The following is a 54,373-nucleotide window of genomic DNA, read 5'->3' on the forward strand; positions in this document are numbered from 1 at the left end:
TCGGGACCGAAGGCATCGGGCTCGAATTGGCCGCTGGCGAGGCTCGCGGTCTGAAGATTGGTCATATGCGCTTCATCACCTTCACCGAAGAGCAGGTAGGTTGCGAACTTGGGCTGCTGGTAGTGATGCGCGAAGGGGCGAAACATGACCATTCGCCCGACCGTTGCAGTGAAATCCCCCGAGATTGGTCGAACGACCTTGATCGGATCCCAAGGAAAGAAGTGCGGGTCATCGAGGAACTCGGGCGGAAAGGACGGCATTCCTTGAAAGATGTTGGCGCGGAAGGTCGGTTTTTCGCCTGCCGGGATTGCCGGTATTATGAAAGGATCCTGCGCGTGATTGCACATTACGATGAAATCGCCCGGATTGTTGCGCCGGACCTGTCGGTACTCATCCAGAACGAAATCCGGCAATTCAACATGGTAGGCGATCTGGTATTTGTGCACCTCGTGATGGTATTGCGTCATGTGAATGGCAAAGACATGCTTGTCGCCCACCAAGGAAAAGGCATGAAGATGGGGAGGATTGTCGACAACGGAGGCGAACTGTGGTTCGGAGGCTGCTGATGGAGCGGGTGCTTCGTGGTGGCTGTTGTGCGACATCTTGCATCAGCCTCCTTTGGTCTTCGAAGCGGCCAAACCACGCGGGTTGGTCGGTGGATTGCCTGCGGAAGGCAGGTCGGGGCCCTGATAGGGCGATGACGCACCGTGGTAATATTCTCTGCCGTCGTCGTACTTGTGCTGTTCGATCACGTAGGCCGCAGCGTCGCGTGCCACATCGCCCAAGGCCTTGATCACGTTGGGCGTGAAATCTCCCTCTTTCGTCTGGGTCATCCAAGGATTTTGCTGGGTGGATATCAGGAACTTGATGCCCACGCCCGGTTCTGGGTTCACGCCAATCCTGCGCGCGTAGTGATCCACGAATTCCTGCCCGTAGACATCCGGGTCGAAACTGGATGCGGTCACCAGAAGGTCGACTTCGGGCACTCCGTCGTCGCTGAACTTTTGCATGCTCATGGCTTCGAACATGCGCTCGTTCAGCTCGTTGAGCCGCGAAATCTTGCGGTTCTGGCTGTATCGGTCGATGTAGTTGAAGGTGTAGGCCACGATGCATTGATCAGAGCCCATCTCGGAAAACAGTTCGCGCAGTTCGAAATCCCGTGCCAGTGCCGCCATCAGGTGATCGTCGTCCGGCGCGGCAAAGATCTGCTCGCGGATCATGTTGATCTGCTTGCGGACATCGGTGCGAGGCGCGCCGACTCTCTCTGCGGGCAGCCGCTGAAGCGTTGTGACGTAGAATGGATCTTCGGGTCCTGCCATACTGACCAGCCCCGCATAGAAGCGCTTGCTTGCAAACATGCACTTGCCGAGCAGTGCGCCATAGCCAGTGCGGTCCGCCGGTATCAGGCTATGCGACAGGTAAACTGCGGTTGCCGCCGCGCCGGGCTTGGAGCCTTCAACCCCGTAAAAGCCAACCGACTGTGCGATGTCGCCGTGCTGGACCACCGGCGAGGCGAAGGCGATAAGCTGTCGCAGCGCGCCGTTGCGATAACACAAGGCGCCGGCCGGATAGACCACGAAGCCGCCCTTGTGCGGGTCGACCGTGATCGTGTCGCAGTGCTTCAGGGCGCGGTATTGCCGGCGCACATATTCGTTCAGATGCAGGCCGGGTGCGAACATGACGTTCCGGCGGTTAAAGATTGCCTCGGATGTGCAGTCCTTCAGTTTTTCAGCATCCGGCACGCTATCGGGATCGTCGACACCAAAGGCTTTGACCATCTCGCGTTCGATATCGGCACGTTCCGTGTCGGAGGTTGCGGCATCGTATTGCCTGTCAAGATTCGACTCGCGCAGCATGGATGCGAAATACCCGCCCCAAGCTGCGTCGGCATGGAGCGAGAACTCCAGCCCACGTTCGCGGAATTCGTTGCGAATTTTTACGATTTCATGCAGCGGATCGACCGCGCTTTCCTCTGTGCTGCCGATGACGGCGACCACCTGCACGACAGGACGCCCCTCTTTCAGACAGTCTTCAAGCATGCGTCGCAAATAAACTGCGTCCATGCGGGCATCGAGATCGACCCGGATGCCGTGCACTGCCGCGCGACCAAGCCCCAGCAGTGAGCCCGCTTTGATCCAAGAGTAATGCGCCGTAGCTGGCGTTATAATTGCGGGAGCAGGCGTGTCTGGCAGGAATCTCCGGTGAAATTCCAATAGCCCAAGGTCCTGAACGGAATACGAGGCGAGCGCCGCCTTGAGCACCTCCTCATCGATGCCGGCAGTTTTGGCGATGCGTGTGGGCAGTTTGATCACCTGGTCGATCGGTAGGTTCAGCAGTGTCCAGGCGTCGAGATCCAGAAGCCTGTGACGCTTGCCCTGTAGAGTGGTGACGGTCACATCCCGCGCCTGCGCCATATTTGGGTCATGGCGGATCGCTGCAGCCAGTCCGACCGCCAGATACTTGATGTTGCGCGCCGCCCACATACCTTCGATATTGGCCACGCTCCCATCGCAAGTGATATGACCCCAAGGCCGGATCGCCCCGTGTCTGACGTCCTCGCGGTTGGGGATGGTATAGCCCAGCATCCGACAAAGATCATCGCCCACTTCCATCTCAAGGGCCGTCGTGATCGGCGAGGCTTCGGGTGTGCAATTGTTCTGATTGTAAAGCATCGTCGCAAAGTATCCGACGACGCTGGGAAGGGTCGTGTCCCAATACATGTGGCTCTGGTTGCGGTAGCTGGCCATTGGCACGGAGCCCTGCAGAAAGCCGAGAATCTCTTTAAACCGGGATTTGAACATTTCCCGTCCAGTGTTGAAGCCGGCGTCCTCGAGTTCCTTGATCGAGAAGGTTGTCGGATCATCCGGTTTGAAGTCGTGGCGGGACTTGACGGCTTCGTCGATCGCAAGCGTTATCATCTCGCGAAGAAAGTCTTCGTTCTCGGCCTTTGGTCCCAGGAACCAGGCAGCGGGAAGGCTGCCGCCGGGACGATCGAGGCTCAGTTTGTCCTGAAAGAAGTCTCGCCGAAATTCGTCAATATTGCGCACGATTTTTGTGCGCTGCCGACTGATAACCATTCCTATCTCCTTATTTTAGAAACTCCGTAAGTTACATGATCAACCCATTTTATTACCTATGGTAACGACTAATGGACACTTTCTCCACAAAAAAGTTTGATTACCGCCATATCGGTTCAGTACACATTCAGAGATGGTATGCGCCCGATATTCACACGATTTCCGCTACGTATGATTTGCTTTGATCCCGGGTCGGGGCCGCACCGAAGATCGCGGCCCCGTGGATGGGCTTTGCAAGATGCACGAGCAGGAGAATCGGCGCAGCGTCATTTTTGAGCAAATACCGACTTTGCGTTCGTGGGGAACGGCCGGTTCGACGTGCCGCGAAGCAGCATTTTGGACGCGATCCACGAGGTCCTCGGGAGATCAAGGTGCAACTTTGCAAATGGCGCTTTCTGCGCATTGCCGACGTTCCTTGTGGCACGTCCTTGCCGTGACCAGGTTCTAGTCCGGCCAGCCGGACCCGAGCCAGCGGGACGCTGTCTCGGCCCATGCGGGTGACGCCCCTTCGTGCAAGATGAGAGTGGAGCCCGGGCTGATGCGCACGGGCGACATGGTGCAAATGTCTGCGCGCGGCATCGACGGACCTATGGTCCGCTCAGCCCCGCGCAGGCCTGTTCCTGTTTTTGGAGATCCGCCCAACATCCCGGGATCGGAAAGTCAAAAGACAAGCGCCGCATGCGCGTCGTCTTCGCCGGGGACCGTGTCCTCGGCCCAAGGCCTGCGGGCCGCACCATCCCCGTCTGCGATCCTTTGACTGTCCGCTCCCGGGCCGTGGGTCGGGCTTTGCCCTCAGCCACTCTGTTCCGCCGGAAACATGCGTTTCCGGTCAGATCAGATTGGCCGAGGCGCAGCCCAAAGGCGGAAGGCGAGGCGACACGCCCCGAACCGCGTCAATCGGAAGGAGGCCACAGATGGCTCACACATATCACCCCCCGCAATTCTGGACCTGCGATTGCGACCGCACCACCGGCGGCCATATCATCGCCGGGCTCTATTCGGCTTGCGTCTTTTGCGGCAAGCACCGGTCTGCCCTGAAGGAGATCGTCGTGCCGTCCGGCATGGGCGGCGTATTCGCCGTGGAAATCCTCGAGGTTGGAGAAGCCCGCGCCATAGTGCAGGTGGTGGGGAACGCGAACGGTTTTGACCAGCTCGCGCCGTTCACCGTTGCGCTGAAGGATATCGCCCCGCGCTGGAAGACCGGGACGGGAGCCGGGCAATGAGCGGTGAACATCACAGCGACGACCTCGCAACCGCCCGCGTTGAAGATACCTTTACCCTGCGCAGCGCCGCGCAGGAGGCCAGGGCCGCGCTTTACAGCGCCCTGAGCCGGTTGGAGCTGAACGATCTTGAAGGAGAGGAAGGCCCTTTCATCGACGATTGCCTTGTGGCCATCGCAATGCTCGAGGAGGCGCTGAGATGACCCTGCAGGAGATCAAGGTAGCCGTGGACGCGAGGCATCGCGTCCACTGGGCCAACCCGGGCTACCGCGTTATTCGTGACCGCCTGGGAGAATACCTCATCGTGTTCACCCGGAATGGCGACACCATCGGGCTGACCGACCGGAGCGGCACGCGTCTCAATGGCCAGCCGGAACAGTTTTTTGTCGCCCCCTCTGAGCAGGAGGGGCAGGCATGACCAGAGTGCGGATCGTTCAGGACTTGCGCCGCCCGGATGGCACTGGCTGGCAGGTCGGAGAGATAAACGGGTGGCGTGTCGCGCGGGAGTTTGCCCGCGTGCTTGAGGACCACGACCCCGCGACGGGTGTGTTCACCTATGCGCCGGGCCCAGCGACGCCCGGCCCGTGGTGCTACAACGTCACCGGCTTCAGCACCCGCGCGGAGTGGCCGGAGCATCCACAGTATGACGGCAATTGCGGCCATGTGGAATGCAGCGATGGCAGCACGCGGCCGGTGCGGATGTATGGCCAGAAACTCTTCGTGACCCGCGCTGGCACGGAGCACTGGAGCCACTGACCCGAGCGCACCGCCAGCCCGCTGCTGGCGGTGCGGAGCGCAAAATTTTGTCCGGTCGGCATGCGGGGCTGGCCCGCCCGCCGACCGGACCGGCGCGTCGCACGCTGGCGACCGCGTCAGACGGTGAGGCGTCAAGTGGCGACACCATATGTTGCGTATATTTTGTAAATAAGCACAACATACTTGACTTTGATCATGCTTTGTTCCAGTTTTGGCGCATCAACAGAGGAGCTGCCCCGATGTCTGATACAGCCACCATGATGTCCGCGCCGGGCACCTTGCCGCCGACGGAAAAGCAAATTCTCTATGCGCGTCAGCTTGCAATGCAGACCAATGCGATCTTGCCCTGGCAAGCGCAGCAGGACCGCAGGGCCTTGTCGCGGTGGATTGATGCGCAGAAGGCGAGCGCCCAAGCCTCAGACGCGGCGCGCCGTCCCACGTCAAAGCAGGTTGCCTTCGCGGAGCGCCTCGCCGCGATCAAGCGCACCAATGTTCCAGACGAATGCTTTCAGGATCGGCAGATGCTGAGCCGCTGGATCGACAGCCACAAGCCCTGACGCCGGCTCTGCCTGCGATCGAGACCGGTCTGCCCGGGGGCTTGGTCGCTGCTCCGGCCCGGACTGCTCCGCCACGGTCCGGGCCGCCTTGTCTCATGGGTCCCGGTCGTTCTCAGGCCTTGGCTGGTATGCCCCGTTCTTGGTCGAGGCGCGCGAATGTCTTTGCTGGAGATGCCGACCACTGGTCATAGCACCCGGCCGATTTGGAGGTCTGACGCGCGCATGCCGATCTGGGCCCCACCTTTTCTGCGGGGTTCTCAAAACGCGACCTTTGGCGCGGGCCGGGCTTTGGCGACCGGGCGCGTCGGTGCCGCGCCCTTCAACCACAAAACCGGTTTCCGCGTCGCGGACCCTCCGATTTTGCAGTGGATCGCAGCCCGTCCCGGCCCGGGCGTTTCCCATCGAACCACGCATTGAAAAGGAGATGAGATCATGCGGAGCTTCAGCGAATTCCAAATCATCGGCCGGGTTGGCAAACTCAAGGAGGTCGGCCCGACCCTGCGCATCAGCATCGCGGCTGAGTACGGCCGCAAGGACGATCAGGGCAACTTCCAGCCCAACGCCTTCTGGAACGAGGTGACCCTGTTCAACGAGGCGGCCATCACCTGGGCCAAGGCCAACGTCCGCCCCGGCGATATCGTCCACGCGCGCGGGACGATCCGTCAGAGCCAGTGGGAGGCTCAGGACGGCACCACCGTCTACGGTGCCACCCTCGCCGCTGAGAGCTTCGACGACTTCAGCCACGACGAGCGCCGCCGCGCCGCGGCCGCGGTCGTCGAAGACTGATCCCGGGGGCGGGCCTTCGGGCCCGCCATCCCCAAGGCAGCCCACCACATTGCGCCGTCGCGGCGTATCTACCCCGCTTGTCGGTACGGGGCGTTTGGGTCAGATGACAGCGCCAAGGGGGAAACTGGATTATCCGTGGGGCCAGGTTGCGGCAAGCGGGAACGCATCCAAGGCTCGACACTCAAAAACTTGCAAAACAAGCCATTCTGGCTATACTGTCCAATGATAGCTTGTAACCCCTGCGAGTATGACCATGAAAACCGTGACGGCCGTTGAGGCCAAGAACAGCTTTGGCCGCCTTCTGGAGGCGACCCACCGTGAGCCGGTGATGGTGACGAAGAACAACCGCCAGATCGCCGCAATGTTCTCGATGCAGGATGTTCAGGCTTTGGCGGATGCTTTCCTGGCTGACCCGCTCAAGACCGAGGTGGCAGAGGGCAAACGTTCCGTACTCGATGCGCTGATGGCACAGCTGGAGATCAACCGGCGGCTGGAGGCCGGGCGCAAGGCGATTGCTGAGGGCAATGGCCTTGTCGCGGACGATACCTATTTTGCGTCGCTGCGCGACCGCGCGCTGTCCCGCATTTCCTGATAGCCCTGCATGAAGAACGCGACGATCATTCTCGCTCCCGAGGTGGATGGAGCGATCCTGCGCCTGATCGACCACGTTGACCCCAGCGAAATCCCGGATGTGCTGAATTTCCTTGAGGGCATTCACCAGCGCATGGCGCGCACCCTGTCAGACTTCCCCGAGGCTGGCGCGCCCTTCCAGGGCGGGGTGCGCTTTCTGGCGCTTGAGGGCTACACCTACCTTTACGAATACCATGAAGACACGAACGAGGTGCATGTGCTGGACCTCATGATTCCAGGACAAAACTGGCGCTAAGAGGAGCGGATGCTCAGCGACAAAGACCTGGACGAGCTCGACGCCCTGTTGCTTTCGATCCCGGAAGAGGCGGGCGGCATGTTGTTGCCAGAACTGGACGGGTTTTTCGCCGGACTGTTGGTCAGCCCGGAGATGATCCTGCCCGGTGAATTGCTGCCCCATGTCTGGGGCGCAAACGGCACCGGCTCGCCGCCGAGAGCTTTGACGACTTCAGCCATGACGAGCGCCGCCGCGCCGCGGCCGCGGTAATCTAAGACTGACTCCGGGGGCGGCCTTCGGGCCCGCCATCACTGCTCGAAGGAACCTGCGCACAACCTAAGATCACCCGTCAAAATGCGCGACCACATCCATGGACTGGTGCACGATCCCGATGACGGTGACTTGGTCCGCCTCTGAAAGGTAGAAGACCAGATGCTTGCCTTCCGGAAAGCACATGTATTCGGGATGGATATCCGGCCTGCGTCTGCCAGCGTTGGGGTAGCCTGCAAGCCACGCGCAGCGCTCCATCAGGCGCCGGACATATCGATCCATCTTGTCCACGCCCCAGTGCGCGAGCGTGTAATCTGCGATGTTGTCCAGGTCGCGAAGGGCTGCTGGCGTCAACCTGTAAGTTGCGGTCATTGATCGGAGCCGGCTGCCCGCGTTTTGGCCCGAGTAATGATGTCTTCGGCCGAGGTGTCGACATAGGCGCCTCTCAGCGCCTCCGCGTGCCCAGTGGCGAGATGATCCCTCAGCGCCTCAAGCTTGGTGCTACGTTCTTCAAGCTCCCGCAAACCGGCGCGCACGACCTCCGATGCGGTTGCATAGCGCCCCGCCTCGATCTCGCTTTTGATGAAACCCTCCCAGTGGGGGCCGAGGGTCATTGATGTGCTGGCCATGGTCGTTCTCACTCCACCTATATTCTATTTGAATATACCGATGCTCTCGGCATGAATCAAGCGCGGGCCCCTACCCAGAGCCCCTTCACGACCGGGATCGACCCGGAGCATGAAGACCCGCCGGAGGGACATTCTGCCCCCCGGCGAAAGAGGCAGCCCTTGGCTGCCAAACGGAATACAGGCAGTTGTTGCAATATGATAGTATTGCAACAATTATGACGAAGCGTCATAACGGTGCTGCCTGTATGAGAGTGGCAAGAAATAGGGGTGATTACTTCACATGGCCCGATCCCGCGCCAAACCAGTGAACCGGCTGAGCCAGGAGCAGCGCTTCGCCATCGTGCGCAAGCGCGGGCAGGGCGTGCCGGTGGCCGATCTGGCGCGGGAGTTTGGTGTCACATCGCGGACGATCTACTACACGCTGCAGACCGACCGGAGCCGCCAGATCGACGGGCGGGTACGCAGCGAGGTGGTGAATGTCCGGCTCACGGCGCAGGAGCTGTCTCGCTTCGACGCGGTGCTGGCCCGGCGCGAGATCGCGAGCCGGGCCGAGGCGCTGCGCCGGCTGATCGGTGCCGCCAGTGATCTCTTCGTGCCCGATGATGATCTGGCCTTCGAGATGCGCGGGCTCTCGGCGGCGCTGAACCGCGCTGGCAATAACGTGAACCAGATCGCGCAGCGGCTGAACGAGGCGAAGCGGCGCGGCAAGACCCCGCCCTATGCCGACGGCGCCCATGCCCAGGTGCGGGCCCTGGGCACGCTGGTTTTTGATATCGCCGACCAGGTGCAGGAGATGGCCGAGCGTCGGCGCTGTGCGCTCTCAGCCGAGGTCGCACGGGTGCTGGAGGGGGCAATTGATGGCCCGGAATAACACCGCCATGGCCGCGGCCCAGAGCGCGTTCTTCGACCGCGACTGGAGCCGGATCAGTGGCAGTGTCCCGCGGGCGCGCCAGAAGCAGATGGTACGCGCCGCCATGGGGCATTCGCCCGCGATCTTCAAAGCCATTCGCGGTGGCGGGACCCATACCCGGGCGCAGCTGCGCAATCAGCTTGGCTACCTTACCTCGAAATCCAGCATGATCATCGACAGCCGCGGCACCTATGACGGGCAGGAGCGGCTGAGCGAGAAGGAAGCCGAACAGGTCACCCGCCGTTTTGCTGCGCAATGGAACGAGGGGTTCCATCCCAAGCTTGGCCATACGTCGCATCTGCTGATGGCCTTTCCCATCGGCACACGGGGTGAGGATGTCGGCGAGATCACCCGCGAGATCTGCGAGCGCTTTTTTCAGGGCGAGGGCAGCCATTTTGACTATATCGCCGCCGTCCATGAGGACCGTGACCACCCGCATGCGCATATCGTGCTGAACCGGCGCAGCAAGGATGGCGAGATCTTCTTTCTCAAGCGGGACCATCACTTCAACTATGACGCTTTCCGTGAGGCGATGGTGGAGGTGAGCGACCGCTACGGTCTGCGGCTCGAGGCGACAAGGCGGGCGGAGCGCGGCGTGGTGACCAAGGCCCCGGCCGATGCGCAGGCGCGGCGCTCCATGGAGAGCGGCCAGACGGTTTGCGAGCGGGAGCGCGTGGGCCCCGAGCTTGACCGGGCCCTTGTGGAAATTGCCGGGCACGCCCGGCTTTATCGCGGGCTTGCGGCCGAGGCCTCGCGCGAAACCCATGAGGAGATCGCGACAGCCCTGAACCGGGCGGCGACGCTGCTCGGGCAAGGTCAGGCAATCACAGCAGATGGAAAGGTATATGGCATGGCAGAGGACCAGCTCTCATTCGACGAGGTCGTGGACGCGTTCCATGACAAGATTGCCCAGGCCGAGCGCGTGGTCGCTGAGGCCCCACCGGATCGGCGCGTGGCGCTGGAGCATGAGCTCAACGAGATTTACCGCGATATCTCGCATCTGAGCCCGATCGGATCGCAATCCCACACGCTGCTCGACGCCCCTTCGGCCAGCGGGGTCTATTCCACTGCAAACATCGACCATGAGGCCGCCGAGCGGCTGCAGGCCCCAGGGCTGGCAGAGCGCGTCGAACGCGCGCTCGAAGGCACCGGGATCTCCGCGCAAGACGTCGTTGCCCGTGTCGAGCTGGGCGCCGACAATGCTGCGTTGGAGCGGCAGTGGCTGAGCCAGGACCTCAAGGCCATTGCCGAGACAGAGGGACTGGATTTGAACCGGGCGGATGAGCTTGAGGCGGCCATCGATCGGCTCGACGCGGCGCATGGTGATCTGGGCCGCGTGTTGGCTGAGGCCGAGGTGCTGCGCGACAGCGGGGCCGTGGATGAGACAGAGCGATTAGAGCGCGCCGTCCGTGATCCCGATATCGCTGACCTGCCGCCGACCACCGCCGAAGTGATGACCCGCCTGCGCGATGACCCGAGCGCTGATCCGTTCCGTGATCCCGCTGAGCGGGCGGCATTGCGTGAAGAAATTGATGACATGATCGGCGAGGAGCGCACGGCTGAACTGGCCATGGGCAATGACGCGGCGCTCGATGAGATCCTCGAAGACCGGCTGGACCGGCTCTACATGGCCAAGGCCTATCTGCAGAGCGATGCCGCGCTGGCAAACAGCGCGGCCATGGAGCACGTGCGCGACGAGATCGCCAATGAAGAGATCGACGTCCAGCGCGCGCGCCATGCAGAGACCGACGGTGAAAAGGGCGTGAGCCATGGGTAAGGCCCGCATCGCCCTCGGGGTTCTGAGCTTTGCGCTGCTTGGCGCCACGCTCGGCTATGCCCTGGCCTCGGCCTTTGTCACCTTCCGCTGGTTTGGTATCGGTGCCGAGATTGACTTCCTCTTGATCGCCCGCAGCTATGGCGATCTGCGCGTCACCAACCCCGCTGACATGCAGATCGTGCATCTGATCATCGGCATCAATGCGGGTGCCGGACTGCTCCTCAGCGCCGTCTTGATGAATGACGCACTCACCCGCTTTGGCGAAACCCATTGGCAGACGCGGGCGGAGATGAAGCGCAACGGCTTTTTCGGCAAGCCCGGCCACGGCTTCATCCTGGGCAAGATGGGCGCGCCCCGCGGCCGCGCGCCCTTCGTGATGTCCAAGGTCTTCCCACATGCCCTGATCGTGGCCCCCACGGGACGCGGCAAGACCACGGGCTTCGTGATCCCGAACCTGCTGACCTATCAGGGCAGCGCGGTGGTACTGGACGTCAAGGGTGAGAACTTCGAGGCGACCGCGCGTCACCGTGCCGCCCAGGGTGACCGGGTGTTCCGCTTTGCCCCAACCGATTGGAAGGATGGCCGCTCGCATCGCTACAACCCCCTCCTGCGCATCGCATCTCTCGAGAATGTCGATCGCCAGCAGATGGAGCTACAGCTTTTGGCGTCGCTCTTCCTGCAGGCTGACAGTGATCGCGTGCAGGGCCTTCTCGACGGCGGTATCGACCTCTTCGTCGCGGCCGGGCTTTTGGCCTTCGAGCGCAAGCGGCCGACCCTGGGCGAGATCTACCGCATCACGGCCTCGGGCGGCGACAAGCAGAAGGAGTATCGCCGCCGCGCCGATGAGGTGGTCAATCCTGCGGCCAAGCTGATCTTCATGCGCATGGCTTCGACCAATAATGACACGCTGACCTCCTACCTCTCGCTGCTGATGACCTCTGGTCTCAAACAATGGTCAAACCCCGCCATCGACCGCGCGACCGAGACCTCGGACTTCGACTTCCGCGATATCCGCAAGGCGCCCTTCAGCGTCTATCTGGTGGTCGAGCCGTTGATGGTAAAACCGCTGGCGCCCTTGATCCGGCTGTTCTTTTCGGACCTTCTTGCCTCGCTGCAGGATCACGAGCCGGGCAAGAATGAGCCCTGGCCGGTGATGATCATGCTCGACGAGTTCAACCGCCTGGGCAAAATGCCCATCGTGATGGACAGTATCGAGACCCTGCGCTCCTACCGGGCGAACTTGGCGATCGTCACGCAGACCATCCCCGCCCTCGATGAAATCTATGGCGAAAACGCCCGCCGCGCGCTGCAGGGCAATGCCGGCATCAAGCTTTACCTGACCCCCTCGGATGAAAAGACCATCGAAGAGCTCAGCAAGGCCGTCGGCAAGACCACGAAACGCGTGGTGACCCGGTCGCGCTCGGTTGGCCGCAACCCATTTGCCGGGCGCAGCATGTCCGAGCGGACCGAAGAAACCGCGCTGCTGCCCGAGGACGAAGCCCGGCGCATGGATCTGGGTGACATCGTCATGGTGGTCGACGCGCAAATGCCCGTGCGCGCGAAGCGGATCAAGTACTACGACGACCGCTTCTTCAAGGCGATTTACGACAAACAGACGGGTGACTTGCCGTACCCCTCAGCTGGAGACCAGATGCGCGGGCTGCAGGGCCAGCTCCGTGCGCTGGAGGCAAAGGTCGGGGCGCTGGATGTGCCGGAGGCCCGATCCGGGAAGCTTGGAGCCCCGGGTAAAAGCCGCGGCGGAAAGAGACGCGATGAAATCGATGCCATGGAAGCGCGAGACCCCGATGCCGCGACCGAGTCCGCGCCCGATGCAGACGCCTACAAAGAGGGCAATGCGCGGCTGGACCGGTTCATGGACAGGGCTGGCCAAGAGTGAGCGGTCTGGTAGGGTGGGTGGGTTTCGAGCACATGGAGGCCGAGGCCGCGGCTCTCGTTGGTGTCGAGGCGCAGGCGCATCCGGTTACGGCGCGATCCGGCTTCTGGCGGACTGGCCGGCCCCCGCACGGGCCGCCCGGTTATTCTGCTCGAAGGGTCTCGATGAGGACCGCTTCGAGACGCTGACCCCTGCCGCCGAAGCGCTCGCCGCGACGCTGATGCGCCGCGCGATGATCGATTACACACTGCGGGGCGCCAAATCGAAACGCTACCGCCACGCGGCCCGGCACCTTGCTGCATGCGCGGCCTGCGATACAGCCATCGCGGATTACGGTGATCCCCCGACCCACGATGCGTTCCTGGCAAGCCTGCGCGAGGATCACCGCCGAAAGCCCGGCTTCTGGGGCCTCGCTGACGGGTAGCTGCGTCTCCCGGATAAGTTCGCGCGGACGCTGCAGCGCAGCATCGCCTGTTGAAATGCTGCGCTGCAGCATATAGAAGGGGGCTGCCCGCAGGGGTCATGCCAGACGCTCTGCGATCATCGCAACCAAGGAGTAACGCCATGACCAATGCCGACGACTACACCAAGATGATGAAAGACATGATGGGGTCCATGCCCATGGATAACGCGGCCCTGCAGGACGCGTTCAAGTCGCAGGCCGCCATGATGGAGCGGATGACCAAGGTCGCGCTGGAGGCCGCCGAGAAATCGACAGAGGTGTCGACCAAATGGACTAGGGCCACGCTGGAAAAGGCGGGCGAGACCGCGACCGCGAAGGACGACCCGGCCGACTATTCACAAGCCATGACTGACTTCGCCTCGGCCCAGTCCGAGCTGGCCTCCCAGCATGCGTCCGAATTCGCTGAAATCGCCAAGAAGCTGCAGATGGACACGATGGAGGTTCTGATGGCCGCCGGCAAGGACATGCAGAACACCGCCCCCGAAACCGCCAAGAGCGCGACAGAAGCGGCCGGCAAGACTGCAGCGGCCCCCGCGCCCAAGGCCCCGGCCGCCAAGAAATCCACCGACAAGTAAACCGACGGCTGGCCGACCGGAGTTTAGCCGCGCCGGCCCTGGGAATCGAAGGGCACGCGGTCCGCGCGGGTCTTTCGGTTCGGGGGCGGACATGGCAGGGTGAACCCGGCGGCAGTGCCGCGTGTTTTATCAATAAGAAGTACAACATGGGACTTGGAGATATGCTGGGCGGGGCGATGAACGCCCTCGGTGGCTCGGACGAGATCGTATCAAAAATCAGCGAAAGCGGGATCGACCTCTCCGCGCTCGCGGAGATGGACCCCGAGTCGGTGACGGCGATGCTCGAGGACAAGGGGATCGACCTGTCGATGCTCGAAGGGCTCGGCCTGTCGGTCGAAGACGTGATCGAGAAGGTCAAGGAACACCTGGCCTGATCACGAGCCTTCGGGGCCGGGCTTCCCGGCCCCATCGTCGTGCAGGATGAAACCACCGAAGGCGCGAACGGTCGGCAGGTGAATTTGATCCGGCGCCGCAGACCCCGGCTATAGTATTCGCAAATGCAGCATTCGTCATGAGGGGCGGAGAGCGGCCGTTCGCTGCAACAGCCCACAGGCTTCGGCCACGAAAAAAAGGCTGACATTGAACTTGATACACAGCAGAGTTAGGCTTTAGAGGCCTTGATGTGATTGCAGGCCATACATTGGCCGAAAAGTTGCGTTTCACCCTCCAGCGAGGATCTGGATGCCCAAAAGTACGTTGGACAAGCTTTTACCAATCGCAAGAATTCCGGACGAAAATCGCGGCGAATGGCTAGAAAGCGCTGACCAGAGCGTCGAAATTCTCAAGGACAACCTGAAAGCCGACGAGATCGTGATCTACGCATTCGGTCCGCACATGCTGATTCATTCGGTATTGACTCCCAATGAGCTGCTAGACCCACCCGACCATGCTGATCTTGACCGGGCTCACATCATGCCAGATGACTCTTGGATCATTCAGCGAGTATATGGTGGCGGTGAGGGGCATCGCGTTTACCTGCAAGCACCGCTGGACTACCCAGGCTGCAAGTCTCTGGTTGGTAGCGAAAAGCTGGTATTTGTACGCTCGTTTGAAGGCGTAAAGGACTACGAGCCTACGATTGAAATCAGCCAGAAGCTTGTGCATGCGCTTGGACTGCACTTCATGGATGAGAGAAATGCCTATTGCAGGCTAAATGATCGCGGAGACATCGAGCCGATCATTTCTGTCTATCTGGATGTGACCCATGATCCCTGGCAGCAAGTGCGCGCAGTCTCGATACGCTCGCATGATCTGGCAAGCTACATGGCGCTTACTGGGACCAGTTTAGTCAGCCTGTTTGATTTCACACGGTTTTCTATGGGTGGGTTCGCCGGCTGGCCCGAAGGCGCTGAAGATGTTTTCGAGACAAGGGACTTATTTTACAGGCAACGCAAGGTTCCTCAGCACGCCAGCTATGTCAACGGGCAGATAATCGTTCGCACCAGCCTTACTCCCGAGGCTCTGGCGGAAGAATGGAAAGAAGAAGAGGACAAAAGCAGACTAAAGTATGCGTCCTTTTTGATCATCGATCGCAAGAATGGGCATGAGTTGGTAGAAACCTCGTGCTCGCCCGACCACATCGTCAATTATTTCACCGAATCGAACTTACCGTGGGAGATTTCGCCCGCCTTTTTTAGACCTGAGGTGCTTCAAAAGTACAAATCGGATCCAGAGAAATATACTTTTGGTGACCGAAGCATAAGTTGTCGAGGCGCATGGCATCTTCAAACTTACGATATCAATGAGGCCGGGCAAGTGCATACCTATATCGGCTACTTGGCGGATCTGCCCTATGATGAGCAGTTATATTGGCAGTCATTCAACGAAGCGCCAAAGGCTGGAATTTCTGAACGGGCATATCAAACCGACATTCTTGGCGAATTTACAACAACAGATGATTTCTTGGAGGATGTAAAGCGCATCATTGCCGAATTGGATCAAAACCCGCCGTCTTGGTGGAAAACGCGCGGTTCGGAAATGCGCGATGCCGTCCACTATCCGGTGACGGATTCGTCCTCGGAGTGGGGTGACGAAATTCTGGCACTAGATCACCTCGTCGTAGAAGGCTTTCTCGTCAAGGGATTGAGGGCGATAATCGACGCCAACACGGGCGTCTATGAAAAGGATTGGGGATCACTTAAGGTACTTGAGGTCGCCCTCGCGTCAACGGGAAGAACCGAAGATCAGGCCAAAAATGCCGTTGCTCCGCTTCGCGAGCTACATGCTTTACGCAACCCTGCAAAGGCACATGGTGATCCAAAGGGACGACGCCTAGCAATAGCAACCGCTCGCAAACACCATGGCACTTTGAGGAACCATTTCAGCGATCTGTCACAACGGCTGGCTGCAGCATTAAACGTGATCAAGGCTACGCTGCCAAAATAGGAACTCGAAGATAGCTTGGGAAAATGAGCACCCTTAACTACTTTCATGAACTGAACCTGCCTGACAGCTGCATCTCGCCAAAGCTTCGGGCACTACTCACCCCAGTTGGGTTGGACCCATTTGAGCGACCTGAAGTTACGGCCCGATATGAACATGACCAATACGGACCTGATTACGAGTACGTTCACATGGTCATGGCCTTGACCAATGAAGCGGATTCGCTCTCTGTTGCCGATTTTAGTGAAGTTTCAGATGGCGTTGTCAGTTTTTCAACTCCTTTATTTGATGATTTCGGCGGATTGTCTGGCCATTCACCTAGCGTATCGGGTCACGAATACGTCGTTGCGTCTCATGGCAATGGATCATTTTACAGTTATCACTTGGCAGAGAAAATATGGATGGCGCTTGGTTTGTCGCCCCGTTGTGTCGGAGGTGACGACCAGAGACTGATTTATGATGACTTATCGCTGCCTGAGTTTGGTGTTGCTGAAGGCGAAGTCTCCAGTTCGTACTACTACCGGGCAAGTCGGAACGTCAGTTGGCGAATGTCGAACGAGTACCTACGAAAATACCTTTGGATGCAGGGGAAGCACGGGACAAGGGTATTTTTCTACGAGGCGAGTATTCAAGAAACGCAAGAGATATCAGAACTTTTGGGGAAAAATGGCCACTATTTTGCAAAGCCGGAAGGTGGTTGGTACGAACTAGACATTCGACGTATCAACGGGAAGACTCTGATGCAGCTTTGGGCTGTGGTTTGCGCAGTCACTCCGGAACTGTGCGCGGTGCAAACTGCCGCCGGTTTGACTTGGCCTGGCATTGCCGGGGCGATGGATCATCAGCGTGCAAATGCTCTGGTAGAACCCACACCAATTTTTCTCGATGACCGATTCCTTGAGAGGTACGAACAAAACAGCTTCTACCAAACCACACCTTTCCAGACCCATGGAAATTGGACGTGCAATCCTTCTTACTCAGGGCAATGGTCATTCACAGATTGTAGACGCGTCGGGCGAAACCTGATTCAAGTCAGGCTGAGAGAACTATATAAACCGAAGCCCGACAGGGAAATTGTTTGGGCACATGCACACGTTGTTCCACAGAAAATAGTAGATCAAACCGACCTAAACGAAGAGCACATCGTTGCCAAAGTTCAAAGGTTTCTTGAGGCGCTTTTGGACTTGGCGGATGGCCTCGCTTGGCTAACAACTGACCTCGGTCTGGGGGCCCTGACATGCGAAGACTTGATCGGTGTTTCTAGGGAGCAACTACAAGCCGAGCATTGGTTGCCTTACCCTAAGCTAAGTCACTTGGCTCAAGTCGCCCCGCTAAGCATGTCGGAGCAGCAATTTCTTTCCCGATGCAAAGAGATCCACGAGCTATGGCAGAAAATACCAAACGGGATTTTGAGGCGGATTGTTGATGAGGGGGGCCACGATCCTAAGAGCTACAAGAGCTTTGGCAGTCTCAAACTACTGCAGATTCTGACCAATATTCTTGAGCGTCTAAACAGTAATCAAGAAACGACTGACAATTTCAGCGGTGGCCACCAAGACTCAGAGGTCACCGATCGCAATGCAAATCTAGCACCTCTTTTTCTCACGGCTGACCTACGGAATGCGGATGCTCACACGGGCGGATCAGTTTCGGAAACATTGACCCGGCTGGGATTTGATATGTCGCAAACCAATTCAGGCTACGGCACGGCATTGGACTTTGTTTTCGATCAAAACATCGCTGCATTCATTCACATAGGCGCTGAGATAAAGGTGCTTCAAGCTCGAAGTTCTTAGGCCAGGCGCTAGAGCCATATCGTTGTAGAAGTTGGTAAGAGGTCGATTGCTCGCGAACGGCAACTTTGCCTAGCCGCGTCGCAGCATGTCTTCGCCGGAACGAGCGACAGCTCTGGGCCGAAAACAACAAGTGTTGTTCGACCGACGCCGCCCAAAACGAGGTCTCGAGAACCGGTTGGCCCGACTTTCTCGACTGCGCGCAGGGATTTTCCGCGTGTTCATCAACAATGCCTCCAAGTGATGGTCGGGACGCTGATCGGAGATCATGCTGCACCACGTGTGTGGAAGCCGAACGGGCAAATCGCTTTCTGGGTCAATCCGGGGCGATCTCCGCGCGATGTGGTGGCCCTGACATTTTGGCATCAATCCGCAGCGCGCGGACCAGCCCGATACAGGCCACGAGCAGGAAGACTGTCAAAGGCAGCGCGGAGGTGAGCGAGGCGGTGCGCATGGCAATCAGCCCGCCGGCAGACAAAAGGCTCATCGCCACGACGCCTTCGGTGACACACCAGAAGACACGGTAGGGGGCAGGCGGGTTCGGGTGCCCGCCCGAGGTGACCATGACGTCCACCAGAGATCCGGAATCCGACGACGTGATGAAGAACACGACAATGGCCAGTGTTGCCAGTGCCGAGGTCACCATGAACAGGGGCATTTCCGCGAGCATTGCGTAGAGCGACAGCGCCTCGTCCTCCATCGACATCTCGGCGATACGGCCGACGCCTGCCGATTCCAGCGAAAGGGCCGTGCCGCCGAAAGCCGCGAACCAAAAGAACCCCAGCAGTGTCGGCGCCAGCAGCATGCCAGCGATCATCTCGCGGATGGTGCGCCCGCGCGAGATCCGCGCTGCGAATATGCCCACGAAGGGCGACCACGATATCCACCAGACCCAGTAGAACAGCGTCCAGTCAGCCTGCCAGTCGGGATCGGAGGCGGGCCCGACGCGAAAGCTCGCTTCGACGATGTCCGAGAGATAGGTGCCGATTCCGGCCGTGAAGGTCTCGAGGATATGGATCGTCGGTCCGGCCACCAGAACAAAGGCCAGAAGGACGGCACCGACACCAATGTTGAACTCGCTCAATCGGCGAATGCCGACGTGCAAGCCGCTGACCACCGAGACCGTGGCGACGCCGGTAATGACCGCAATGATCACCAGTTGCACCGGCAGCGACATGCCCAGCCCGGTCAGAGCGCCCAGCCCGGCATTGATCTGCATCGCGCCAAGCCCCAGCGATGTGCCAACGCCAAAAAGCGTGCCGACAGTCGCGATGATGTCCACGATATGGCCGATCCAGCCGTGTATGCGTTCGCCGATCAGCGGATAGAGCAGCGACCGGGGCGCCAGCGGCAGGTCGTGACGAAAGTGGAAATAGGCCAGCGGCAGCGCCATGCAGATATAGATGGCCCAGGGGTGCAGCCCCCAGTGGAAGTAGCTGTGGAACAGCGCCTCGCGTACGGCTTCTTCGCTGCGCGGTTCCGCGTCCAGCGGTGAGGTGTAGTGCAGGATCGGCTCGGCCACGCCGAAAAACACCAGCCCGATCCCCATGCCCGCGGCCATCAACATTGTGAACCAGGTCAAGCGCCCGAATTCGGGTTTGGCGCTGTCGCCGCCCAGCCGGATCTCGCCGAAGCGGCTCAGGCCCAGCCATATGACGAAGCCAAGCATGCCACTGGCCGCGAGCACATAGAACCAGCCAAAGCTGTCGATGAGCCAGCCCTGCGCGCGTGAGAACTGCGTCTCCGCCTGACCACTGAAGAAGACACCATAAAGCACGAAAAGCACGATCAACCCGGCTGACCCCAGGAAGACCGGTGGATTCATCGTCTCGCGGAAATCCTTGATGAGATGTTTCAACGTTCGTTTTGCCTTTCCGGATCCAACAGGGAGTATCCTGCGATCAGAACCTCTCCACGGCCCGTTGGCCCGATAATGGGTTTCGGTGCAATCTGCGCATCGTGGTCTTTTCCCGGAGCCTATCAGCGGCGGCCCGGCCCCGGAACCTGCCTGTTCTATGCCAGAATAGTGTCTGTCCTGCAAAAGGCGCAGCGATGGTCCCGCGTCCGCGGAACAGGGTCATGTCGCCCCGCATGGCTGTCCCGGACCTGATCTAAATGCTGCATCCTGCATGAATGGGCGGTCCAGTGATGCTGCGTTGCGACGTCCAACCTGACGACGAGGGCCCGCAATAGGCCGCTCTCATCAGTTGGAGCTCGGAGTCACTGGCATGTCCGGCTCTTCCTCACCCAGCTCTGTTTCGAATTGACCTGCGACCAAGATGCAAACTTCAGGGTCGGGGTCACCGCCCATCAAGGCCCGGATTGGACAGAGATTGCCCTCGAACGAGCCTGCGGCGAACCCACCACCTTCGACGATTTCAAGTCGGTCAAAGACAACAGTGGCCGCGGTGCCCACATCATGCGACGACGCATAGAACCCCATTTCTTCATCTTCGCCAAAATTCTTGTGATAGGATATCTCAGCCTCATTTTGGCCGGTCAAAAGTTTGTCGACCGCGTCAGCCGAAAACGGCGGCAATTCGATGGTCAGGCCGCCGCGTACCAGGATACGGTCCGAGTCAGGATCGACGCCCGTGATCCGCAACTGGACCTGTTCCTCGCCATCGCCTCCAAACATCTGGGCAAGGGGATTTTCCGCGCCATCGCCCAGCATCTCGGACATCATCTCCATGCGCTCTTGCATCTGCGCGCGCTGCTCATCGCTCATGCCGTCAAGCGCACCTCCCATCACGTCCGGCATCGACCAAGGACGCCATGCGGCTGACGACATCGTACTGCCGTTGATCTCGCCCGCAATGGTCGACCAGGCACGCTCGGTGCCATCCGCCATCCCTTCGATGGAGCCAAGTACCGTCATGGTGCGCATGTCCTGTGCCACGGCTGGCTGCGCAATGAGGGCTGCGGCGAGGCTCGAAAGTAATGCCCAAAGGGTTGGTGAAATACGGGCAACCTGCATGGTGGGAACTCCTTGAAAGTAATATGCTTATGCAACATCGCCGGAGGTGTTGTTCACCATGGCAATTCTATCTCCCTAACAGAACAAAGGGACTAAGTCTTGCTTTGTGGGGCGTTGTCTGCAGGTAGACAGGAACGGTCGGGATTATTGCACGACCTGATAGCTACATGCGGCTTTCAGCAGCCTTGATCTGCAGCTTTGTATAGACACCTCCCTCCTCGCGGGACCGTCCAAAATATCAGCTACCAGCTCCGTCTCTGCCCGAGCCAGGTACTTCGCCGTTGCCCATTGTGTGAGTTCGCCCCTCACCCTCACTCCAACCGTTTCGCCCTTTCGGCGACCCTTTGCACCGCGGTGCCTGCCGCACTTCCCGCCTGCCGGAGGCCAGCGCCTGCAAGCTCGCCTGTCGAGCGTGACCCGAACCGCGCCCTTGCGCGGGACCCTTTGGTGCCAGCCAGTCCCTTCGCAAAACCGCCGACACCGGGCATGTTTGGCGGGGCCGCCATCATGAAGTTGCCGGAAATCGCGCGGACGATGAGCGGCGTGGCAAGGATCATGCCGCCGGCAAGGAACATCATCATGAAAAACGGGATGAGGGCGCCGATATTGCTGGCGCCCTCGGGATCGCCGAGTTCGGCCAGGAGCGACTGCGACATTCCCACGACGGTCGAGAAGACGCCGGCGATGACCAGTGGGTAGAGCGCGTAGGAGGCGGTGCTGGAGAGCCAGCGCAGGAAGTAGTCCTTGGTGATCTCGAAGAGCGAGAGCGCGATCATGATGGGAGCGATGCCGATCATGAAGGTCAGCATGATCTTGGCAAAGATCAACACCAGCCCACACAGCGCGCCAATGACGCCGAGGAGGAACGCGCCGATGGCGCCAATGAGCGCCCCGGCCATCCAGTGCATGTTGTCCCCGGCGGCATTGAGGTAGCTGCCGAACTCTCCGATGAGATCATCGAAGGCGGCGGCAAAATAGGCGGATCCCGCGCCGCCGCCGCCCAGGCCGGCGATCATGCCCCCGGCGAGTTGGTCGAGCCCGTCGATGAGCGCGCTGGCCACCACGTTGAACTGCACCCAGTTGAGCGCGAAAAGGGTGATCAGCGTGAGCTTGATGGCGAACCAGAAGGCGGTGCGCCCGTCCATGGAGCGCACCTGCAGCGCCATGTTCACGAAGACGCCGATGACGGCCAGGGTTGAGCCGACCGCGATGATCCCGCCCACCTGACTGGCGACAGTGCCAAAGGTCGTCTCGGCCGCCCCGTCGAGGTAGCTGTCGGTGGTCTCGACCATCCAGGTGACGACGCCCATGAGACTGCTCCTTGGCCCGGCGGCCTCAGTCCGCTGCCTTGAGCGGGCGCTTGAGGAAGGCGGTGAGAATATGCTCACCGTTAAAATCGGGGGTGACGGCGACAAGCTCCCAGCCTTCGCGGCCAAGGGCATTCAGCGCCTCGGCATAGGCCTCTGGCTTGGCGCGGCCGGTATTGATCTGGCGTGTCAGATACTCAAACATCTGTGGTCTCCCTGGTCTGTGTTTCGGTGTCCGGCAGGTAGAACTCGGTGATGCCACGAGCCCCGCTGAGCCGGCCGGCCTGGACGATCACGTCGATCGAGCCGGTGATGTAATGGATCATGTCCTGGTAGGTCATCGGCAGGTTGGTCTTGAGAGCCGCGATGGCCAGGCGCTGGATGGCCAATTGCGGGGTCTCGGCGTGTAGCGTTGTGAGTGAGCCGCCATGTCCGGTGTTGATCGCCTCGAGGAATGTCATGGCCTCGGGCCCGCGAACCTCGCCCAGAACGATCCGGTCGGGTCGCATGCGCAGGGTCGCGGTGAGCAGCTGATCCGCACTGCGCTCAGGCGCCTCGCGGTCGGCCATGAGCGTCACGGTATTGGGCTGGCCGGGCCGCAGCTCGGCCGCATCCTCGATAGTGACGATGCGCTCGGCATCGGGCACGAAGGAGAGGATCTTGCGGGCGGTGACAGTCTTGCCAGTGGAGGTGCCGCCGGAGACAATCATGTTGAGCTTGTGGTGGACGCAGAAGGCGATGGCGGCTTCGATATCGCCGGTGGCGACGACGGCGCGCAGCTCGGCATTGCGCGCGCGGCGCGCGGCCTCTGCGCTGCGCTCGGAGCCAAAGAGGTAGGCAAGCTGGATCTGGTCCAGGGGCAGATCGGCGAAAAAGCGCAGCGAGATGGCAAAACCGCCTTCGACGGCGGGCGGTTGGATCACCTGTGCCCGGATCGGGCGGTCGCGATAGGTGATGCTGACCGAGACGATGGGTTTGGCGCGGCTGAGGGTGGTGTTGGCCGCCGAGGCGATCTGGGTGCCCAGATCGTGGGCCTCATGGGGCGTGAGCCTTGTGTCACGCTTGCGCATGAAATGGTTCCCCTGGATCTCGCCCCAGACCGTGCCGTCGGGATTGATGCTCAGCTCGATCAGTTTGGGATCGCGGGCGTCCGGCAGCTTGTCGAGCGAGCTTTGCAGATAGCTGGCGGCCATGGCTCAGAATATCTCCAGGTCGCGATCGACCATGACGGTGACGCGCGCGCCCTGGTCGACATGGATGACGGGCGCGACGGAGAGATATTCGCCGATGACGCTTTGGGTGCTGTCCTGCAGGCTCTCGGCGCTGCCTTCGAGCGCATCGGCGGCGCGGGCGTCCTCGGTCGACTCGGCCGCCACGGAGGGCAGCGTTCCGATCAGGGAGATGAGCGCGGCCGAGCCGAAGCGGGTGCCAAAGCGGCTGTCGACAAAACCGGTGGTCCCGGATCGGCCCAGCTCATCGCCGCCGAAGGCGCTGATCTCGACGGTCTGATTGTCGGGCAGGATGATCCGATCCCAGGCGATGGTGATGCGTTGCTGCGCAATATCGACGCCGGATTGATAGCGCCCGATAAGGCGCGACCCGCGGGGGATGAGCACGCGGCTGCCGTCATAGGCATGGACATCTTCGGAGATCATGGCCCGAACCGGGCCGGCGAGTTGACTGTCAATCGCCGTTTCCAGAACCGCCTGGATCATGGTGCCCTGGACCACGGTGTTGGCGGGGTTCACGATTGCGAAGGCCTGTGTGACGGTCGCGGGCTGTGCGCCGTTGCGAACAAAATCGGTCTCTCCGTCGAGGCGACGCTGGTCTGCGGGGCTTTCATCGCTGGCACTGCCCGAGGATCCGAAGGCGATGATGGGGCTGGCGATGCGCGCCTCGCGGATGGCGCGCGCTTCCGCGCGGCGCTGCTCGAGCTCAGCCAGGCGCCGCTCTTCGTCGGAGGGTCCTGTCGCGCCGGGCGTGGCGGGTGTCTCGAGGCGGGCCAGCTCCAGATCGGTTTGCAGGCGCTGGATTTGCCGCGCGCGCTCATCGAGCTCGGCGCGCAGGGCGGTCTCTGCCTCAGCCGCCTCGCTCCGCATCGCCGCAATCTCTGCGTTCAAAGCCTCCAGCGCGGCCGTATCCGGCGCCGGGGCCTCCGGGGCAGGCGCATTGCGCAGGGCCTCCAGTTCCGTGCGCATCTCGTCGAGCTGCGCGCGCAGGGCCTCGGTCTCGGGATCGGGCGTGGCTGGCGGCGCAGGGGCTGGGTCCGGTTCGGCGGGTCTGCGCGGCTCCAGCGCGCCAAACCCCGGCCCGCCATCCTGAAACTCGGCCGGCGCGGCGGTCTCCAGGGGCTCGGGTTCCGATCCGCCGGAGATGAGCGCCACCACGGCAATCAAGGCCGTAGCGCCCGCGATCCCCGCAACAAGGATCAGAAGCGACGGACGCTTGCGGCCGCCGCCGGTTGATCCGCTGCCTTCCAAGGCCTCGAGGCGTTTGCGCAGCTCGGCCGTTTCAGTCATCGCTGCCCCCGTCGCGCATATCCTGGATACAGACCTCCGCGTCGCCGAGGCGCAGGACCCACCGTGCCGTCACGCCGGACACGCGGATCACGCCGTCGTCTTGCGCCATAGCATTGACGCTGCGCTCCCGGCCTGCCGACCAGCGGAAGATTGCGGGCACGGGCGCGCCAGCCTCGAAGCGGAAATACGTGAAGGTCCCGTCATCCCAGATCTCCATTGGCGTGATCTCGGAGCGGGCGCTGACGCCATAGGCATGGTTGTCCGGCTGGCGTGCGATGGCGCGGCGTTCATCGCGCGCGGCCTCGGGATAGCGAAACCGGATCACGTAGAAGGTGGGGGACGATGCTTCGGTGACGTTGAAATAATAGCTCCGGCGGTTGGTGTAGACGGTGATATTGGTATGGGCGCCGGAGACCACGGGCTTGATGGCGAAGGCCTGACCACCGGGAACACCGTCGAGCAGGAAGCCTTCGGTGTCGCCCGCGATGATCGAGCGGATGGTCTCGCCGGGGCCGAACTCGATGCTGGTGACATGGGTCAGGCTGGTGCGGATCTGGTAGACCTGTCCGTCCTGGAATGTGGCGAGGCGCACACGGGCGTCATGCGTGCCGCGGCGCGGCTGGACCTCGGCAAGGGCTGCGCTGGCCAGAAGCAGGCTGAGTGCGGCGATTACCGCGCCGGAGCGTTGAACCGCGCGCATCTACTCCTCCAGTCGATCCGAGCGGATCGCGTATTCGGTGACGGTGAAGCCGAACGGATTTTGCCAGACATCATCGATCGCGCGGCGCTCTTCGGGGCGAAACGCAAACATCAACGTGGCGGTGAAAAGCCCGGTCTGGCTGCCGCGCGGCGCGCTCAGACGTTTGCGCAGGCGTACTTGCGCGCGGTTGGCGCTGATCAGCGTGATCGAGAGGATCTCGACCTCGAGTCGGGCGTCTTCACCGTAGTTTTGCGGCGGATAGTCCTCATGCCCGCTGGTCCAGAGCGCGCGCAGGCTTGTGGCGGCAGCGCCATCGGATTGTGAAAGCACGCGCTCGACGCGCAGATCGTTGTCGAGCTGGTTGTAGGCCTCACGGTCGGTGACATAGCGATAGATCTGGGCCTCGATGATGGCCGGGCGCTCGGTGAGGGTGACGGCTTCCACCACGGCATTGGGCAGCGCCATGCCGGTCTCGCTGTCGAAGGGCACAATGAGGGGGGCGGGGTCGGTATCGAGGATGGCGACAAGGGCCGCCGCCAGGCAGCCCAGGGCGCCAAAGCCCAAACCCGTAACCCCGAGCTTTTGCCAGAAGAGCTCACGGCGGCGCGCGCCATAGACCAGTTCTTCTTCGATGATCTCGCGGTCCTCGGCCATCGGTCACCGCAAATCCGGCAGGGTGAAATCCATATACCGGCGCTCTTCGGCGAGGGTGGCTGCATCGGCGACCCCGGCTTGGCCTGCGCCCACGGTCTGGACGGCTTCGAGCTCCCACATGCGCGTCATGGCGATGGCGAGCTCGGCGGTGACACGGGTGTTGTGATCAACCGCTTCCTTGAGGGTCTCCATGTCCGGGATGAGATCGACCAGCTGGTCGACGCGTTCCAGCGACTGCGCGGCCTCGGCGTAGCTGTTCTGCGCGGCCGCCGACATCACCGCGCCGGTGCTGGCCTGGCCGGCGGTGCGCTCGGCGCCCGGATTGCCGCTGGTCGACATGGTGGAGAGCGTGTCCTGATCGAAGCCGGCCTCTTCCAGCGCGTCGGTCATGCGGCCCTCCATCTCGGGGCCGGCATCGCCGATGAGCCCGGAGAAATCCCCGGTCTGGATCTGGTTGATCACGTCCATCAGATCGCTGAACTCCTGATCGAGCAGCCCGTCGAGGTCGCCGCCCATGGCCATCTCGATGATATCGGTGGCCCCGGTGAGCGCGGCATAGGTCTCGTTCAGCGTGTCGAGCTGATCTTGTACGAGATCGATCTGTTCCAGGGCCGCGTCGAGCTGATTGGACTGGATCCCGAAATCCTCCAGCATTTGCTGCAGCTGGCGGATTTCCTGGGCGATGTTGCGGGTGTCGACCGTGGGCACGCCTTGGGAAAGCGCGGGGGGCACCGCCAGCAGGGCGCAGGTCGATATCGTGGACAAAAGCCGAATTACCGGGTGCCTCATGGCAGAACCTCCAGATCAAAGTGCAAGAACGCCTGTTCGCGGGCCTGGGCGGCGGCAATGGCCAGCGCTTCGGCACTGAGCGGTCGGGTCCCGGCGGCCTTGAGGCGCGTGCGAATGGCCATGAGCCGGACCAACTCGGCGCGGGCATATGTGTTGAGGGACATGGCGGCATGGATATCCTCCGTCTCTGCGATGCGGGTGATGATGTCCTGGATGCGCGCGGCGGCGGCCTGCACTGAGACCAGGGAATAATCGCCGTAGAGACCGGCCCCATGGGCCGTGAGGCTCATTGAGGCATTGGCCAGCAGGACGGGATCGATCGTGCCGCGCGCGTCCACGCCGCCCACGCGGGCAAGGTAGAGGTTGTAGCGTGCGGGAATGACCTGGACGTAGTGCTGCGTCTCTTCAAAGGGCGGCACGCCGCCATAGCGCTGCACATTGCCCGGCCCGGCGTTGTAGGCGGCCAGGGCGTGGATGATATTGCCATCGAACATGGCCAACATCTGCGCGAGATAGCGCGCGCCACCGGTGACCTGGATGTAGGGGTCCTCGTAGTAGGCCGGGTAAATCCCGAGGTCCTGCGCCGTGCCCGGCATGATCTGGGTGAGGCCAAAGGCGCCGACGGGCGAGCGCGCCCCTATGGAAAACCTGCTTTCCTGCCAGATCATCGCCTGGATGAGACAGCGCCATTGCCGGACCGAGAGGCCGGCAGCGCGCACGCCGGCCATGCTTTGCGTCTCCTGGGCCGCGCGAATGATCAGCTCTTCGATGGTGCCGGCGGCATCACCGAACATCTGCGGCGCGGCCGGGTTGGGATCGGTCGGGCCATAGAGCGCGGTGGCGGCGGTCTCGTCCGAGCGGCCCGCTTCAAGGCGCGCGATGGTGGCCCCGGTGGTGCCGGTGCCAAGCGTCGTGGCCTCAAGCAGATCATCGAGGGCGGCCAGCTGGTCTGCCTCGAGAGCGGCCAGCTCTTCGTCCCGGCTGAGCCGGTCGCGCTGCAGGGCAATGTCCCGGTCCCCTTGGCTCAGGATCTGCTCGCGTTGGAGAAACTGGCCCAGATCGAAGGTCGGCACGCCCTGCGCCGCGGCCGTGACGGCCGGACCGAGGGCGAGCACCAGGCCCAGAAAGGACGCGTGGGGCCTAGCCATCGACGGGCGCCATGGGGCTGAGCAGATCGAAGCTGCAATTGCTGCGTGTCACTTCCGCGAAATTGTTGAAGCACTCCGCCTCGGAGGGTTGGTATTGTGCGCAGGCCGACAAGGTCAGGCCGAGGCCGATCAGGATGAGGCGGCGGGTCACTCTGTGGATCATGTCACTCTCCAGAAGTCCGGACGGTCGCGGTAATCGGCGCCCACGAGGGCTTCGCCCTTCTCCATGCCGCCGAGGATGGTGAGGTAGGGGCCGAGCGCGCTCAGATCGGCATCGATGACGACCGAGCCCTGATCATCGCGCACCAGCGCCAAGCGGGACGTGCTGGTGGTGCCGAGCAGCACCTCGAGCTCTTTCTCGGTGAGGCCCAGCATGGCGTAATCGCTGGCCGCAGCGCGGATATTGGGCAGCAGCAGCTGTGTGGGCACGGCCTCGACGATGGTCTTGCCGGTGCGGGTCTTCTCGAGCTGGCTGGCGTATTGCGTCATCATGACAACGACGGCGTTTTGCTTGCGCGCCGTGACGAGCCAGTTCGACAGCCGGTCCGCGAAATACGCATTGTCGAGCGCCTTCCAGGCTTCGTCGATGATGATGAGCGTGGGCTGGCGGTCTTCGATCACGCGCTCGATGCGGCGAAAGAGATAGGAGAGGACGGCCATGCGTTCCTTCTCGCTCTCGCTGTCGAGAATGCCGGTGAGATCGAAGCCGACCATATCCCCGGCCAGGGAAAACGTGTCCTCGCCGCTTTGCCCGAAAATCCAGCCATAGCGCCCCTCGGCGGTCCATTCCTGGATGCGCTCGAAAAGATCGCCCTCATCGGCGCCGGCCACGAAAAGCGAGGCAAGGTCCTGCCAGTTGCGCAAGTCTGGGTCCGAGGCGGTCGCGTTCTGGCGTACCACGTCCTGGATCCGGTTGATCTGCACGGGGCTGAGCGGCTTGTCCGGGCGGTGCAGGAGGGTGGCGAGCCAATCAGACAGCCAGGCCTGTCCGCGCCGGTCGATCTCGGTGCGCAGCGGGTTGAGCCCGGTGGCCTCGCCGGCCTTGATGGTGGCGTAGCGCCCGCCACCGGCGCGCACGGCCATCTCCATGCCCATGCGGTAGTCGAAGACGAAGACCCGGGCCCCGCAGCGGCGCGCCTGTGTCATTAGGAAAGCCGAGAGCACCGATTTGCCCGAGCCGGGGCGGCCAAGGATCAGGGTATGCCCGCCGGTGGGCTCGCTGTCGGGGCTGCCGGTCTCGTGGTAGTTGAAGAGATAGCCCGAGCGCTCCGGGGTCGGAAAGAGCGTGATCGGTTTGCCCCAAGGGACCTGATTGCCTGTCTTGCCCAGAGGGCTGCGATGCAGCGCTGCCAGGTCCGCGAAATTGACATTGGTGATGGCGGCCTTGCGGCTGCGCATCTGGCCATTGCCCGGCACTTGCGCGAAATAATGCGCGCGTGCCGCGAAGGCCTCGCTGACCAGCGTAACGCCTTCACTGGCCGCGATGTTGCGGATCTCGGCGGCAATCGCATCGAGCTTGTCTTCGTCGTCGGCAAAGACGGTGACGGTCATGTGATGATCGCCGAAGCTCAGGCGCTTGGATTCCAGGTCATCGAGGGCGTCGACCAGTTCTTCCGTGAGCGAGATCGCCCCGTCGTCGCTGGCCTTCATCAACCGCTGCTGACGCTTGATGCGGCTGGCCATGATGTTGTTGTTGATGGGCGTGAAGGAATGGGTGACCACCATGTCGATGGGCAGGCTCAGTTCGTCGAACATGGTGCAGCGGGTCTTGGCCGGGTAGGTCTTGATGGCAAAGCTGGTGCCGACGCGGCGGCCGGGCGTGCCGTCATCCAGAACAAAGGTCCGACCCTGGAAGGTGACGCGGGTATTGGCGACATCTTCAGCGACAATGCCGAAGCGCGACTTTGGATAAAGCGGGCGCTCGGCGCCGATGTTCAGCCCGCCCAGAAATCCCAAAAGCTCGCCGCTCTCAGCCCCGAGCAGGCGCGGGCGCATCTCGGCAAAGGACGACATCAGAAAGCCCACCACTTCGTCCAGCTTGCGCAGCTGCGTGGCCGTCTCGGCCTTGATCTGCTTAAGCGAGGCCGCGCGGCGCAGGGGCAGCCGGGTGTCAGCGGGGGGCCGCTTCATCACTGTCAGCGTCAAGGTCTTGTCGCGCAGCCCGGCCTTGGCGAGACCGGCGCGCCAACGCGCATCGACTTCGTGCGCAAATCCGTCTCCGGGCATCTCCGGCAGATCGGTCGCGATCGCTTTGGAGACCTTATGGACATAGAACCCGTACTCCGGCCCGATCTGCGCGATGATTGCGGCGAGCCGCGCGCGGGTCTTCTCGAGATGTGCGTCGTCGCGCGTCATGCTGTTGATGCCTTCCAGTCGGATGCACTGGAAAAGCGCATTGCCGCGCGTACGGATGGTCACGTCACCGACGAGGCTGACATAGGGTAGCATGGCCGCCATGGGCCGTTCGCGCCCGGCCCAGGCGGGCAGGCCGGTCAAGGGCTCGGCCGGCTCAGGGCGCATAGCTGTCGCCCCCATGGATGGCACGGTTGGCGGTGGGGGGTGTCTCCTGAAGCGATGTCATCACCACTTCCAGAAACGCTGGGTCCCAATCGGCGGCTTTCCAGAGCGCAGGGTAGGCGAGGCCCGCCAGGATCACGACGGGCCAACTTTGTACCCAGAGAAAGACAAGCACGAAGCCGAAGAGCCAGACCATCGCATATATGATCGGCAGGCCGATGAGCTTGGGCGGGCGGATGAGGCCGAGAAAGAGCCGGGTCTGCTCTGCCATACCGACCTCACGCGCCCCAGATGGCCGTCACGATGGTGGGCGCCGCGGCGATACCCGCGATGGCGACCAGCACCCAGAGCGCTTGGCGGAAGTCCAGGATTCCGAACAGCCAGGACAGGAACACGCCGATGAGCGCCAGCGTGCCGATCACGATGCCAAGCGGGCCGGTGATCGTATCGACAATGCCCTGCAGCAGGTTCTGCACCGGGGAAAGGTCGATGCTTTGGGCCAGCGCGGGCTCGGCAATCATGAGGCAGGCCAGCGCCAGGCCCAGGAACAGTCGGAATTGAGTGGGCATCAGGAGGCTCCGTTCAGTCGGTCACGCACCGCCATGACGCGGCGGACATGATTTTGGGTCTCGGTGTAGGGAGGAATGCCGCCATGGCGCGCGACCGCCTCGGGCCCTGCGTTATAGGCGGCCAGCGCCAGGTCGGGCCTGCCGAAACGGGCAATCATCATCAGCAGGTAGCGCGCAGAGCCGTCGAGGTTCTGCGTCACGTCAAGGGGATCGACCCCAAGATCTGCGGCGGTGCCGGGCATCAGCTGCCCGAGCCCGATCGCCCCGACTGAGCTCAGCGCGCCGGGCCGATACGCGCTCTCGACTTCGATATTGGCCTGAAACAGCGCGAGCCAGTCGGAGACCGAGAGCCCGGCCTTGCGCAACGCCGGATGGCCACCATAGCGTGTGGCCGTGTCCTGAAGCGCTGTCAGGATCTCGGGGCGCGGTTGCGCGGCGGCACGTTCCGTGCTTGGCGTGGGCCTGCGCTCAGGCGCGGCGGCCGTGTCGTCCTCGCCGCCAAACACCACCAGTCCCGATGCGCGAGCGGGGCGCCCGGCGACATAGCTCTGCGCAAATCCCGCCTGAGGCGCCTGTGCTGCCAACCGGCCATCGGCCGCCATGGCAAGAACGAAGCCCTCGCCCATGGCTGGGGAGGAGACCAGTGCCGCGAGGCAGGCGAGGGCCGTGCGGGTGCTACTCGGCTTGCGCGAGGCGGTGCGCGCCGACCTTGCCTTCCACCATGGGGATGGAGACGACCTCGAACCCGAGGCTGGCCAGGAAACTCGTGAGTCCGTTGATGGTCTTGAACTCGCGCGCCGCCATGGTGTTGCGCGCCGTAACCAGCAGGCGGCGCTCTTCGCTATCGGGCGAGACGCAATGCACCGTCCACACCCCCGACCATTGCGCCGTCGTGCGTTGCGGGGTGACCCGGCACAGCACATCCGCCGAGTGACCCTCGGCAAGCAGTTTGCGCAATCCGTCTTCACTGACAACATTCGGGGCGTCTTGCATCCAGTTCATTGATCCGGGCCTTCGCACGTTGGCAGAGATCCGGTTGTCCCCCATGGACTGCCAGATCACTACAAGATTATAATAATGCAATCAATACGTATATTGAGAGCCAATACAGTCGTTATGCGTTAATGAAAAAATACTGCAGCAACCTTTGGAATCCAAGTCAGGATGATAGCAATGCGAATGTGGGGCGTGGCGATTTTGGTGATGGCATCGGGCACGGCGAGATTTGCGCAAGGCTGCATGGCCCCCTCACCGCCCTTCCTGCCCGCTGAGCCGGCCGATATCCGCGCCTATGCCGATCTGCTCCGCCAGGACTTCGAGATCTACTTCAACGATGCACAGGCCTACTTCCGCTGTCTTGAGCGCGAACGGCGCGCGGTGTTCGACGAGGTGCAGCAGCTGACGCAAGCCTACGCGCAGATGATCGAGTTGCTCGCACAGGAGTGAGGGCGCCCCCAGTTCGCAAACCGTTCCTGATGGAAACGCTCAGATGACGGCTGTCAGCCCTTAGCTGCCGGAAGTCCTACTGCCCGACCGCCTTGGCTACGCCCTGCGGCATGCAGCGGTGGCGTGCAATATGAGGGGGTAAACACCATCAATATGGCCCAGTGTTGGGCACATCCCTCGGGATTGGTTTTGCGCAGCGTTTCAACACCACAGCCTGCCAATGAACCAAGTTTACACGGCAACACGAAGTATGCTTACCTATATCTGCAAAAGTTAATGTATCTTATTGTGGAGGTGCAACGAATTTTGACCCGTCAGAGCCGAGAGTTAAAGCCCGCCAGAACTGTCGAAATTGCAAGACCCAAAGCGCACCAGGAAAAAGGCACTGTGGAGGGCCACGCCGCGAATAGTTTGAATATCCTGATCGTGGACCTGAACAACTTCGCCAGCTTTCCGACGCTTGCCATAGGTCTTCTGACCGCGTCTTTGCGGGATCGCGGACATGGCGTGGAGGTTTTATGCCCGCTGGCCTTCGATGCGCCCGCGACGATGCGTGAACGGCGCGAGTGGATCGGAGATCACGTTCTGCGCCGCATACACCTGACCGACTGGACCCCCGTGCTCGCAATGCGGGATCTTGCCCGTCGTCTGCGTGAACATCATATCGAACGTCCACATTCCACCGTACTGCGCGAGGCAAGACGCGCTCTTGACCGCAAACCCGACGCGGTGCTTCTTTCGGCCTATTTGCAGCACCGTGCAACGGTTGGCCAGATCGGGCGCATGGCAGAGGCGCGCGGTGTGCCGGTCGTACTGGGCGGCCCGATGTTCAATCTTCCCGACGTTGCCACCGCTTGGAAAGATCTGCCGGGACTGTCCGCGATCGTCGGCGCAGAGGTTGATCGCGATCTGCCTGACATCGTGAAAGCGCTGCACGAGGGCGATGATATTCTTCAATTCAAAGGGGTAAAACTGCCTGACGGGAAAGCATCCGCTCCCGCGGCCCCGCTACGGCAGCTTGACCGGTCGCCCGTGCCTGACTTCACTGATTTCCCATGGGATCGCTATCCCGTACGGATCATTCCGGTCATGACGGGGCGGGGTTGTCAGTGGGACAAGTGTCTCTTCTGCTCGGATGTGATCTCCGCATCGGGGCGCACATTTCGCACCCGCAGTGTCGAGAACGTGCTTCTGGAACTCGAGGAACAGGCCCGACGACATGACACCACGAACTTCCTTTTTCTGGATCTCAAGCTCAACTCGTGGCCGGAGATGCTGCGGGGCATCGGCCGGGACATTGGTCGGTATGTGCGGGGTGCCGAATGGATAGGGACGGTTCACGTTGATCAACGCCAAGACAACGGCTTGTCTCGCGCAGACCTCGAGGCCGCAGCTGAAGGCGGCATGCGGCGCATTTCCTTCGGGCTTGAAAGCGGCAGCCAACGCTTGCTCGACGCTATGCGGAAGGGATCTTCGGTGGAGGGCAATTCGCGTTTCATACGCGACGCACACGCCGTGGGCTTGTCGGTCCGTTGTACCATGTTCAAGGGGTTTCCGGGGGAAACCGCCGCCGACATGGAAGCAACCGCGGACTTTCTCGAAGCCCATGCCGAGTTTCTCGGGCGTGTGCATTTCAACGATTTCACCTTGCACACGGGCACACCGATCTGGGAAGCCATGCAGGACAAGGCCGGTGAAGACCGGCTGCCCTTGGAAATTCGAGAGGACAGGAACGAGCGCGCTCGCTCTGAATATCGATACCGCTCGCCACCTGACCGCGCCTACCGCCGCGCGAAGGCCCGTGCGCTTGCGGTAGTGCATCAGATAAACCGGCAAGCCCTTTCGGATTCGGCACGTCAGTTCGATGGTCTGATGTGAGACGCAAGATCAAAGCCATGTTCGGGCGTGCGGATGCCACGACCGGCAGCGCCTTGGCGCGCCGTGTCAGACGTCTTTCGGCGCTTGAGATATACGAGGAAGCCCGCGCATTCCTCGATGCCTACCATGATGCTGCCGGTCATGGTCGCGCCTTGCGCCAACGGCGTTGGGCCGAGGTGCGGCGCGACTTGCGGAAACGGGGGCATTACGACCACAATCCGGAAGAGCTCGCCTTCGGTGCGCGGCTCGCCTGGCGCAATACCGGTCGATGCATCGGCAGATTGCCATGGGAAAGCCTCGAAGTCGCCGATTGTCGCGAGATTACAGACCCGCACGCCATTGCGGCGCGTATGTCGGACCACCTGCGAGAGGCCGATTCCGGCGGAGGAATCCGATCCCTCATCACGGTTTTTGCACCTGTCGTAGGAACTGATCTGCCGCCTTGGATCGAGAGTTCGCAAATCGTGCGATACGCCTGTCACCACCTTCCCGATGGCACGGTCATAGGCGATCGACAAAACGCCGAGGCGACGCGACTGGCGCGATCCATGGGGTGGCACCCGGATGACGAACCGGGACCTTTCGATCTGCTGCCCTACTTCGTGCGCGATACGAAGGACCGGCGGGTCATGATAGAACCGCCAAGTGATTACATCCGCGAAATCGACATCGAGCATCCCGTCAGGGCAGGGCTCTCCATGCTCGGGCTCCGCTGGTACGCGGTGCCCTTGGTCAGCGATATGATACTGACCATCGGGGGTGTCGACTACCCCTGCGCCCCCTTCAATGGCTTCTACATGTGCACCGAGATCGCCTCTCGAAACTTCGCGGATGTGCAACGCTACAACCTTCTGCCACAGATTGCCCGAGCACTTGCGATTGACACTACTACACCTTTCTGGTGCGATGAGACCTTGACCGAACTCAATCGCGCGGTCCTGCATTCCTTCCAGAGCGCGAAGGCGACCATTGTGGATCATCACCGGGCCTCCGAACAGTTCATGACCTTTCACCAACGCGAACAAGCGCGGGGACGGCGCGTCGCGGCGGACTGGCGCTGGATTGTCCCACCCCAGGCTGCGGCGGGTTGCGACGTCTTCCACCTGAAGATGCGAAACTTTCATCCCGTGCCGAACTTCTATCGAGACCGCGGGACGGACGGGTTGCGTCTGATGCCCTGGTATGGAGACCGTTATCGCAGACGCCCTGCCATCTGGGCCGACCGGGTGACGCGTCGCTGGAAAATCTGGAAGAGGATGGCATGGTAGAAAACAGCGGCATTGATATTGAAATCCAGTCCTTACGACAGGAGCTGAAGCTGCGCATCCTGTTGCAGAACATGCTTTTGCAGGGGCTTCCAGTGATATTCGCCGCGTTGGCCGCCGGCGCGGCGTTACAGCCCGATGCGGCTTCTGTGCTGGGTCTCGTATTTCAATGCGTGGTGCTCGCCGCGGTGCTGCAATGGTGTCATCACGGCGTCCGCACCGCGCAGATCAAAGAATTTTTACAGGAAATCAACCCGGATGAGGCGCACGGTAAATGGGAAACCTGGTTACCGGCACACCGTCCTGTCACACTACTGGGGTCACGCTGGATGGTTTCGACAAAGGGCGTGTTTCTCGGACTCGGGGCAGTGATGATGCTACTCGATCTGCGCTTGTCACCAGACATTGCCAGTCTGTCATCGCTGGCCTCTGCACTGGTCTGGGCGACGGGCGCAGTCTTCCTGTTCACGAACCCGAAGGAATAGCATGCCCGCACGCTTGCCACCTTTTGGTATTGTGATTCCCGTCCGCAACGAAGCTGCCGCGTTACGGGAGACAGTCCCGGCGCTTCTGACGGAAACCAAAGGACTGCCGGCACGACCAGTCTGGGTCTGCAACGACTGCTGCGACGACAGCGCAAATGTGATTCGGGCTCTGGCCGGGCCGGATACCGTCATCATCGTTCTGCCAAGGCCGGGAAAGACTGCCGCCCTCCAAGCCGGAGACGACGCCTTGGAGGGGCTGTTTCCGCGGCTTTACCTCGACGCTGATGTTACCCTTTCGAAGGGTGGGCTGAATGCGTTGCTCCGGCCACTTCTGGACGGGCAGGCCGATCTCGTCGCGGCACGCCGTATTCATACCGCACATGGCGTATCGGCCCTCTCTGCCGCAATGGCACGAACATGGGACACGTTGCCCTTCGCACAACAAACGGCATTCTTGGGAGCCGTCGGCGTGTCGAAGGCCGGGCGCACCAATTGGCGGCGCTGGCCGGACATAATGGGCGACGACGGCTTCATGGCTGCAAGGATTGCGCCGCATCGACGCTTGATGGTGCCACAGGTAACCGCCAGCACGCGCCCGCCTGCAAATTTTCTCGGGTGGGTACGCATGCGCGCACGTTGGTTGCAGGGCGAGGCAGAACTGCGCGCGATGGGCCTGAATGCCCCAAAGGCCCCGGGCCAACGAAACGCGCTCTTGCGGCAGATGTTGACGCCCGCTGACGCACTCGGAGCCTGGGCCTTTGCCGCCGCGCGGCTCCTCGCGCCTCTGGCCCGCAAGCCCGCGGCGTCTGACTGGCGGCCCGACCGACGTGGCTGGTCATGAGCTGGGACAAAGAGCAAGACACGCTACCGGATCACGCTGGTTCAAGGTTTCGCATCGAGTATTCGAGACACAAGCGTACGCGCGTTCAACGAGTCCTGCGCCTTGTCGGTGCCACGATTGATCCGCGCGCATGGGCACACTTGTTGAAATTGGTTAACTACTACAACTACGCCAATGTGCAACCGCGCCGCGCCATGACGATCGGCGTGGAAACCCGGATCAGTCCGACTGCAACCTTTGCATATGGTCATCGGATAAGTCTGGGTGAGCGCGTCCTCGTGGGAGAGAATACGCGCCTTTGGGCCGGGCCGGAACACGCACGCATCTTCGTTGGAGACGATACGATCCTTGGGCCGAACGTGCTCGTCACGGCTGCAAATTATCGTTTCCACGATGGTGCGCCGGTTCACGCACAGCGCATGGATGCCGCCGATGTCGTGATTGGCGCTGACGTTTGGATCGGCGGCGGAGCGATTATTCTCGCCGGTGTGCATGTCGGAGACGGTGCTGTAATTGCGGCGGGGGCTGTGGTCACGCGCGATGTGGGTATGGATCAAATCGTTGCAGGTGTGCCCGCCCATGTCATTGGAACGCGAGGCGCTGAAACGCGATGACAGGGACGCTCGACCATTTTGAATACGAAACAAGCCCTGAATTGAGCGTAATCATTGTCAGCTACAACACCTCTACTTTGACCTTAAGGGCCGTCGGGGCCGTTCTTGACCAGAAAGGCCCCGTGCTGGAAGTCATCGTAGTGGACAACGCTTCAAGCGACGGGAGCGCAAAGGCATTGGCGCAGACGTGGCCACAGGTGCAGTTAATCGCGTTGCAACACAATCTCGGTTTCGCTCGGGCATGCAACCAAGTTACGAAGGGCGACCACAGTCCGCAACTTTGCAAAGCTCGCTATCTGCGCTTAGCTGCCTTCCGACCCGAGCGCAGCATCGGTCAAAGTGCGCTCCAGCCCTTAGCTGCGGTTTCCTCCATTGTCCGGTTCAGACGGATGATCGGGGCGGTTCGGTGATGTAGGATCGCAGCCATCGTATAATGCTGCCTGGGTCTCGCCGTTGTCCCATCGGTAGAGCAGACCGATTTCAACGCCTGTGTTGATACACTTAACGCGGCCAATGGCTTCGGCGATTGAGCGAACATTCTCAAATCCGGGCATAACTAGCCCCTCTCGTTAAACAATTCCTTCGGAGCGACATCGAGGGCACGCGCGATCTTCTCTAGAAGATCGACTGATGCCGAAAATCTGGCGAGTTCGATTTCGCTAACATAGCTGCGATCAATGTCAGCAGCTAAAGCTAGTTGTTCTTGGCTCATACCCTTGGAACTTCTTAGATTCCGGATATTTAGCCCTACTTGTTCCCTCAGTTTCATGGCCTGTCTTCGGCCAAATCATGAGGATCGCTCTACGGAATATATTCCACAAAACGCGCGCGAGTATCAAAAAGTCTATGCCCGCATATGGTGTATCAGGCCGTGATAGGCATAGGATATCAGAATTATAGCAATGTAATCAAAAGGTGCTTAATGCTATGTGGTGTGTACTCATCAGGAAATGGTGTGTTGGGGTCGCGATGGCCGTTCTTTCCAGTGTGGCTCCCCAGGCGGCGAAAGCCTACCAAGTTGACTGCGCCATTCTGCTTTGCCTAGCTGGTGGGTGGCCCGCGTCAGCAGAATGTTCTCACGCTCGAGCGGTGTTCATCCGCCGCATCACACCCTGGCCGATCGAGCCGCCCTTGCAGATCTGGCGTTGTCCGATGGGGGTGGCAGGGCATGCGCCGGTGCAAAGCATGGCTCCCAGAATCTGGGAAGCCAGCCACCAGCGCGGCCAAGCGGTTGGTCAAATCATCTTGGCCCAGGTGGTGGAAGGTGGCGCAGACATAGACATCAGCGGCCGGGAATTCGACTTCGTGCGCTCGATCCGGGTTTGGGATGTGCGGCACTACAGCCATCGTGAACGTGGCCGCGAGGACGATTGCGAAGAGAGATTCACGATGCGCCTCGGGACATACGGGACCCAGGGCGACTTCGACTGGCAGTCTACAACGCCTGCAGCAGCGCCGACTTGGGTGCTGCCATCGCGACAATGCTCATGGACCAGCTGGCGCCGCGGCGTTGGTGTTGAGTGGGAGGACCACGAAGGCAACCATGGCTTCGAGTGGGTGAGTTACTGATGGCGCGGCAGTTGCAAGGTATCAGTGACGGTTCACGCTCGGTGGCTGCGTCAACCTCGCTAGCGCTCCTTCGCGCTGCGGGCGATGGCATCCGCGCGCGTGACGATATCGGAGGCGACCGTCTCATAAAGCTGCGCCCGACGGTCGCGCGCCGAGCCGGGTTTGGGGTTCTGGCGCCTTATACGCCTGGCGAGCCAAAGCAGGATCCGCGCGGCTGGTTCTTGAACGGTCTCCGGAGTTTGCGGCGGATAGTGCTCTTCCAGCAAGGCGACGATCTCGGCGTTCATGCTCCGGCGGTTCGCGTCCGCTTTTTCCCGGATCCGATCCCGCAAGCCGTCAGGCATGCGGATGATGTACTTGTCCTGGGTTGATGAAGGATATTCAGCCATACTGGCTCCTAGCCATGAATTTGTTCTTGACGCAATGCTGGCGGCTCGCCATGTATAAGTCAAGCCTACACAGGAGGTGAATTGATGCACTGTCGCGAACCGCTGATGCTCCGGCTGCCAAAGGAGCTCAAAGACTGGGTCAAGGAAGAGGCTCAGCGTAACTATAGCTCGCAAAACTCCGAGGTCGTTCGAGCTTTGTTGGCTGCCAAGAAACGGGCAGACAGCGCAGAATGAAGGCGCGGCACAAATTGATGGAATTTAGGGAAACAGACGAAACGACGACCGGATGCCGCATCTCGGAATCGGTCAAAACTATCTGCCAGTGGCAAGAATTTTCTGCGCTGATCCAGTACCTGTCCACCGTCTTTGTCGAATTTCTTAATTTGCATTGTAAACGTCTTGTGCAAGAAATCCTGCGCGCATGGCGTCGATCATGGCCTTACGTTCCGAAGCGTCGGCGTACCGGCGATTCAGGCTCCCGAGCCGGGAGTGTATGATGGCCAATCGTCCCGCAAAGGTAACACTGACCGAAATCAGCCGCACCCTACGCGGGGCGGTCGATGCTGGGTTCGCTGTTGGCGCATATACAGTCAATCACGCGACTGGTGAGATAACCGTCTATCGCGAGGGCCAATCACCGGCAAAGGCAAGCGGCCCGGATATTGATCAAATGTTAGGGGTTGCGCATGACCAGACGTAAGTCAAAATTTCCAGGCGTCACCAAAGCTACCGACCGCCATGGAAAATCCCGGTGGCGTCTGCGTAGAACGATCAAAGGACGTAAGATTGATTGTTACATAGATGCCGTCTTCGGGTCAGATGAGTTTCGAGCTCTTTACGAAGTGGCAATTGCCGAACCACGAGAACAGCAGTCAAGAACCGACAGACGTACAATTGCATTTCTCGTCGAAGATTACCTGGGAAGCCGAGCATTCGGGGACCTTTCAAAAGCCACTCGCTATGCAAAACGAAGGCGTCTTGACTGGATCCGGGAAACTATTGGTCCTGCCCATTATGCTGATTTGCTGCCACGTCATATCGCGGCATTGATGGATCGCAAGGGAGGCCCAGAGGCTGCCAATCGGCTGCATAAAGAGATCGCTCAGCTCTACAAGTGGGCCAACCGCCAGCATGGGTATTCGGGGCCACATCCGACCAGTGAGATCGATCGCCGGAAAATCGAAACACAAGGTTATCATACATGGACGCACGAAGAGATTGCTCAGTTTCGCGAGTTTCATCCAAGCGGTACTAAGCCACGGTTGGCTTTCGAGTTGGTGCTCGGCACGGGGGCGGCCCGGCAGGACGCCGCTCGAATGGGTCCGCTCAATATTCGTGGCGGGGTTATCAGATATGCCAGAGGAAAGACGGGTGGTAAGGTTGAGTTGCCGCTTGCAAAACTGCCCGACCTCACACGCGAGCTTGCCACCATCAATGATCAAAGGACGGTTTTTATAACGCGCAAAGATGGCAAGCCGTACACAACGGAGGGATTTGGCAATTGGTTTGCCGATGTCGTAGTAGCAGCAGGTTTGTCGACCAAGTGTCGCACACATGGGTTGCGCAAGCACGGCGCTATGCGTCTGGCCGAAGCTGGTGCTACGGAAGCACAGATTGCAGCGTTCCTTGGGCATCGCTCACATCACGAAGCCCGTCGCTACATTGCCGCAGCAAATCGCATGACATTAGCGTCGTCAGCGCTGGATTTGCTCGAAAACTTGTCCAACCTTCACGGCGGGTTGGGCAAAACGCACCCACAAGACGCTGAAAAGAAAGGTACAAAATCATGAATTGGCGACCCCGGCAGGACTTGAACCTGCAACCTATCCCTTAGGAGGGGATTGCTCTATCCAGTTGAGCCACGAGGCCACGCGCGGTTTGATAGCGCGAGTCGGAGGGTTTGTCATGTGGCGATTTATCCAATATCACGATGCCCGGCCCAACAGCCGCGGGGCCGCGACATGTCGGCCCGGCAGGGGGGGGCTGTCTGCGCGGCCCGCCCGTCGTGACGATTGGAAGATGCCCGGATGACCCGCGACAGACCCCCATTGACCCTGCGCGACGTGTCCGAGGCCGCGCGCGTGTCCGAGATGACCGTCAGCCGGGTGCTGCGCAACAAGGGCGATGTGTCGGAAGGGACGCGCCAGCGGGTGCTGGAGGCTGCCAAGCGTCTCGGTTACGTGCCCAACAAGATCGCCGGCGCGCTGGCCAGCCAGCGCGTCAACCTCGTGGCGGTGATCATCCCGTCGATGGCCAACATGGTCTTTCCCGAGGTAATGACCGGCATCAGCGAGGTGCTGGAGGAAACCAGCCTGCAACCCGTCGTCGGCCTCACCGGCTACCGCCCGGAGAAAGAGGAAAAGGTTCTCTACGAGATGCTGTCATGGCGGCCTTCGGGCGTGATCATCGCCGGGTTGGAGCATTCCGATGCCAGCCGTGCGATGCTGCGCGCCAGCGGCATCCCCGTGGTCGAGATCATGGATGTGGACGGCACGCCGATCGATTCGGTCGTGGGGATCTCGCACAGACGCGCCGGCCAGCAGATGGCGCAGGCGATCATCCGCGCCGGCTACCGCCGGATCGGGTTCATGGGCACCAAGATGCCGCTCGACCACCGGGCGCGCAAACGCTTCGAAGGGTTTACAGAGGCGCTGGCCAAGGCCGGGATAGAGATGGCGGATCACGCGTTCTATTCCGGCGGTTCGGCGCTGCTGAAGGGGCGTGAGATGACGGCGGCCATGCTCGAAAAGACGCCGGATCTGGATTTTCTATACTATTCCAACGACATGATCGGCGCGGGAGGTTTGCTGTACCTGATCGAGCAGGGTGCGGACATCCCCGCGCAGATCGGGCTGGCCGGGTTCAACGGTGTCGAATTGCTGGACGGTCTGCCCAAACGGCTGGCGACCATGGATGCCTGCCGGCTGGAAATCGGTCGCAAGGCGGCGGGGATCATCGCGGCGCGCGCCGCCGCCGACGCGGATCCCGCCCCGGTGCGCCTTACGCTCGAGCCGACGATCACGCCCGGCGACACGCTGCGCCACCCCTGACCCTGCACGCGCGTTAACCGCTATCGTGATGCCCGCTTGTTCGGCTTGGACCGGCGTGGTTGTATCATAACGGAATTTGGGGGTCGTCGCGATGTTATCCATATTCGGTCTGTTCGGCATGGCTGCGGTCGGTGCGGCCGCGTTTGTCGGTCTTGGCGGCGAGGATGACGAGGCAACCGCGCCGGATCGGCAGTCCGAGGATGACGCGGCCGACGAGCCCCGCAATGACTCCGCACCGGATCTTTTCGACCAAGTGCTCGGCGACGTATCCGCCGCGCCCGACGTGACGGCGTCCGCCCCGCAAGGTGATGGTGGCCCGAATGCACACGGCCCCGCCGCGTCCGACCCTCACACCCAGGAACCCGACGCGCAGTGGACCGTGTCGAGTGGCAGCGGCGCGGGCGACCTGATCCGCGGCACGGGCGGTCAGGATCAGATCGGTGGATATGGTGGTGACGATACAGTCCTCGGCCTGTCCGGCGACGATCTTCTGCATGGCGCGGCCGGGGACGATCTTCTGTCGGGTGATGACGGTGATGACACGCTGCATGGCGGTGACGGCATGGACGATCTGCGCGGCGCCTCTGGCGATGATCTGCTGTTCGGTCATAATGATTCGGACCATCTGCACGGCGGTGATGGCGACGATACGCTACATGGCGGGGCTGGCGACGACACCCTGAACGGGGATGACGGCGACGACGCGCTGCATGGCGGCCTCGGCGACGACCAGCTTCGCGGCGGTCACGGTCAGGATACGCTGTTCGGCGGCCTCGGCGACGACACGCTGATCGGTACCGCGTTCGACCCCGAGGACGCGGGCCTGAGGGACACGGACGGGGCTGATTACCTCAATGGGGGGGCCGGCGATGACGTGATCCTTGCCGGACGGGATGATATAGTGACCACCGGTGCCGGCGCGGACACTGTGATGCTCGGCGGCTGGCTCGACGCGGAGCATCAGGCCGAAATCCTTGACTTCGCACCGGATGAGGATTCGCTGCTCGTGGTCTATGACGATGCCGCCGCGTCCGCGCCCGAGGTCACGCTGGAACCCGACAGCGAAAACCCCGACCATCAGCGCCTGTTGCTGAATGGCGAACCGATCACGCTGATCGCCAATGCCCAGGGTCTGACGCTGGACCACGTCTCGCTTCTGCCGCGAAGTGGCCTGGCGGAGATGACGGGCGGGTGACCCGGCCACGTGATTCGCGCTTCCAATTTCCGTCAAAGTCTTCTAAACGCGCCCAGTGTCTCGGGCCGTGCCCGATGACGCGCAGAACGGACCTTGCTGGACGACATCCCGGCTTGTGCCCATAACGCCGACCTTAAAGGAGTATCCGATGTCGATCACAGTCGAAGAAAAGCACCGCCTGATCCAGGAATTCGCCACCAAGGAAGGCGATACCGGCTCGCCCGAGGTGCAGGTCGCGATCCTGACCTCGCGGATCAGCACCCTGACCGAGCATTTCAAGACCCACAAGAAAGACAATCATGGCCGCCGCGGCCTTCTGATGATGGTGGCGCAGCGCCGCAAGCTGCTTGATTACCTCAAGGGCAAGGACGAGGGCCGCTATCGCACCCTCATCAAGCGCCTCGGTATTCGCCGCTGAGACAAAGGACCGCGCCCCGTTCGGGCGCGGTTTTCGTATGATCCGATTGCCGTCCCGGTCTGGCTTTGCCGGGCAGGCAGGATGACACCAAGAAAGCCATGGGGCAATGCGGCCCCGGATGCAAATGGGCCCGACGGGATACGCCCGGACAGGCCAGTCTAGGAAACGTGATGTTCAAAGAAACGAAAAAATCGATGCAATGGGGGGAGGACACCCTCACCCTCGAAACCGGCAAGATCGCCCGTCAGGCCGACGGGTCGGTAGTTGCCACGCTGGGCGAAACCTCGGTCATGGCGAACGTGACCTTTGCCAAGGAACCCAAGCCGGGAATGGATTTCTTCCCGCTGACCGTTCATTATCAGGAAAAATACTACGCGGCCGGCAAGGTGCCCGGCGGCTTCTTCAAGCGCGAGGCGCGACCCTCGGAGAAAGAGACGCTGACCGCGCGCCTGATCGACCGTCCGATCCGCCCGCTTTTCGTCCCCGGCTTCAAGAACGAGACTCTGGTGATGTGCACCGTGCTCAGCCACGATCTGGTCAACGATCCCGACATGGTGGCGATGATCGCCACCTCGGCGGCGCTGACCATATCGGGCGCGCCCTTCATGGGGCCGATCGCCGGGTGCCGTGTCGGCTACGTGGATGGCGAATACGTCCTCAACCCCGAGATTGACGACATGCAGGACCTGCGTAATGACCCTGCGCAGCGGCTCGACCTGATCGTCGCGGGCACGAAAGATGCCGTCATGATGGTCGAATCCGAAGCCTACGAGCTGTCGGAAGACGAGATGCTGGGCGCGGTGACCTTCGCGCACGAGCAGATCAAGCCGGTCTGCGACCTGATCGTCGATCTGGCCGAGGACTGCGCGAAAGAGCCGTTCGATTTCACCCCGCCGGACTATTCGGACCTCTATGCCGCGATCAAATCCACCGGCGAAGACCAGATGCGCGCCGCCTTCGCGATCCGCGACAAGCAGGAGCGTACGCACGCGATTTCTGCCGCGAAAGAGGCGATCAAGGCGCAACTGACCGAAGAACAGCTTGAAGACTCCAATCTCGGCGCGGCGCTGAAAAAGCTCGAATCGACCGTGCTGCGCGGCGATGTCGTGAAGAACGGCAACCGCATCGACGGGCGCCGCCTCGACGAGATCCGCGACATTTCGTGCGAGACCGGCCTGCTGCCGCGCACCCACGGCTCGGCGCTGTTCACACGGGGCGAGACACAAGGTCTGGTCGTGACCACGCTTGGCACCGGCGATGACGAACAGTTCGTCGATGCGCTGCACGGCACCTCCAAGCAGAACTTCATGCTGCATTACAACTTCCCGCCCTATTCGGTGGGCGAGGCTGGGCGCGTCGGGCCTCCGGGTCGGCGCGAAATCGGTCACGGCAAGCTCGCGTGGCGCGCGCTGCAGGCCGTGCTGCCGGCGGCGACGGATTTCCCCTACACCATCCGCCTGGTGTCCGAGATCACCGAATCCAACGGATCGTCCTCGATGGCGTCGGTCTGCGGCGGCTCACTGTCGATGATGGATGCGGGCGTGCCGCTAAAGACATCCGTGGCGGGTGTCGCCATGGGTCTGGTTCTGGAAGAGGATGGCGAATTCGCGATCCTGTCGGATATCCTCGGCGACGAGGATCACCTGGGCGACATGGACTTCAAGGTCGCCGGTACCGCCGAGGGCATCACCTCGCTGCAGATGGACATCAAGGTCGCGGGCATCACGCCCGAGATCATGAAACAGGCGCTGGCCCAGGCCAAGGACGGGCGCATGCACATCCTTGGCGAGATGGACAAGGCCCTGTCGGGCGCAGCCGATTTCAGCGTCCATGCCCCGCGCATCGAGACCATGCAGATCCCCGTCGACAAGATCCGTGAAGTCATCGGGTCGGGCGGCAAGGTGATCCGCGAGATCGTCGAGGTTTCGGGCGCCAAGGTCGATATCAACGACGAGGGTGTCATCAAGATCGCGTCGCCCAATGGCGAGGCCATCAAGAAGGCGTACGACATGATCCACTCGATCGTGGCCGAGCCGGAAGAGGGCAAGATCTACGACGGCAAGGTCGTCAAGATCGTCGATTTCGGCGCCTTCGTGAACTTCTTTGGCAAGCGCGACGGACTGGTGCATGTCAGCCAGATCGAGAACCGCCGCTTGAACCATCCGTCCGACGTGCTCAAGGAAGGGCAGGACGTGAAGGTCAAGCTTCTGGGTTTCGACGATCGCGGCAAGGTGCGGCTGGCGATGAAGATGGTCGATCAGACCACCGGCGAGGAAATCGCGCCGGACAGCGCCGAGACAAGCGACGCCTGAACGCCGCCAAACCTTAACGGCAAGGCCCCGGCAGAAATGTCGGGGCCTTTTTCGTTCGGCATCCCCCGCGTCGCCCAAGATTGACGCCATGCCTGAACCTGCTACGAGACATGCCATGCTGAGCATTTTTCTCCAGACCCTGCCTTTCTTCCTGATTATCGGTCTGGGCTACGGGGCCGGGCGCAGCGGCTTTTTCCCGGAAGAGGCGACCGCCTGGCTGACGAAATTCGTCTTCTACTTCGCACTGTCGGCGATGCTGTTCCGGTTTTCGGCCAACCTGACGCTGGCCGAGGTGTTGAACTGGGATTTCGTTCTGGCCTATCTGGCCGCCACAGGGGTCGTCTATGGGATCGCGACCGCGGTCGCGCTCTTGCGCGGGATCAGTCTGCAGGAAACCGCCATCGAGGCGCAATGCGCGGTGATCGGCAATGTCGGGTTTCTGGGCGTGCCGATGCTGGCCATGCTGATGGGCGAGGCCGCGATCGCCTGGGTCATGGTGGTGCTGGCGGTCGATCTGATCGTCTTCGGGTCGCTCGTGGTGATCCTGATCACCGGCTCGCGCGACGGGCGCATCAGCCTCGGGGTCCTGCGCAGCGTCGGTCTGGGGCTGATCCGGAACCCGATGATCGTGTCGATCGTGCTGGGGCTGACATGGTCCGGGTTGCGCCTGCCGATCCCTGACCCGATGAATGACTTCGTGCGCATTCTGGGCGGCGCCGCGACGCCCGGTGCGCTGTTCGCAATCGGCGCGTCGCTGGCCTCGAAATCGGCCGAGCGTCTGTCGGTCACGGGCTGGCTGTCATTCTGCAAGCTGGTGCTGCACCCGGCGGCGGTCGCCGTGTCGGCGCTCGTGATCTTCGATGTGCCAGAATACGCGGCGGCGGTCATGATCGCGGCGGCAAGCTTGCCGGTCGCCGGAAATGTCTTCATGCTGGCCCAGCATTACGGGGTCGCCCCCAAGCGCGTGTCGTCCGCGATCCTGATCTCGACGGTGACGGCCATCGTGTCGGTCTCGCTTGTCATCGGCTGGGTCGCGCGGCTCTACTGAACACATCTCACGCCAGAAAAGGAACACGACATGGAAACCGTTTCGCAAAACACCTGCTTTGGGGGCATTCAGGGCGTCCATACGCATGCCTCGACGGCCTGCGCCTGCGATATGACCTTCGGCCTGTTCCTGCCATCCGAGGCGCAGGACGGCCCGGTCCCGGTGCTGTGGTACCTGTCGGGGCTGACCTGCACGCATGAAAACGCCATGGTCAAGGCGGGTGCCCAGGGCTGGGCGGCCGAGCAGGGCATCGCGCTGGTCTTTCCCGACACCAGCCCGCGCGGCGCGGACGTGGCCGATGACGACGCCTTCGATCTGGGGCAGGGCGCCGGGTTCTACGTCAACGCCACGCAAAAGCCGTGGGCGCCGCATTTTCGCATGTGGGACTACCTCGCCGACGAGCTGCCCGGCGTCCTGGCCGAGCATTTCCCCCTCGACATGGACCGGCAGGCGATCACCGGGCATTCCATGGGCGGGCATGGCGCGCTGACGCTGGCGATGTCGCTGCCGGATCGCTTCCGCTCGGTCTCGGCGTTTGCGCCGATTTGTAACCCCACGGGCGGCGACTGGGGCCGCAAGCAGTTTGCGGCCTATCTCGGCCAGGACGAGGGCACATGGGCCGCGCACGATTCCAGTCTGCTGATGGCCGAGCGGGGCTTTGACGGGCCGGTGCTGGTCGATACCGGCACCTCGGATCAGTTCATGGACCTGCTGCGCCCCGAAACGCTGGCCGGGGCCATGGCCGCGCGCCGGCAAGAGGGGATGTTCCGCCTGCAGAAAGGCTACGATCACAGCTACTTCTTCATGTCCACCTTCATGGAGGATCACGTCGCCTTCCATGCCGAGGCGCTCTATGCCGGCTGAGGCATGACCATTTTCGTCGATGCCGATGCCTGCCCCGTCAAGGCCGAGGCCGAGCGGGTGGGCACACGTCACGGGCTGCGCATCTGCATCGTCTCGAACGGCGGTCTGCGCCCGTCGCAGAACCCGTTGGTAGAAACGGTGATCGTCCCCGACGGCCCCGACGTGGCCGACATGTGGATCGCCGAGCGCGCGGGGCCGGGCGATGTCGTCATCACCGGCGACATCCCGCTGGCCGCGAAATGCGTCGAGGCGGGGGCCGAGGTCCTCAAACATGACGGCGAGGCGTTCACGGCGGCCAATATCGGCAACCTGCTGGCCACCCGAGACCTGATGACCGACCTGCGCGCCGCCGATCCGTTTCGCCAAGGCGGCGGCAAGGGATTTTCAAAGGCCGACCGCTCGCGCTTTCTGGACGCATTGGAACGGGCGGTGCGAAGGGCAGGGCAAGGGTGAAAGGGAGGCAATGCGCGGACCAGACTGTCGTGATTACAGTGCAGATGCAGTGACTGCCCCCATCGAAGAGGTGTCATTAGACCATGGCTCGAATAGGCGCCAGCGTTCTGCTATCAGTCCGCCACGCCTGCAAAGTAACCTTCGTCGATCTGCTTGATGCGGAGCACATCCCTATCGCGGCAGCCGATATTGTAGCTGATCATCAATTTGGCGAGTTGCGGGCCGTCGATCAGCACAATCCGCGAACCTAGATCATTCGCTGCCTGTTCCGCCGCGCCCGTGAAGTGCGAAGTGGTTACAAAATATGCCTTTCGTTGCTCTCTTGATGCTCAACGCGCCGTAGAAGTCGCGTATGTCACTTGGCCCAACGCTGTTGCCTGCCCCGTACCGTTTCGCCTGCAGGTAAATTTGATCAACTCCGAGCGGGTCTTGGTCAATCACACCATCGACGCCATTGTCGCCCGATTGCCCAAGCGCGCGCCCCGCGTCTTCAGAGGTGCCACCGTATCCCATCGCGATCAGTAAATCGACAATCAGATTCTCAAAGAACATTGGCGAAGCTGACCGCACGTATTCAATTAGATTGGAAGCAAGAGCAGCCTCAAGCTTCTTATGTGCTGTTTGCAGGTTTTCGTCAGGCGTATTCGCAGGAGTTTCGGCGTCTTCTTGAGCGATGACTTTCGCGCCGTCTTCTTTGCCGCGAGACTTGAAATCTTGAAATTCGTCGAATTGTGCGAGATATTTTGCGTTCACTGAAATATTAGGGTCATCTAAAACTGATCTCCCACGATCCGTTAGCTCGTACCAACCGCGCTGGATGTTTCGTACTAACCCTGCTTGCTTCATATAGGATCGAGCCCAATGAACGCGGTTCGCGATTTTTGTCTGCCCGCCGCTCGGCAGCATTCGTTGACGCTCTTCTGGGCTCAATTCTAGATGATCTGAAATCTCCTCGACCACGTCAGAAATTTTCCGTGGTTCGTGTCGAGCGCACTCTAGCACTGGGCGCATCAATGACTGATAGTCGGGAATCATCCAACATTCTCCAAGACGGGTGGGTATTGGCGTTACCTTCGCCTGACCAAGCCAGCGTCGCAAGTTTTTTCGACGACAAGCAGTTCCTGCGGTTGCGGAAGCACACATGGATGGTCTTGTCCTACAAAGTGTGTTGAAGGGCGACTACAGTTTTTAGGTTTATAGTCTCCGCATCCTGCGCATTGCAGTCGTTGGCCCAAAGCACTCCATTTGGTAAAATTCGGTCTTGCATTGCGCCGTTGCAGAACGGTTCAGGCTTGATTGGCCCCCTAAAGACTGTGCGCGAGAAACGTCTTTTCTTTTTATGGAAATCGTTGATATAACATTTGTACTACTCACGGATTGGAAACATCACATGAATCTGGAAACACTGTCGCTCGACGAACTAAAGAAGCTTCGCAAGGACGTGGACAAGGCGATCGAGACCTACGAGGCGCGGCAATTGGCCGAGGCCCGCGAAAAGCTTGAGGCGCAGGCACGGGAATTGGGATTTTCGCTGGAAGCCATAGTCGGCGCGTCCAAGACCGGAAACACCAAGCGCCTGCCACGGTATCGCCACCCGGAAAATCCGACGCTGACCTGGACCGGAATGGGGCGTAAACCTAAATGGTTCATCGACGCGATCGAGGCGGGGATGACCAAGGACGATCTCAGGATCTGAGACCGGCGGGACGTGGGACTACGCACAGTTCCGCATCCCGACCCGTCGCGCAGCGGTTGTACAGCCCGCGGTCAGGGTGCATGGTGTCGGCGACGCAGATCACGGCCCCGTGACGCGCCCTGAACACGGGCTGTCACCCCGTACCGCGCACGCGGGGCGGTGGCACGCGTCTTACAACCGTCGCGGTGGTTCCGGGTTCTCGGTCCGGGCGTGCCGCACCCGCAGGAAAGGACCGCAAAGGCCCGCATCGGCACCGCCCCCGGTCGCCGGCACGCGCCGCGGCAGGACCGACAATGAACCGCCTTCGGAACCCCATGGCCTGGTGGCATGTCGCGCTGATCTATACCGGCGCCCTGGCCTTCGGCGCCATCGGCAACTGGATGAACCTGCCGCTGCCGTGGATGATCGGGGCCATGGTCTTTGCGACCGTGGTGCGCCTGTCGGACCTGCCGGTCCATGTCCCGGCGATCACACGTCCCATCGGTCAGATCATCATCGCATCGTCGGTCGGGCTGTCCTTCACGCCGGCGGCCGTCGCCGCGCTGGCGAAACTTTTTGTTCCGATGGTCGGCGCCGCGGTCCTGACGGTTGTCGCCGGCTTTGCCGTCGCGGCGCTGCTGATGCGGATCGCGAGGGTGGACGTGATCACCGCGACTTTGTCATCGGTCCCGATGGGCCCGGTCGAGAGCGCGAACCTCGCCAACCTGCATGGCGTGTCACCGGGTCCGGTGATCTTTGCCCAGACATTGCGGATCATGATGCTGGTGGTCTTCATTCCCCCGGCGCTCGTCGCGCTCGCCGACGGTATCCAGGACCCGATCGCGGTGCTGCGCGCGATCCCATGGACCGTGGGCGGGGCCGTCATGCTGGGCGGGTTCGCCGTGCTTGGGGCGCTGATCGCCCGTGCGGTCGGCCTTGGCAATCCATTCTTTGTCGGATCGCTGGGGGGCGCGGCCCTTGGCGCGGCGTTCAGCTTTCCGGTCACGGCGTATCCGTATCCGGTTCTGGTCGTGGCGCAGATCTTTCTGGGTGTCTGGCTGGGGGCCGTGTTCGACCGGAAACTGATCCGCGAGGCGGGTGCCTTCATCCCCGGCGCGGTGGTGTCCTCGCTTGTCCTTATGGCGCTTTGCGTGGCGATGGGGCTTGGGCTGGCGTGGATGTCGGGGCAGCCGTGGACAGTCATGATTCTGGCAACGGCCCCCGGCAGCGTGACCGAGATGGCGCTGACCGCGAAGATCCTGCAGGACGGGATTTCGGTCGTGACGGGATTTCATCTTGTGCGGATATTCATCATCCTGCCGACCGCGCCGCTGATCATCGGCACCACCGCAAGGCTTGCGACACATTGGGGATTGCACCCGCATGTCAGTCCCCGGAAGAGATGAGCGGGCAGGGGCGCCGTGGCCCGCCATCACGCCGGACCGCATCCGTGCCCTGCGGCGATCCACCGGGGGGTTTACAATACGCGGGGTGTCCGCTCATGTAGCCGAGGCAAACAGCAACCCGGAGCCTCATGACCCTCGCGACCGTTCAGCGCACGAACCTGATCGGTGCCGCCTACGCGGTGGCGGCGGTGCTGTGCTTTTCGGTCAACGACGTGGGGATCAAGTTCCTGTCGGATGCCTACGCGTTGCACCAGATCGTGTTCATCCGCGCGCTGGTCGCCCTGACGGCGTTTTCGTGTCTCGTGATGCCGCTGGCGGGTGGCTTGCGCGTCTTGCGCACGGGGCGACCGCTGGTGCATCTGGTGCGCGGGCTGTGCGTGGTCAGCGCGAACATGTGCCTGTTTCTGGGGCTGGCGGCGCTGCCCATTGCCGATGCGACGGCGATCTTCTTTGTCTCGCCACTGGTGATCACGGTGTTCTCGGTGATCTTTCTGCGCGAGACGGTGGGCCCGCGCCGCTGGCTGGCCATCGCCGTGGGGTTCGCGGGTGTGATGGTGATCGTCAAACCGGGGACGGCGGCGTTCCAGCTCGCCTCGCTTTTGCCGATCGCCGCGGCCTTTCTTTATGCCTCGCTGCATATGCTGACGCGCAAGATCGGCGGCACGGAAAGCGCGCCCACCATGGCGTTCTACATCCAGGTGACGTTCCTGATTGCCAGCACCGTGATCGGGCTGGGGCTGGGCGACGGGCGTTTTGCCGGGTCGGGGGATCCGTCGCTGGAATTCCTGTTCCGCGCATGGTCCTGGCCGCCGGTGGGCGATTATCCCATCCTGCTGCTTCTGGGGATCTCGGGCATGCTGGGCGGGCTGTTCATTTCCCAGGCCTACCGGTTGTCCGAGGCCGCCTTCGCCGCCCCGTTCGAATATGTCGCCATGCCGCTGGCGATCATGTGGGGGGTGACGATCTTTGGCACCTGGCCCGACGCGACCGCCTGGATCGGGATCGCGCTGATCGTCGGGTCGGGGCTGTATCTGGTCTGGCGCGAGTCGGTCACCGATGCCAGGCTGACACCCAAGACGACACGGTATCGCCGCTGACGCAAGGAGGTTTCGCATGAGCCTGACGATCATCCCATTTCACGAGGGCGAGGCCAATCTCGACTGGCTGGACCTGTGCGCGGCCTTGCAGGCCGGCCACGGCCTGCCGCGCGCCGAAATCGCCGATACCTTTCTGTATCGCGGTTCTGACACGCTGCTCAACCGGGCGGCCTGGATCGACGGGATGGGGATCGCGGTCAAGAGCGCCACGATCTTTCCGGGCAATCCCGACGCGGGTGCCCCGATGATCAATGGCGCGGTCAACCTGTACGACGACGCCGACGGCACGCTGGCGGCACTGGTGGATTTCCACCTGGTGACCAAGTGGAAGACCGCGGGCGACAGCCTGTATGCCGCGACGCGGCTGGCGCGGCCCGACAGCGAGACCATCCTGATCGTGGGGGCCGGCACCGTCGGCCGATCCTTGTGGGAGGCTTACCGCACGGCCTTTCCCGCCGCCCGCTTCAGGGTCTGGAATCGCACCCGCGCCAAAGCCGATGACATGGCGGCCGAATGTCCGGGCCTGCGCGTCGCCGACGATCTCGAGGCCGCCGTGCGTGACGCCGATATCGTGACCTGTGCGACCATGTCGACCGATCCGCTGATCGAGGGTGACTGGTTGCGCCCCGGCCAGCATGTTGATCTCATCGGGGCCTACCGCCCCGACATGCGCGAGGCCGACGACACCGCGCTGCGACGCGCGCGGATCTTCGTGGACAGCTTCGACACGACGATCGGTCATATTGGCGAGATAAAGATCCCGCTCGAGGCCGGGACGATCGCGCGCGACGACCTCGTGGCGGATTATTACGATCCGGACGGGTTCCAGCGCCGAACCGATGACGAGATCACGTTGTTCAAGAATGGCGGCGGCGCGCATCTGGACCTGATGACCAGCCGCTACATCCTGGACGCGTGGCGCGGCCGGGTGTGATCCGGCGCAGCGTCAGATCTGGCCAAGTTGCGCCACGACCCTGTTGATGAGGGCGTCCAATCCCCGCCGCGCCTCGTCTATTGCCGTGACGTAGCGCGTGACCGGGCCCTCCGTGGCGGGGGCCAGATCGACGATGTCCGGCGCCGCAAGATAGGCGCCCGTGGCCAATGCAAACGCGATCACCGCGACCCAGATCCCGACACGAAACCCGCCGCCCCGCGACTGCCGTGGATCGGTGGGGCCGGTGCTGCCGCCCTTGCGTGTCAGGGTCAGCGAGGACCTGATTTCGTCCGTATCTGG

63 protein-coding genes and 1 tRNA gene (1 of these 64 cut by a window edge) are annotated in these 54,373 nt (G+C 61.7%); 38 read left to right on the forward strand and 26 right to left on the reverse strand.

Features of this window, described 5'->3' with window-relative positions:
• Together ACROSR_RS13045 and ACROSR_RS13050 are read right to left on the reverse strand one after the other, a co-directional pair.
• Positions 1-602 (reverse strand): hypothetical protein (locus tag ACROSR_RS13045; RefSeq protein WP_432685735.1); only part of this gene is annotated, 602 nt, incomplete at its 3' end.
• Positions 603-608: 6 nt separating this feature from the next.
• Positions 609-3,077, reverse strand: a complete 2,469-nt coding sequence (locus ACROSR_RS13050) for a pyridoxal-dependent decarboxylase (RefSeq protein ID WP_432685737.1) — start codon at positions 3,075-3,077, stop codon at positions 609-611.
• Between the two features lie 914 nt (positions 3,078-3,991).
• On the opposite strand from ACROSR_RS13050, the gene ACROSR_RS13055 reads away from it, so the two are divergent.
• The 9 genes from ACROSR_RS13055 (at position 3,992) to ACROSR_RS13095 (ending at position 7,531) form a co-directional block, all read left to right on the forward strand.
• On the forward strand, positions 3,992-4,300 hold the full coding sequence (locus ACROSR_RS13055) for a hypothetical protein (protein ID WP_432685739.1): 309 nt from the start codon (positions 3,992-3,994) through the stop codon (positions 4,298-4,300).
• Positions 4,297-4,500, forward strand: a complete 204-nt coding sequence (locus tag ACROSR_RS13060; protein WP_432685741.1) for a hypothetical protein — start codon at positions 4,297-4,299, stop codon at positions 4,498-4,500. The genes ACROSR_RS13055 and ACROSR_RS13060 overlap by 4 nt, the downstream gene beginning before the upstream one ends.
• Positions 4,497-4,715, forward strand: a complete 219-nt coding sequence (locus ACROSR_RS13065) for a hypothetical protein (protein WP_432685743.1) — start codon at positions 4,497-4,499, stop codon at positions 4,713-4,715. Before ACROSR_RS13060 ends, ACROSR_RS13065 begins: the two co-directional genes overlap by 4 nt.
• Positions 4,712-5,053, forward strand: coding sequence for a hypothetical protein (locus ACROSR_RS13070; RefSeq protein ID WP_432685745.1), 342 nt, complete (start codon positions 4,712-4,714; stop codon positions 5,051-5,053). Before ACROSR_RS13065 ends, ACROSR_RS13070 begins: the two co-directional genes overlap by 4 nt.
• A 257-nt stretch (positions 5,054-5,310) precedes the next feature.
• The gene (locus ACROSR_RS13075; protein ID WP_432685871.1) at positions 5,311-5,610 is read left to right on the forward strand and encodes a hypothetical protein; all 300 of its coding nucleotides are present in this window, start codon (positions 5,311-5,313) and stop codon (positions 5,608-5,610) included.
• A 432-nt stretch (positions 5,611-6,042) separates the two neighbouring features.
• Complete coding sequence (locus ACROSR_RS13080; RefSeq protein WP_432685747.1) at positions 6,043-6,396, forward strand: single-stranded DNA-binding protein; 354 nt, start codon at positions 6,043-6,045, stop codon at positions 6,394-6,396.
• Positions 6,397-6,643: 247 nt separating this feature from the next.
• Positions 6,644-6,988, forward strand: coding sequence for a type II toxin-antitoxin system Phd/YefM family antitoxin (locus ACROSR_RS13085; protein ID WP_432685749.1), 345 nt, complete (start codon positions 6,644-6,646; stop codon positions 6,986-6,988).
• 9 nt (positions 6,989-6,997) lie between these two features.
• A complete protein-coding gene (locus ACROSR_RS13090) occupies positions 6,998-7,282 on the forward strand; it encodes a hypothetical protein (RefSeq protein ID WP_432685751.1) in 285 nt (94 codons plus the stop codon).
• A gap of 9 nt (positions 7,283-7,291) precedes the next feature.
• Positions 7,292-7,531, forward strand: coding sequence for a UPF0149 family protein (locus ACROSR_RS13095; protein ID WP_432685752.1), 240 nt, complete (start codon positions 7,292-7,294; stop codon positions 7,529-7,531).
• Between the two features lie 72 nt (positions 7,532-7,603).
• Here the strand turns inward: ACROSR_RS13095 and ACROSR_RS13100 are convergent, their stop codons facing one another.
• Positions 7,604-7,903 carry a type II toxin-antitoxin system RelE/ParE family toxin gene (locus ACROSR_RS13100; protein ID WP_432685754.1) on the reverse strand — a complete coding sequence of 100 codons (300 nt, stop codon included), beginning with the start codon at positions 7,901-7,903 and terminating at the stop codon, positions 7,604-7,606.
• Positions 7,900-8,160 (reverse strand): type II toxin-antitoxin system ParD family antitoxin, encoded by a 261-nt coding sequence (locus ACROSR_RS13105; protein WP_268954242.1) that lies wholly within the window; start codon positions 8,158-8,160, stop codon positions 7,900-7,902. The genes ACROSR_RS13100 and ACROSR_RS13105 overlap by 4 nt, the downstream gene beginning before the upstream one ends.
• Positions 8,161-8,440: 280 nt before the next feature.
• On the opposite strand from ACROSR_RS13105, the gene mobC reads away from it, so the two are divergent.
• The 8 genes from mobC (at position 8,441) to ACROSR_RS13145 (ending at position 17,957) form a co-directional block, all read left to right on the forward strand.
• On the forward strand, positions 8,441-9,031 hold the full coding sequence (mobC, locus tag ACROSR_RS13110) for a plasmid mobilization relaxosome protein MobC (RefSeq protein WP_432685756.1): 591 nt from the start codon (positions 8,441-8,443) through the stop codon (positions 9,029-9,031).
• Entirely contained in the window at positions 9,018-10,847 is a 1,830-nt protein-coding gene (locus ACROSR_RS13115) for a relaxase/mobilization nuclease domain-containing protein (protein WP_432685758.1), read from the forward strand. The genes mobC and ACROSR_RS13115 overlap by 14 nt, the downstream gene beginning before the upstream one ends.
• Positions 10,840-12,744: a type IV secretory system conjugative DNA transfer family protein gene (locus ACROSR_RS13120; protein WP_432685760.1), complete on the forward strand. Its 1,905-nt coding sequence runs from the start codon at positions 10,840-10,842 to the stop codon at positions 12,742-12,744. Before ACROSR_RS13115 ends, ACROSR_RS13120 begins: the two co-directional genes overlap by 8 nt.
• Before the next feature lie 13 nt (positions 12,745-12,757).
• Positions 12,758-13,165, forward strand: coding sequence for a DUF6880 family protein (locus ACROSR_RS13125; RefSeq protein ID WP_432685762.1), 408 nt, complete (start codon positions 12,758-12,760; stop codon positions 13,163-13,165).
• A 140-nt stretch (positions 13,166-13,305) separates the two neighbouring features.
• Positions 13,306-13,779, forward strand: a complete 474-nt coding sequence (locus tag ACROSR_RS13130) for a phasin family protein (protein WP_432685764.1) — start codon at positions 13,306-13,308, stop codon at positions 13,777-13,779.
• A gap of 146 nt (positions 13,780-13,925) precedes the next feature.
• Positions 13,926-14,153, forward strand: a complete 228-nt coding sequence (locus tag ACROSR_RS13135; protein ID WP_432685766.1) for a hypothetical protein — start codon at positions 13,926-13,928, stop codon at positions 14,151-14,153.
• A 307-nt stretch (positions 14,154-14,460) separates the two neighbouring features.
• Positions 14,461-16,164, forward strand: coding sequence for a hypothetical protein (locus tag ACROSR_RS13140; RefSeq protein ID WP_432685768.1), 1,704 nt, complete (start codon positions 14,461-14,463; stop codon positions 16,162-16,164).
• Between the two features lie 23 nt (positions 16,165-16,187).
• A complete protein-coding gene (locus tag ACROSR_RS13145; protein WP_432685770.1) occupies positions 16,188-17,957 on the forward strand; it encodes a hypothetical protein in 1,770 nt (589 codons plus the stop codon).
• 313 nt (positions 17,958-18,270) lie between these two features.
• Here the strand turns inward: ACROSR_RS13145 and ACROSR_RS13150 are convergent, their stop codons facing one another.
• The 16 genes from ACROSR_RS13150 to ACROSR_RS13225 all read right to left on the reverse strand — a co-directional run bounded on the left by ACROSR_RS13150 (position 18,271) and on the right by ACROSR_RS13225 (position 32,127).
• The gene (locus ACROSR_RS13150; protein ID WP_432685772.1) at positions 18,271-19,812 is read right to left on the reverse strand and encodes a BCCT family transporter; all 1,542 of its coding nucleotides are present in this window, start codon (positions 19,810-19,812) and stop codon (positions 18,271-18,273) included.
• A gap of 345 nt (positions 19,813-20,157) precedes the next feature.
• Positions 20,158-20,931, reverse strand: a complete 774-nt coding sequence (locus ACROSR_RS13155) for a hypothetical protein (RefSeq protein WP_432685774.1) — start codon at positions 20,929-20,931, stop codon at positions 20,158-20,160.
• Between the two features lie 311 nt (positions 20,932-21,242).
• The gene (locus tag ACROSR_RS13160) at positions 21,243-22,241 is read right to left on the reverse strand and encodes a TrbL/VirB6 family protein (RefSeq protein ID WP_432685775.1); all 999 of its coding nucleotides are present in this window, start codon (positions 22,239-22,241) and stop codon (positions 21,243-21,245) included.
• Positions 22,242-22,266: 25 nt separating this feature from the next.
• The gene (gene sp36 / locus ACROSR_RS13165; protein WP_432685777.1) at positions 22,267-22,443 is read right to left on the reverse strand and encodes a Sp36 family protein; all 177 of its coding nucleotides are present in this window, start codon (positions 22,441-22,443) and stop codon (positions 22,267-22,269) included.
• Positions 22,436-23,431 carry an ATPase, T2SS/T4P/T4SS family gene (locus ACROSR_RS13170; protein ID WP_432685779.1) on the reverse strand — a complete coding sequence of 332 codons (996 nt, stop codon included), beginning with the start codon at positions 23,429-23,431 and terminating at the stop codon, positions 22,436-22,438. Before ACROSR_RS13170 ends, sp36 begins: the two co-directional genes overlap by 8 nt.
• 3 nt (positions 23,432-23,434) lie before the next feature.
• The gene (locus ACROSR_RS13175; protein WP_432685781.1) at positions 23,435-24,757 is read right to left on the reverse strand and encodes a TraB/TrbI/VirB10 family type IV secretion system protein; all 1,323 of its coding nucleotides are present in this window, start codon (positions 24,755-24,757) and stop codon (positions 23,435-23,437) included.
• Entirely contained in the window at positions 24,750-25,457 is a 708-nt protein-coding gene (locus tag ACROSR_RS13180; RefSeq protein ID WP_432685783.1) for a TrbG/VirB9 family P-type conjugative transfer protein, read from the reverse strand. Before ACROSR_RS13180 ends, ACROSR_RS13175 begins: the two co-directional genes overlap by 8 nt.
• Positions 25,458-26,111: a VirB8 family type IV secretion system protein gene (locus ACROSR_RS13185; RefSeq protein ID WP_432685785.1), complete on the reverse strand. Its 654-nt coding sequence runs from the start codon at positions 26,109-26,111 to the stop codon at positions 25,458-25,460.
• 3 nt (positions 26,112-26,114) lie between these two features.
• Entirely contained in the window at positions 26,115-26,900 is a 786-nt protein-coding gene (locus ACROSR_RS13190) for a type IV secretion system protein (protein ID WP_432685787.1), read from the reverse strand.
• On the reverse strand, positions 26,897-28,048 hold the full coding sequence (locus ACROSR_RS13195; protein WP_432685789.1) for a lytic transglycosylase domain-containing protein: 1,152 nt from the start codon (positions 28,046-28,048) through the stop codon (positions 26,897-26,899). Before ACROSR_RS13195 ends, ACROSR_RS13190 begins: the two co-directional genes overlap by 4 nt.
• The gene (locus tag ACROSR_RS13200; protein WP_268954222.1) at positions 28,041-28,211 is read right to left on the reverse strand and encodes a hypothetical protein; all 171 of its coding nucleotides are present in this window, start codon (positions 28,209-28,211) and stop codon (positions 28,041-28,043) included. The genes ACROSR_RS13195 and ACROSR_RS13200 overlap by 8 nt, the downstream gene beginning before the upstream one ends.
• A complete protein-coding gene (locus ACROSR_RS13205; RefSeq protein ID WP_432685791.1) occupies positions 28,208-30,568 on the reverse strand; it encodes a VirB4 family type IV secretion/conjugal transfer ATPase in 2,361 nt (786 codons plus the stop codon). The genes ACROSR_RS13200 and ACROSR_RS13205 overlap by 4 nt, the downstream gene beginning before the upstream one ends.
• Positions 30,558-30,836, reverse strand: coding sequence for a VirB3 family type IV secretion system protein (locus tag ACROSR_RS13210; RefSeq protein WP_432685793.1), 279 nt, complete (start codon positions 30,834-30,836; stop codon positions 30,558-30,560). Before ACROSR_RS13210 ends, ACROSR_RS13205 begins: the two co-directional genes overlap by 11 nt.
• A gap of 7 nt (positions 30,837-30,843) precedes the next feature.
• On the reverse strand, positions 30,844-31,134 hold the full coding sequence (locus tag ACROSR_RS13215) for a TrbC/VirB2 family type IV secretion system protein (RefSeq protein WP_432685795.1): 291 nt from the start codon (positions 31,132-31,134) through the stop codon (positions 30,844-30,846).
• Positions 31,134-31,760 (reverse strand): lytic transglycosylase domain-containing protein, encoded by a 627-nt coding sequence (locus ACROSR_RS13220; RefSeq protein ID WP_432685797.1) that lies wholly within the window; start codon positions 31,758-31,760, stop codon positions 31,134-31,136. Before ACROSR_RS13220 ends, ACROSR_RS13215 begins: the two co-directional genes overlap by 1 nt.
• A gap of 49 nt (positions 31,761-31,809) precedes the next feature.
• Positions 31,810-32,127 carry a hypothetical protein gene (locus tag ACROSR_RS13225; protein ID WP_432685799.1) on the reverse strand — a complete coding sequence of 106 codons (318 nt, stop codon included), beginning with the start codon at positions 32,125-32,127 and terminating at the stop codon, positions 31,810-31,812.
• Between the two features lie 246 nt (positions 32,128-32,373).
• Here ACROSR_RS13225 and ACROSR_RS13230 point away from each other — a divergent pair, with 246 nt between their 5' ends.
• The 7 genes from ACROSR_RS13230 (at position 32,374) to ACROSR_RS13260 (ending at position 38,073) form a co-directional block, all read left to right on the forward strand.
• The gene (locus ACROSR_RS13230) at positions 32,374-32,580 is read left to right on the forward strand and encodes a hypothetical protein (protein ID WP_432685801.1); all 207 of its coding nucleotides are present in this window, start codon (positions 32,374-32,376) and stop codon (positions 32,578-32,580) included.
• A 276-nt stretch (positions 32,581-32,856) separates the two neighbouring features.
• On the forward strand, positions 32,857-34,458 hold the full coding sequence (locus tag ACROSR_RS13235; RefSeq protein ID WP_432685803.1) for a B12-binding domain-containing radical SAM protein: 1,602 nt from the start codon (positions 32,857-32,859) through the stop codon (positions 34,456-34,458).
• A 53-nt stretch (positions 34,459-34,511) separates the two neighbouring features.
• A complete protein-coding gene (locus ACROSR_RS13240; RefSeq protein WP_432685805.1) occupies positions 34,512-35,726 on the forward strand; it encodes a nitric oxide synthase oxygenase in 1,215 nt (404 codons plus the stop codon).
• A complete protein-coding gene (locus ACROSR_RS13245) occupies positions 35,720-36,208 on the forward strand; it encodes a hypothetical protein (RefSeq protein WP_432685807.1) in 489 nt (162 codons plus the stop codon). Before ACROSR_RS13240 ends, ACROSR_RS13245 begins: the two co-directional genes overlap by 7 nt.
• A gap of 1 nt (position 36,209) precedes the next feature.
• Positions 36,210-37,049 carry a glycosyltransferase family 2 protein gene (locus tag ACROSR_RS13250; RefSeq protein WP_432685809.1) on the forward strand — a complete coding sequence of 280 codons (840 nt, stop codon included), beginning with the start codon at positions 36,210-36,212 and terminating at the stop codon, positions 37,047-37,049.
• Positions 37,046-37,663, forward strand: a complete 618-nt coding sequence (locus tag ACROSR_RS13255; RefSeq protein ID WP_432685811.1) for an acyltransferase — start codon at positions 37,046-37,048, stop codon at positions 37,661-37,663. The genes ACROSR_RS13250 and ACROSR_RS13255 overlap by 4 nt, the downstream gene beginning before the upstream one ends.
• On the forward strand, positions 37,660-38,073 hold the full coding sequence (locus ACROSR_RS13260; protein WP_432685813.1) for a glycosyltransferase: 414 nt from the start codon (positions 37,660-37,662) through the stop codon (positions 38,071-38,073). Before ACROSR_RS13255 ends, ACROSR_RS13260 begins: the two co-directional genes overlap by 4 nt.
• 146 nt (positions 38,074-38,219) lie before the next feature.
• Here ACROSR_RS13260 and ACROSR_RS13265 read toward each other — a convergent pair whose 3' ends face one another.
• A complete protein-coding gene (locus ACROSR_RS13265) occupies positions 38,220-38,432 on the reverse strand; it encodes a helix-turn-helix domain-containing protein (protein WP_268954212.1) in 213 nt (70 codons plus the stop codon).
• A 200-nt stretch (positions 38,433-38,632) separates the two neighbouring features.
• Between ACROSR_RS13265 and ACROSR_RS13270 the strand changes: the two genes are divergently transcribed.
• Positions 38,633-39,232 carry a hypothetical protein gene (locus ACROSR_RS13270; protein ID WP_432685815.1) on the forward strand — a complete coding sequence of 200 codons (600 nt, stop codon included), beginning with the start codon at positions 38,633-38,635 and terminating at the stop codon, positions 39,230-39,232.
• A gap of 59 nt (positions 39,233-39,291) precedes the next feature.
• On the opposite strand, the gene ACROSR_RS13275 is transcribed toward ACROSR_RS13270, so the two are convergent.
• Positions 39,292-39,621 carry an Arc family DNA-binding protein gene (locus ACROSR_RS13275; protein WP_432685817.1) on the reverse strand — a complete coding sequence of 110 codons (330 nt, stop codon included), beginning with the start codon at positions 39,619-39,621 and terminating at the stop codon, positions 39,292-39,294.
• A gap of 105 nt (positions 39,622-39,726) precedes the next feature.
• Between ACROSR_RS13275 and ACROSR_RS13280 the strand changes: the two genes are divergently transcribed.
• Together ACROSR_RS13280 and ACROSR_RS13285 are read left to right on the forward strand one after the other, a co-directional pair.
• The gene (locus tag ACROSR_RS13280) at positions 39,727-39,855 is read left to right on the forward strand and encodes an Arc family DNA-binding protein (protein WP_432685873.1); all 129 of its coding nucleotides are present in this window, start codon (positions 39,727-39,729) and stop codon (positions 39,853-39,855) included.
• 452 nt (positions 39,856-40,307) lie between these two features.
• Positions 40,308-41,411 carry a tyrosine-type recombinase/integrase gene (locus tag ACROSR_RS13285; RefSeq protein WP_432685819.1) on the forward strand — a complete coding sequence of 368 codons (1,104 nt, stop codon included), beginning with the start codon at positions 40,308-40,310 and terminating at the stop codon, positions 41,409-41,411.
• Between the two features lie 2 nt (positions 41,412-41,413).
• On the opposite strand, the gene ACROSR_RS13290 is transcribed toward ACROSR_RS13285, so the two are convergent.
• Positions 41,414-41,490: transfer RNA gene (locus ACROSR_RS13290), tRNA-Arg, on the reverse strand.
• A gap of 158 nt (positions 41,491-41,648) precedes the next feature.
• Between ACROSR_RS13290 and ACROSR_RS13295 the strand changes: the two genes are divergently transcribed.
• The 7 genes from ACROSR_RS13295 (at position 41,649) to ACROSR_RS13325 (ending at position 48,961) form a co-directional block, all read left to right on the forward strand.
• The gene (locus ACROSR_RS13295) at positions 41,649-42,671 is read left to right on the forward strand and encodes a LacI family DNA-binding transcriptional regulator (RefSeq protein WP_432685821.1); all 1,023 of its coding nucleotides are present in this window, start codon (positions 41,649-41,651) and stop codon (positions 42,669-42,671) included.
• A gap of 91 nt (positions 42,672-42,762) precedes the next feature.
• A complete protein-coding gene (locus tag ACROSR_RS13300) occupies positions 42,763-43,866 on the forward strand; it encodes a calcium-binding protein (RefSeq protein WP_432685823.1) in 1,104 nt (367 codons plus the stop codon).
• Positions 43,867-44,014: 148 nt separating this feature from the next.
• Positions 44,015-44,284, forward strand: coding sequence for a 30S ribosomal protein S15 (gene rpsO / locus ACROSR_RS13305; RefSeq protein ID WP_432685825.1), 270 nt, complete (start codon positions 44,015-44,017; stop codon positions 44,282-44,284).
• Between the two features lie 170 nt (positions 44,285-44,454).
• Positions 44,455-46,596, forward strand: a complete 2,142-nt coding sequence (pnp, locus tag ACROSR_RS13310) for a polyribonucleotide nucleotidyltransferase (protein ID WP_432685827.1) — start codon at positions 44,455-44,457, stop codon at positions 46,594-46,596.
• 115 nt (positions 46,597-46,711) lie between these two features.
• Positions 46,712-47,644 (forward strand): AEC family transporter, encoded by a 933-nt coding sequence (locus tag ACROSR_RS13315; RefSeq protein ID WP_432685829.1) that lies wholly within the window; start codon positions 46,712-46,714, stop codon positions 47,642-47,644.
• 30 nt (positions 47,645-47,674) lie between these two features.
• A complete protein-coding gene (gene fghA / locus ACROSR_RS13320; protein WP_432685831.1) occupies positions 47,675-48,508 on the forward strand; it encodes an S-formylglutathione hydrolase in 834 nt (277 codons plus the stop codon).
• Positions 48,509-48,511: 3 nt separating this feature from the next.
• On the forward strand, positions 48,512-48,961 hold the full coding sequence (locus ACROSR_RS13325; protein ID WP_432685833.1) for a YaiI/YqxD family protein: 450 nt from the start codon (positions 48,512-48,514) through the stop codon (positions 48,959-48,961).
• A 113-nt stretch (positions 48,962-49,074) separates the two neighbouring features.
• On the opposite strand, the gene ACROSR_RS13330 is transcribed toward ACROSR_RS13325, so the two are convergent.
• Positions 49,075-49,197 (reverse strand): hypothetical protein, encoded by a 123-nt coding sequence (locus ACROSR_RS13330; protein ID WP_432685835.1) that lies wholly within the window; start codon positions 49,195-49,197, stop codon positions 49,075-49,077.
• A 16-nt stretch (positions 49,198-49,213) separates the two neighbouring features.
• Positions 49,214-50,104: a restriction endonuclease gene (locus tag ACROSR_RS13335; protein WP_432685837.1), complete on the reverse strand. Its 891-nt coding sequence runs from the start codon at positions 50,102-50,104 to the stop codon at positions 49,214-49,216.
• A gap of 247 nt (positions 50,105-50,351) precedes the next feature.
• Between ACROSR_RS13335 and ACROSR_RS13340 the strand changes: the two genes are divergently transcribed.
• From ACROSR_RS13340 to ACROSR_RS13355, 4 genes are all read left to right on the forward strand, one after another.
• Positions 50,352-50,657 (forward strand): H-NS histone family protein, encoded by a 306-nt coding sequence (locus tag ACROSR_RS13340; protein ID WP_432685839.1) that lies wholly within the window; start codon positions 50,352-50,354, stop codon positions 50,655-50,657.
• A 293-nt stretch (positions 50,658-50,950) separates the two neighbouring features.
• Entirely contained in the window at positions 50,951-52,042 is a 1,092-nt protein-coding gene (locus ACROSR_RS13345; protein WP_432685841.1) for an AbrB family transcriptional regulator, read from the forward strand.
• A gap of 128 nt (positions 52,043-52,170) precedes the next feature.
• Positions 52,171-53,139: a DMT family transporter gene (locus tag ACROSR_RS13350; protein WP_432685843.1), complete on the forward strand. Its 969-nt coding sequence runs from the start codon at positions 52,171-52,173 to the stop codon at positions 53,137-53,139.
• Between the two features lie 16 nt (positions 53,140-53,155).
• Positions 53,156-54,073 carry an ornithine cyclodeaminase family protein gene (locus ACROSR_RS13355; RefSeq protein ID WP_432685845.1) on the forward strand — a complete coding sequence of 306 codons (918 nt, stop codon included), beginning with the start codon at positions 53,156-53,158 and terminating at the stop codon, positions 54,071-54,073.
• 12 nt (positions 54,074-54,085) lie between these two features.
• On the opposite strand, the gene ACROSR_RS13360 is transcribed toward ACROSR_RS13355, so the two are convergent.
• Positions 54,086-54,373 carry the 3' end of a zinc-ribbon domain-containing protein gene (locus ACROSR_RS13360; protein WP_432685847.1) on the reverse strand. 468 nt of this gene lie beyond the right edge of the window, so only the last 288 of its 756 coding nucleotides appear in the window; its start codon lies beyond the right edge, outside the window — the gene reads right to left on this strand; its stop codon occupies positions 54,086-54,088.

The organism is Roseovarius tibetensis, assembly GCF_050896375.1.
GTDB classification, from domain to species: domain Bacteria; phylum Pseudomonadota; class Alphaproteobacteria; order Rhodobacterales; family Rhodobacteraceae; genus Roseovarius; species Roseovarius tibetensis.

Excerpts from the sequence above, each read along its gene's own strand:
- ACROSR_RS13220 (WP_432685797.1), bottom strand. The coding sequence starts at position 31,760 with ATGGGCGAGGGCTTCGTTCTTGCCATGGCGGCCGATGGCCGGTTGGCA.
- ACROSR_RS13245 (WP_432685807.1), top strand. The coding sequence starts at position 35,720 with ATGGTAGAAAACAGCGGCATTGATATTGAAATCCAGTCCTTACGACAG.
- ACROSR_RS13270 (WP_432685815.1), top strand. The coding sequence starts at position 38,633 with ATGGCCGTTCTTTCCAGTGTGGCTCCCCAGGCGGCGAAAGCCTACCAA.
- ACROSR_RS13260 (WP_432685813.1), top strand. The coding sequence starts at position 37,660 with ATGACAGGGACGCTCGACCATTTTGAATACGAAACAAGCCCTGAATTG.
- ACROSR_RS13105 (WP_268954242.1), bottom strand. The coding sequence starts at position 8,160 with ATGGCCAGCACATCAATGACCCTCGGCCCCCACTGGGAGGGTTTCATC.
- ACROSR_RS13340 (WP_432685839.1), top strand. The coding sequence starts at position 50,352 with ATGAATCTGGAAACACTGTCGCTCGACGAACTAAAGAAGCTTCGCAAG.
- ACROSR_RS13235 (WP_432685803.1), top strand. The coding sequence starts at position 32,857 with ATGTATCTTATTGTGGAGGTGCAACGAATTTTGACCCGTCAGAGCCGA.
- ACROSR_RS13265 (WP_268954212.1), bottom strand. The coding sequence starts at position 38,432 with ATGAAACTGAGGGAACAAGTAGGGCTAAATATCCGGAATCTAAGAAGT.
- ACROSR_RS13070 (WP_432685745.1), top strand. The coding sequence starts at position 4,712 with ATGACCAGAGTGCGGATCGTTCAGGACTTGCGCCGCCCGGATGGCACT.
- ACROSR_RS13055 (WP_432685739.1), top strand. The coding sequence starts at position 3,992 with ATGGCTCACACATATCACCCCCCGCAATTCTGGACCTGCGATTGCGAC.
- ACROSR_RS13085 (WP_432685749.1), top strand. The coding sequence starts at position 6,644 with ATGACCATGAAAACCGTGACGGCCGTTGAGGCCAAGAACAGCTTTGGC.
- ACROSR_RS13295 (WP_432685821.1), top strand. The coding sequence starts at position 41,649 with ATGACCCGCGACAGACCCCCATTGACCCTGCGCGACGTGTCCGAGGCC.
- ACROSR_RS13120 (WP_432685760.1), top strand. The coding sequence starts at position 10,840 with ATGGGTAAGGCCCGCATCGCCCTCGGGGTTCTGAGCTTTGCGCTGCTT.
- ACROSR_RS13255 (WP_432685811.1), top strand. The coding sequence starts at position 37,046 with ATGAGCTGGGACAAAGAGCAAGACACGCTACCGGATCACGCTGGTTCA.
- ACROSR_RS13075 (WP_432685871.1), top strand. The coding sequence starts at position 5,311 with ATGATGTCCGCGCCGGGCACCTTGCCGCCGACGGAAAAGCAAATTCTC.
- ACROSR_RS13335 (WP_432685837.1), bottom strand. The coding sequence starts at position 50,104 with ATGTGTGCTTCCGCAACCGCAGGAACTGCTTGTCGTCGAAAAAACTTG.
- ACROSR_RS13205 (WP_432685791.1), bottom strand. The coding sequence starts at position 30,568 with ATGCGCCCTGAGCCGGCCGAGCCCTTGACCGGCCTGCCCGCCTGGGCC.
- pnp (WP_432685827.1), top strand. The coding sequence starts at position 44,455 with ATGTTCAAAGAAACGAAAAAATCGATGCAATGGGGGGAGGACACCCTC.
- ACROSR_RS13215 (WP_432685795.1), bottom strand. The coding sequence starts at position 31,134 with ATGCCCACTCAATTCCGACTGTTCCTGGGCCTGGCGCTGGCCTGCCTC.
- ACROSR_RS13300 (WP_432685823.1), top strand. The coding sequence starts at position 42,763 with ATGTTATCCATATTCGGTCTGTTCGGCATGGCTGCGGTCGGTGCGGCC.
- ACROSR_RS13170 (WP_432685779.1), bottom strand. The coding sequence starts at position 23,431 with ATGGCCGCCAGCTATCTGCAAAGCTCGCTCGACAAGCTGCCGGACGCC.
- ACROSR_RS13315 (WP_432685829.1), top strand. The coding sequence starts at position 46,712 with ATGCTGAGCATTTTTCTCCAGACCCTGCCTTTCTTCCTGATTATCGGT.
- sp36 (WP_432685777.1), bottom strand. The coding sequence starts at position 22,443 with ATGTTTGAGTATCTGACACGCCAGATCAATACCGGCCGCGCCAAGCCA.
- ACROSR_RS13095 (WP_432685752.1), top strand. The coding sequence starts at position 7,292 with ATGCTCAGCGACAAAGACCTGGACGAGCTCGACGCCCTGTTGCTTTCG.
- mobC (WP_432685756.1), top strand. The coding sequence starts at position 8,441 with ATGGCCCGATCCCGCGCCAAACCAGTGAACCGGCTGAGCCAGGAGCAG.
- ACROSR_RS13100 (WP_432685754.1), bottom strand. The coding sequence starts at position 7,903 with ATGACCGCAACTTACAGGTTGACGCCAGCAGCCCTTCGCGACCTGGAC.
- rpsO (WP_432685825.1), top strand. The coding sequence starts at position 44,015 with ATGTCGATCACAGTCGAAGAAAAGCACCGCCTGATCCAGGAATTCGCC.
- ACROSR_RS13195 (WP_432685789.1), bottom strand. The coding sequence starts at position 28,048 with ATGGCTAGGCCCCACGCGTCCTTTCTGGGCCTGGTGCTCGCCCTCGGT.
- ACROSR_RS13190 (WP_432685787.1), bottom strand. The coding sequence starts at position 26,900 with ATGAGGCACCCGGTAATTCGGCTTTTGTCCACGATATCGACCTGCGCC.
- ACROSR_RS13135 (WP_432685766.1), top strand. The coding sequence starts at position 13,926 with ATGGGACTTGGAGATATGCTGGGCGGGGCGATGAACGCCCTCGGTGGC.
- ACROSR_RS13090 (WP_432685751.1), top strand. The coding sequence starts at position 6,998 with ATGAAGAACGCGACGATCATTCTCGCTCCCGAGGTGGATGGAGCGATC.
- ACROSR_RS13140 (WP_432685768.1), top strand. The coding sequence starts at position 14,461 with ATGCCCAAAAGTACGTTGGACAAGCTTTTACCAATCGCAAGAATTCCG.
- ACROSR_RS13145 (WP_432685770.1), top strand. The coding sequence starts at position 16,188 with ATGAGCACCCTTAACTACTTTCATGAACTGAACCTGCCTGACAGCTGC.
- ACROSR_RS13285 (WP_432685819.1), top strand. The coding sequence starts at position 40,308 with ATGACCAGACGTAAGTCAAAATTTCCAGGCGTCACCAAAGCTACCGAC.
- ACROSR_RS13350 (WP_432685843.1), top strand. The coding sequence starts at position 52,171 with ATGACCCTCGCGACCGTTCAGCGCACGAACCTGATCGGTGCCGCCTAC.
- ACROSR_RS13345 (WP_432685841.1), top strand. The coding sequence starts at position 50,951 with ATGAACCGCCTTCGGAACCCCATGGCCTGGTGGCATGTCGCGCTGATC.
- ACROSR_RS13155 (WP_432685774.1), bottom strand. The coding sequence starts at position 20,931 with ATGCAGGTTGCCCGTATTTCACCAACCCTTTGGGCATTACTTTCGAGC.
- ACROSR_RS13065 (WP_432685743.1), top strand. The coding sequence starts at position 4,497 with ATGACCCTGCAGGAGATCAAGGTAGCCGTGGACGCGAGGCATCGCGTC.
- ACROSR_RS13175 (WP_432685781.1), bottom strand. The coding sequence starts at position 24,757 with ATGACTGAAACGGCCGAGCTGCGCAAACGCCTCGAGGCCTTGGAAGGC.
- fghA (WP_432685831.1), top strand. The coding sequence starts at position 47,675 with ATGGAAACCGTTTCGCAAAACACCTGCTTTGGGGGCATTCAGGGCGTC.
- ACROSR_RS13080 (WP_432685747.1), top strand. The coding sequence starts at position 6,043 with ATGCGGAGCTTCAGCGAATTCCAAATCATCGGCCGGGTTGGCAAACTC.
- ACROSR_RS13130 (WP_432685764.1), top strand. The coding sequence starts at position 13,306 with ATGACCAATGCCGACGACTACACCAAGATGATGAAAGACATGATGGGG.
- ACROSR_RS13210 (WP_432685793.1), bottom strand. The coding sequence starts at position 30,836 with ATGGCAGAGCAGACCCGGCTCTTTCTCGGCCTCATCCGCCCGCCCAAG.
- ACROSR_RS13230 (WP_432685801.1), top strand. The coding sequence starts at position 32,374 with ATGGCCCCCTCACCGCCCTTCCTGCCCGCTGAGCCGGCCGATATCCGC.
- ACROSR_RS13280 (WP_432685873.1), top strand. The coding sequence starts at position 39,727 with ATGCTCCGGCTGCCAAAGGAGCTCAAAGACTGGGTCAAGGAAGAGGCT.
- ACROSR_RS13250 (WP_432685809.1), top strand. The coding sequence starts at position 36,210 with ATGCCCGCACGCTTGCCACCTTTTGGTATTGTGATTCCCGTCCGCAAC.
- ACROSR_RS13200 (WP_268954222.1), bottom strand. The coding sequence starts at position 28,211 with ATGATCCACAGAGTGACCCGCCGCCTCATCCTGATCGGCCTCGGCCTG.
- ACROSR_RS13180 (WP_432685783.1), bottom strand. The coding sequence starts at position 25,457 with ATGCGCGCGGTTCAACGCTCCGGCGCGGTAATCGCCGCACTCAGCCTG.
- ACROSR_RS13050 (WP_432685737.1), bottom strand. The coding sequence starts at position 3,077 with ATGGTTATCAGTCGGCAGCGCACAAAAATCGTGCGCAATATTGACGAA.
- ACROSR_RS13115 (WP_432685758.1), top strand. The coding sequence starts at position 9,018 with ATGGCCCGGAATAACACCGCCATGGCCGCGGCCCAGAGCGCGTTCTTC.
- ACROSR_RS13355 (WP_432685845.1), top strand. The coding sequence starts at position 53,156 with ATGAGCCTGACGATCATCCCATTTCACGAGGGCGAGGCCAATCTCGAC.
- ACROSR_RS13185 (WP_432685785.1), bottom strand. The coding sequence starts at position 26,111 with ATGGCCGAGGACCGCGAGATCATCGAAGAAGAACTGGTCTATGGCGCG.
- ACROSR_RS13060 (WP_432685741.1), top strand. The coding sequence starts at position 4,297 with ATGAGCGGTGAACATCACAGCGACGACCTCGCAACCGCCCGCGTTGAA.
- ACROSR_RS13275 (WP_432685817.1), bottom strand. The coding sequence starts at position 39,621 with ATGGCTGAATATCCTTCATCAACCCAGGACAAGTACATCATCCGCATG.
- ACROSR_RS13325 (WP_432685833.1), top strand. The coding sequence starts at position 48,512 with ATGACCATTTTCGTCGATGCCGATGCCTGCCCCGTCAAGGCCGAGGCC.
- ACROSR_RS13225 (WP_432685799.1), bottom strand. The coding sequence starts at position 32,127 with ATGCAAGACGCCCCGAATGTTGTCAGTGAAGACGGATTGCGCAAACTG.
- ACROSR_RS13160 (WP_432685775.1), bottom strand. The coding sequence starts at position 22,241 with ATGGGCGTCGTCACCTGGATGGTCGAGACCACCGACAGCTACCTCGAC.